Origin of the sequence: Scytonema sp. HK-05, from assembly GCF_963872035.1 — a bacterium.
Lineage (GTDB): Bacteria > Cyanobacteriota > Cyanobacteriia > Cyanobacteriales > Nostocaceae > Kalymmatonema.
In genome coordinates this window covers 1-57671 of the sequence record NZ_CAWMYC010000057.1, presented here as the reverse complement: position 1 = coordinate 57671, position 57671 = coordinate 1, and the positions used below count along the sequence as shown (strand labels likewise).

Sequence of the window (57671 nt, the reverse complement as noted above, 5' to 3'; positions counted from 1 at the left end):
TGGAGCTAGGTTATTTTTATTTGTCCAATGAGCAACTGCTGAATGTAACCATGTAAAAGGAGCGCTCAACTCCATCTTCTTTTGATTGAAGTAATTAAAATACCAATCAAGGAAACTATCATCAACACGGGTCATCAATTCATCAACCCACTTATCTAATTGTTGTGAAGCAAAACTCTCTGATTGAGAGTGTGCATTTTTGAGAGCAGTAACAAGTGCTTGGTCGATATCTTTGGGTATTTGTGGGACGACTATACTGATTTCTTTACTAGTATTTTTAGCTGAATCTCCTGGTTTTGCGGGTGAGGAATCTGCTATTAAAGCTTTGCCTAGCAGGGGAATGATAACAATAACAATTACAACAGCCCATATAAAGGGAGCCACTGACTTAATAAACTCGCTCCAAGCTTTAATGCGCTCTGTTTTTTGTACAAAAGAAACTTTTTCTTCTACTTTCTGGGAATTTTGTCCAGTATCTGCTGATATCACTGGCTCCTGAATAGAAGTAGACTCTAAATCCTGCGGTTGCTCATGTCTCATAGTAGTTTTTAGGCTAAAATATGATTCTTAACTAATTTAAAATTGCCTTCATCACATACAAATCCAATGGGGATTTTTACTATATCTACTTAATTATTCTTTTTTTTGAAACAAACGACCTCTTAACTCGTCTTGCAAGACAAGTTAGAGGTACAACACACTAAGCACTTTTACCGTGTTATCCGCTCTTAAGAAGACCCTTAATCCTTATCCTAAACTCAATTTTTGGTTCCAATCCTACCGACGCCCTGGATCAAAGGATCGGGTAGTTGGGGGAATAAGGTGTGAAGCCTTGCCTTCCCGTAATCCTCCGTTAACCGTCATTAACCTTATTATTTAGTATGCGTAAGTTTCATGCTCTTATAATTATTTAGAGTCAGAAGGTGTTTGAAACGATTACCTTCTACTTACCAAAACTCAACTTATAAAAGGATGTAGTTATGTTTTATACCGTAGAATCTGGAGACACACTACCGAGGATTGCTGAAAAATTTTATGGCGAGCGCACTTGTTGGCAAACAATCTACGATGCTAATCAGGATGTGATTGTACTTATCCCTGGAGTGGAACTTTTCATTCCTCTTGACTTATGTTCTGAATTCCAAAGGGAATGTGAAATCATTGTTGTTTAGGATAACAATGAAAGCTATGTGCTTTGATAATTAGCGAATTCCGGATTGAGTCGCAAGTAGGCGCATTCCTGTAATCAAAATCCTGATTTCAGGAATAAGGGGGTTTTAAGCCACGTTCAACAGCTACTTTCATGGCTCTCGCTTTACGTACCAACCCACATCGGTAAACCTCCATCAAATCATCTAATCGTTTCACTTCTGGATCATTAAGTTGTCTTTCTTGGTTACGCGCCAAAAGGTCACTGAAAACCTCTTGCTGTTCTTGTTCCATTTGTAAATTGCATAGAACTAAAACTTGCTCATCAGGTAGCGATTCAATAGGTAGTTCCATAATTGGACGGTTTATCCATTCTACTAATACATCTGACTGTCGCCGATGAGTGACAGCGATTGATTTTGCCTATTGTGCCAGTCTTTATGTGAGTTCTAAAGTAATGATTTCAACCATTTTTTACCAGCTTTGCCTTATGAATTTAAATCTTCACGCCATTTAAAAATAATTTGCTCGTCAGCCTGCCGAAACTCAATATTAAACTTATCAAATACAACTTCCCGCCCCAGAAGCAATTGCTCTCCACCTGTATTAGTTTGTAACCATGCCACAGTAGCAATAAAACTGTGTTGATCAATTGTCATTTCAACATTGCGTAAAACATACTCAACTCTTCCGCCTATAGTTTCTGCCAATAAAGTTGATTCCGCATCAGCTAAAGCATATCCTAAATCTTGACCAACTTTTAATGATATTAAACTCAGTTCAGCACCAGAGTCTACTAACATTATTGTAGAAATATTTATATCTCTGTGCTTCAGTTTTACATGATAATTTGGCTGCCAATCATGGCGACTCACTGTACGAAAGCGAATTGGCAAAATTTGGATAGAAGCAGTGCTACGGGGAACTAAGTAAATTACATATACCTGTTCTGAAGCCTCTGCTAACTCTAAAACTTCACGCAAGTTTTCACTGTGAGCAATTAAGCCATTAGCATTGTAAGCAACATATTGATTTCGATATAAATCTAATAACATCTGGCGGTTGTGGTTCAGCCACTTCAACATTTCGCGGCTTTCATTTTGAGATGGTGTTTTACTCATATATATTGGAATTTATAAATTAAGAAATATTAAACAGCTTTCCCGTTTACCTTTCATTGTAGCTTTAACGGTTGTAGGAGTAGCTTGCTGTCGGGTGTAAGGGTGAGGAACTGCTGCAACTACCCAGAAGTTTGCTCTTTATCAACAGGGAATAACAAAATTGTTAGATACTGGCAGCGCTTTGGGAATACTGAGTGAGGCACAGATAGTTGATGCCTACTTGTAGGCTCGGTTTAGCAATAGCACTAATGCTTGTTTTAGCAACTAGGAGAAAATTGTGAGTTTAGCAGTTACAGCAACCTTTGTACTTGCTGATTGGATTGTCAAAGGACTGGCAAATGGAACTTTAGAACGGGTTGGAGGTGTAATTCGGTATGTAGCGACAAAACAAGTTGTTACTTGGTTAAGGGACATTCAACCAAATTCTTCTCCTTTCTCTAATAATTTACTGAACTTAGTATTTTCAGGAGCAAATGCGGTTGGTTCAGTAGCTAATGCAGCTGTCACAGGAAAAGGATTTGCTGATGTTAATCAGCGACTGCATGGAGTGGAACAAGCAAGTTTAGGCAATTTCACTGTCTCAGGAGCAAACCTGGTTGCAACAGCTATGAATGCTGCTGTTTCAGGAAAAGGATTTGCTGATGTTAATCAGCGAATAGGTGGAATTGAAAATCAGTTAGGAGAAATAGGGCAAAATCTGCAACTAACTCAAGGAATTTTGCAGGTGACTACTGCAGCCAGTATGCTTAATCTAGGTGTTTCTGTGATGAGTTTTGCTGTGATAGCGCAGCGCCTCAAAGAGCTAGAGCAACGCTTACAACAAGCACAGGAACTTTTAAACAAACTTAATCGTAAAATTGACCTTGGTTACTATGCGAATTTTCGCGCAGCGCTAGATTTAGCAATTAATGCTTTTACAATGAGCAAACCCGACAATCGCAGAAGTAGTGCTTTACAAGCTATCAATCGCTTTTTGGAAGCAGAGCATATTTACACTGATTACACCGATACCGAACTTGAGCAAAAGAGCCAAATTGCTGATGAATATTTGCTGACTTTATCGTTAGCTTACCTTGCTGAAGCGCGTTGCTATCTGGAATTAGAAGAACATGACACAGCACTTCGTCGCTTCCAAGAAGGTGCAACAGTTCTCCGTTCACGAATTCAGAAATATGTTGAGCTTCTGCTTACTTCAAATCCAGCAGTATACCTACAGCCTGAGTTTAAAGAACAAATTGACTTGCGGAGATTAACTCGAATTTACCAATGGATTAATCCAACTTTGGATGAAAATACTGTATTTGAAATGCAACGCGAAAATCTCATTAAGATAGCGCAAGACCCCAGTAAGTGGGTAGATTCGCTACCAGCAGCAATTTTAACTCGTGTTGAAGTTCAAGGAGGTTGGTTCGGTCCAAATCACGACGATTTGAAAAAAGAGGCTTATAAACGTCTTCCTCAAGTGCTGGAAGTCGTGGAATCGATGATTGAAACTAATCGCCGTTTTGAAGCGTATCAGGCAGAAGTACAAGCAATATCCCAACTAGGAATCAGCTTCCATGAATGGCTTAAATTAACTCCATCTACAGAAGAAAAACCGGACAAGGCAAATTTAATGTATATCATTCCAGAAAAGCCTTTAGACTTGCCACTTTTAAGTTAAACTGTCCTTGCTTTTAACTTGCATTATTTGGACGGGCAAGATGCCCATCCCACAAGAACTCAGATAAGCTGTCGCTTTTTCCTTTGTAGGCGCGACAGCTTAAAACACAGCGAAAGCGATCGCTCTTTTCCTTCTCTTGGCGTCCTTGGCGTCTTGGCGGTTCCATAAAAAAATAAGGTGCGTTACGAAAAACACGAACGCACCCAATGAAATTTATTACAGAGATTATCTAGAAGTAAGGTTAAATCTTAGCTTCTTCCTTCACCAACTTATCCCAACCCAAATCTTTCAAATTGTTATTCCGACGCAACGGACGAGTCACCAACTCCAGAATGTCACGCGCATTGGTAAAACCGTGAATCTGAGCAAAAGTGAACTCTACAGACCACTTAGTATTAATACCGCGTGCTTCCAATGGGTTAGCATGAGCCATACCAGTAATCACCAAATCTGGCTTTAACTCATAAATCCGCTGCACTTGATTGTAGTTGTCTGGCTTCTCCACAATCTTAGGCAGAGGTGCGCCCATTTCCTGGCAAGTTTTTTCCAGCAACGCCAACTCAGCAGCTTGATAACGCTTATCCATGTAGGGGATGCCGATTTCGTGAACCGTCATACCGCAACGTACCAAGAACCGTGCCAGAGAGACTTCCAGCAAGTTATCACCCATGAAGAACACAGACTTGCCGCGAATCAATTTGACGTACTCTTCCAAGCCTTCCCAAATTTGAGCCTCGCGTTCATCCAAACCTTTGGGTGTAATGCCAAACACCGAGCAAATTTTCTCAATCCAAGCGCGGGTACCATCAGGACCAATTGGGAAAGGTGCGCCAATCAGCTTGCACTTGCGGCGACGCATCAAAGTCGTAGCAGTGCGGCTAAGGAAGGGGTTGACACCAGCGACATAATACCCTTCTTCAAGGGTAGGTAGTTCAGTAAAGCGCTTTGCGGGTAGCCAACCAGAAACTTTGATACCTTGCTTTTTGAGTTCCAGAGTTAACTGAGTCACAACGGGATCGGGGAGGGAACCAAACAGCACCAATGGTGGATGATCCACATACTCAGATTCTTCTTTAACGACTTCTTCTTTCTTCTTACCAAAGTTAAGCAGTTTGGAAATAGCGTTGCGTTCGTTCTTCTCTGTTTCAGCCACGGGTGCTTTATCAGGACAACGTGTCGCCATCGCCGCTAACACGGTGTCTTCCCCTTGGGTGAAGGCGTAGTCCAAACCGTTGGCGCGTGCGACAACAATGGGAATACCAATTTCGCCTTCTAGCTTGGGTGCTAAGCCTTCCAAATCCATTTTGATAATTTCCGTGGTGCAGGTGCCAATCCACACAATCACGCTGGGATTGCGATCGCGCTTAATCTGCAAACACAGCCGCTTTAACTCGTCATAATCATTAAGTTGTGCGGAAATATCTCCTTCTTCCAACTCTGCCATTGCATAACGGGGTTCAGCAAAAATCATGACCCCCATTGCGTTTTGCAAGAAGTAGCCACAAGTCTTTGTCCCGATCACCAAAAAGAAGCTATCTTCAATTTTTTGGTAAAGCCAAGCGACGCAGCTAATTGGGCAAAAAGTGTGGTAATTCCCGGTTTCGCACTCAAAAGTTAAAGCTTCTGGTTGAGCAAGAGTCATTTTAGTATTTTCTCCCCATGATTTTTAACAAGAAAGAAGATAGAACAAAGAAGAATTTATCGACTTTCCTTCTTCATTCTTCATTCTTCACTCTTCATTCTTCACTCTTTAATGGTTGGGGAAGAGACGAGCAATCTCGGAGTCATCTTCTGAGTCATCAAAAGAACCAGAAGGTGGTTCTTCCCCTAAAAACATTTCTTTATCCGCTTCCTCTTTTTGGGTTGCGCTTTCAGCACCCCAAACATCTGACAACACACCGGCAAAGCCACTCTCAGAAGTTTTGCTGTCTACTTCGTTCAAATGATCCAAAGAAAGTTCACCGAACTCATCAACTGGGTTATGTGCTTGGTGAAGTTGATTGTTCGAGTTTGTATCGCTGGATGAGGAATTGCCAACCCGGTTTTGTGCTGTAACATTATCGATTGTTGGATTGGATGCCCTAAGGCTTTGGTTGTGTGTATCTCCCAGATCCAACTTGTTAGCTATTCCCTCTTGCCCAAAGCTACTTATCTGAGAATTTGTTAGTGTTTCATGACTGAAGTTTTCATATGAAACATCTAACTCTTCCCTGTGTTTTTCTATACGTAAATTGGGAAGGGCGCGGTTACCGAGAGCTATATCTGGATCAAAATTTAACTCCAGCACCTCGACCAAGGTATCAGCGTCAGGATTCAATTTGGAAAAGGGCAGCATTAACTGTGCCAGTTTAGGTTCCAGCGCGTTAACAACTCCCAGGATGAGGTACGAAGATGGTCGTCTGCCACCATCTGGAGTGTAAACAGACTCCACTTCCATATGCAGGGCAATCCAGTCACGATTTAACTGGAAAAATTGCAACCACTTTTGCTTTAAAGAATCTGTAAAACTATCAAAGAAAGGCATATCGTTCCCCATCCTGGTACTAAGATGATTTATACAATCATCAAGTCTAATTCCTCTTCTGAATTTGGAACTTGTGTTTTAGTGGGATTTAGATAAAAATCTGATAACAAAGCGAACACGTCGCGGTCTGGGGCGTCATTTGGGACAACACCTTCTGGACGCGCCAGAATTTGGTCAGCAATATTGAGATAGTAATCGCAAACGTAATTCAAAGAGGGGTCAGATTCTGCCATTTCAAACAAAGTTTTACCTTTGACGCGGGAAACACGGATATCTTCAATCAAAGGCAAAACTTCCAGAACTGGCATGGACACTGTTTCCACGTACTTTTCAATCAAGTCGCGCTTCGAGGTGCGGTTACCAATTAACCCAGCAAGACGCAGTGGGTGAGTCCGGGCTTTCTCCCTGACTGAAGCCGCAATACGATTGGCAGCGAATAAGGCATCAAAGCCATTGTCAGTCACAATCAAGCAGTAGTCAGCATAGTTGAGGGGTGCTGCAAAACCGCCACAAACAACGTCACCAAGAACGTCAAACAAAATCACATCGTATTCATCAAAGGCGTTGAGTTCCTTTAATAATTTCACGGTTTCGCCTACCACGTAGCCGCCGCATCCAGCACCTGCGGGAGGACCACCTGCTTCGACACAATCAACTCCGCCATAGCCCTTGTAGATCACATCTTCGGGCCAGACATCTTCGTAGTGGTAGTCCTTTTCTTGCAGGGTATCGATAATTGTGGGAATCAAGAACCCGGTGAGGGTGAAGGTGCTGTCGTGTTTGGGGTCGCAACCAATTTGCAGCACTTTCTTGCCGCGCTTGGCTAAGGCGACGGAGATATTACAGCTTGTTGTGGACTTCCCAATACCGCCTTTTCCGTAAACTGCTAGTTTCACTGTAGTTTGCCTCTTATAGTTTCTTGTCAAACTCGTCGCTCAAACAATTCCCTGCACCTAGCCGAAGATGGCGATTTGTGAGGTCTGTGAGTGCCATTATTGTGCAAATCACACGGAAAATAAAGGGGGTGTTCAAGTCTATTAGGGTTATATCAGGTGAATTATGCCTTAATTGAATGAATTATACTTTTTTTGATTTATAAACACTTTTAAAACTAAAATAACTTAAAAAATCATACCTTATTAATACTTTTATATAAAATAAGTTACAAAATACAAAAAATAAAAATCCCGCTACACCGATTGTGCGTATCAAAAAGACCTATGTGGATAGGTATACCTCTTGGTAGAGAAATGAGTATAAGAGCTATGAGAGGGTCGTTGAAAGTAAATTTGCAAATAAATTGGCAGTTTATTGTCAACGGCTAAGACAAAATTATTCCGACTTGAGAGCAACTGCCTGAAAAATATAAATAATTATTACCGATACCAATATTTGTTAAACTTTGTCTCAAATATCAAATCTACTGGTCTTGAGGCTGGCAAAATCAGTTATTGCGGTTTTCATTCGCAGCGAAAAAACCTCGCATCACTGAGTGTGCAATTCTATTTGTACTGGCAGGATGTAATTTGTGATGAATCCCTATCAGGGATTGAAAGAATTCAAGAAACATCTTCTTGGGGTGAATTCATCTCTTGCAAAGATTGCCAGCCTGCTTCCCACAGAGAACGGTCTTGTAACAATTTGGCGTTTATCCAAAAGCGGACATTAGGGTCACAAGCAGCGACCATCTCGGCATAAACCCAGTTGCCCTGATTTTTGCGGTTGACGACTTGGAAGTGTCGCCAGCCATCTACTTTTTGCTGCGCTGTCCACTTAGAACCAACTAGGTAAGGAAATTTCTGCTTTTTAGCCATTTGTCAAAAGTCAATAGTTATTAGTTACTAGTCATTAGCTTAGCGTGCGTGTTCTGCCTTCTCGTACTCATTTTCAAATTCCCAGCTTCCCTAAAGCGCGACTGAAAAACTCATCCGGAGTATAGTGAGAACAAAGTGAAGCTAGCTATGGAATCTACTGATTCAAGCCATGCCTCTAACCTTCAGTTTCGCCCTCAGTCAACAGCAAACCTTTGAACTACGCTGTGATTATGGCTTACGTCGCCTGGATAAAGTTGAGTTAGGTGTACTCATTGACCTATGTGAGCAAAATTACTACTCCCAGCAGCGCGATCGCCTGTCCCTGCTTATCCAGATAGGACGGCAGCTTTATCAATGGCTGGATGGCAAGGAAGGATGGCTGAGAAGGGCGCTGGATGAGGCTGAGGAACAGACGATTTATCTGGATTTGATCCAAACGAGTGAGGCGCGGGGGTTGAACCCGGAAACGGAACGCGTGGCCTTGGGACTAGCTCATTTGCCGTGGGAATTGCTACACGATGGTACAGGGTTTTTACTAGAACGGCAGGATATTGCACTATTGCCAGTGCGTGCAGTGCAGCAACGAAATACCAGTGCGATCGCCGTGCAAAATCGTCCCTTGCGATCGCTGTTTATGGCAACTTCTCCAGACGATCCAAGGGTTGCGCCGCTTGAGTTTGAACAGGAAGAAGCCAACATCCTGCAAGCAACCAAGCATCAGCCTTTGGCGTTGATTGTCGAAGAAAGCGGTTCGGTTGAGGAATTAGCTAATCTAGTGAAATCCTATCCGGAAGACTATTTTGATGTCTTTCACTTAACAGGACACGGAATAATTTATATTCAAAAATATTTTGGCGGTTTGCTGCCAAAAGGTAGAACAATTAAGGATAATACGCCCTGCTTTATCACCGAAGATGACGTGGGGAATGTGCAATTGACTACCGTGGAGGACTTAGCTAAAGCCTTTCGGGGACGTTTTCCACGAGTGATTTTTCTTTCTGGCTGTCACACGGGACAAGTTGCCAACCGGGGAACAGTCCCATCAATGGCGGAGGCTTTGGTGAAGCTGGGGGCGGGTGTCGTATTAGGCTGGGCGCGTCCAGTGTATGATCGGACGGGTATTATTGCTGCACAGGCATTTTATCAAGCTTTGGCGACGGGGGAAACGGTAGAGGAAGCAGTCAAAGCGGCGCAACAGAAAATGATTGCTGAAGAATGCTCCGACTGGCATCTGTTGCGGATTTATCGAGATACGCGCCCAATTAAGCAACTGGTGACACCGCTGAGAAGCGAAAAAGGGCGGGAAAAGCTGAAATTTAGACAGCCAGAAAGCGAATTTCTGGATCAGAACAATATTGTGAAAGTTGCCAGTCGCTGGGAATTTGTCGGACGCAGACGCCCGCTACAACGGTGTTTGCGGGCGTTGCGAGAAACCAGCGACAACATCGGTGTATTTATTGCTGGGATGGGTGGACTGGGTAAAAGTTCTTTGGCGGCGCGGTTGTGTACGCGAGTCCAAACACAGCGTCCGAATTTTGAGCGGGTGGTGTTAATTGGACCTTTGGATGAGGTAGGCTTACTCAATAAACTTTCCAGCAAGTTTGAGCGGTTTGCAGATGTACCCGCATTGCTGAATGAACCAAAGGTTTCCCTCAAAGGGCGACTGCAAAACTTTTTTGATAAAATTGAAGCAAAAGAAATTGATCGTCCGTTGTTGTTGGTGCTGGATGACTTTGAGCAAAACATCCCGAAAGCGAATATTCAAGATGGTTCGCTGCAGATGACCGCAGAAGCTTACCGGATTTTAGAGGCGATTTGTGCGGCGCTGGAGGAAAACCAGGCAGAGAGCCGGTTGATTGTGACTTGTCGCTACCTCAAAGAAGATACCCTGCCACCGCATCGGCTGCATTTAGAAAATTTAGCGGCGATGGGCAAAAGCGATATTGATAAGAAATGCCGTCTTTTGCCAACGCCCGAATTGCAGCAGCAAGCACAGAACCAGCGCATTCTGGCAATTGCTGACGGTAATCCGCGTTTGTTGGAGTGGCTTTTGCAGGTTATTCAGCAACGAGATTTACAGGCGGATGATTTATTAACTCGCTTGGAGAATACCCAGCTGGAGTTTCGGGAAAATATTTTGGCGCAGACGCTGTTGAATGCGTTGGAGGTGGATGAAAAAAAGTTTTTGGCGCAGTTGAGTGTTTTTCGCCTGCCAGTGACAATTGATATTGTGAACGCTGTTACGCAGAACCTCACCCCCAGCCCCTCTCCGCAAGCAGAGAGGGGAGCAAGAGATAAGGAGAGGTTATGGTTGGAGAAATTGGTAAGCTTCAGCTTAGTCGAGTCAGCCACGACTCACGCCACCCAAACCGCCGAATATCGCGTGACGACGATTTTAGAACCGTTGCTGGAACCATTATTGAGTGAGGAAGAGTGGCAGAGAACGCGACAGCAAGCGGCAAAAAAACTCTATCAAATCTGGTGGGAGGAGACTAATAAGCGTTGGACGGAAGAGCAAGCACTGGAGATAGTGAGGTTAGGACTGCTGGCTGGAGAGCAGGAAATTGCTGTCAGCGTTGGGGACTTGATTGCAATTCGCTGGGTGAACAGTGACCGATATTTGGAAGTTGTCCAACTTTGTGAACCACTCCTGCAAAAGTTTGTGGACTACCGTATCTTGGGAACCATTGCCCGTGCTGAAAAGGTTTTGGGCAGAGTTGAGGATGCTGTTGTCCATTATCAGCAGGCTTTAGACCTTTGCCCTGAAGATGACGAGATTCGCAAAGCTGCAACTCTGAACAACATGACACAAGTCATCGCCCAACAAGGGGACATCGAACGAGCGATCGCACTTTGGGAACAATCCTTGGAAATATCTGAGCGCATTGGCGATGTGGGTGGCAAAGCTGCAACCTTGAACAACATGGCAGATGTCATCGCCCAACAAGGGGACATCGAACGAGCGATCGCACTTTGGGAACAATCTTTGGAAATACTTGAGCGGATTGGCGATGTCGGTGGCAAAGGCGCTATCCTGGGCAACATGGCAAAAGTTATTGCCCAACAAGGAGACATCCAACGAGCGATCGCACTTTGGGAACAATCTTTGGAAATACTTGAGCGCATTCGCGATGTTGGTGGCAAAGCTGCAACCTTGAGCAACATGGCACAAGTCATAGCCCAACAAGGGGACATCGAACGAGCGAACGCACTTTGGGAACAATCCTTGGAAATAAAAGAGCGCATTGGCGATGTGGGTGGCAAAGCTGCAACCTTGAGCAACATGGCACTCGTCATAGCCCAACAAGGGGACATCCAACGAGCGATCACACGTTGGGAAGAATCCTTGGAAATAAAAGAGCGCATTGGCGATGTGGGTGGCAAAGCTGTAACTTTGCACAACATGGCACTCGTCATCGCCCAACAAGGGGACATCCAACGAGCGAACGCACTTTGGGAACAATCCTTGGAAATATCTGAGCGCATTGGCAATGTCGGTGGCAAAGCTGCAACCTTGAGCAACATGGCACTCGTCATAGCCCAACAAGGGGACATCCAACGAGCGATCGCACTTTGGGAACAATCCTTGGAATTATATGAGCGCATTGGCGATGTCGGTGGCAAAGCTGTAACTTTGAACAACATGGCACTCGTCATCGCCCAACAAGGGGACATCCAACGAGCGATCGCACTTTGGGAACAATCCTTGGAAATACTTGAGCGCATTGGCGATGTTGGTAGCAAAGCTGTAACCTTGAGCAACATGGCACCAGTCATCGCCCAACAAGGGGACATCGAACGAGCGAACGCACTTTGGGAACAATCCTTGGAAATACTTGAGCGCATTGGCGATGTGGGTGGCAAAGCTGCAACCTTGAGCAACATGGCACTCGTCATAGCCCAACAAGGGGACATCGAACGAGCGAACGCACTTTGGGAAGAATCCTTGGAAATACTTGAGCGCATTGGCGATGTCGGTGGCAAAGCTGTAACTTTGCACAACATGGCACTCGTCATCGCCCAACAAGGGGACATCGAACGAGCGAACGCACTTTGGGAAGAATCCTTGGAAATAAAAGAGCGCATTGGCCATGTCGGTGGCAAAGCTGTAACTTTGAACAATATGGCTTATGTTGCAGGTGAAACAGGAGATAAAGCTAGGCAGTTAGACTTAAATCTGCAAGCCGCTTCGGCATTTGCACAGGTTCGTGCTTATGGTGATTTGGTGACACTTCTAAGTCACTTAGGCGTAGCAGATGAAAGCAACGGTTTGGTTTACCTGGCTCAAGCAATCTGGCTGACGCTGAGGATTCAAGCCCCCTTAGCAAATACAATTTATCTCATCTGTGCTTTGTATAAAGCTGTACCTCAAGGCGATCAACTGAAAGCCTTGCTAGGGACAACAGCATTCTTGTTTTGCAACAGCCGGGGCGAAGGGCATCCGCAGTTAGAAGAACTTCAGGATTTAAGTAGAACGATGCTATTAGCGGCGGCGGGTGGACAAGGAATTGAGACACAGGAAGCGTTTGATACTTGGTTTGTCCAGCAAAGGCTGAATGATCCAAAATATTTTCTTCCCCGACTCAATCAACGCTTAGAGGAGATTGTTGGGGATAGGTGGGTGTTTGATCCGACTCAATTGTAGATTTTGGATTGGGGGATGGGGAGAAAAAGTAAAATTAAAAAAGCTTTATTCAAATAGAAAGCTGTGATTGTGACTCTAAGGTGAGGCTGAGCCTCAGTATGGGCATTCCCATGAGGAGTCTGGGAACGAGGAAGTATGGGATTTTCTCGTTCCCAGGCTCAGCCTGGGAACGCAATGCAAGGAGGCTCAGCCTCCTGACGCTCCAACTACACATCAATCAAATCAACAACTAAAACTCCCTTCATACCCATGTAATTACGGTAACTGGAATATCGCCAATGAGCAGGATCATCGACATAGCCGCGCCTGAGTAGGTTATTGTGCATATATTCCAATTTTTGGCTAAACATCTGTTGACTAAATATTGCTTGGGGGTGTGAACCTTCCTGCCAAAGCTGGTATTCTTGGGTAGTTTTGTGTAATTTTTTGTGAAATTTTAGCTGTTTTAACAAATACTCAGTCTGATTGTTTTTTAACCAATCAATCACAGATCTGGCTGTAAATGACTTGAATGCTGCTATTTCTCTAGATAAATTTTCAGCCGATGCAATTAAGTGAAGATGGTTTTCCATGATCACATACCCATGCAAAGCTAAACGCTGGTGGCTTTGTAGAAAGTCTAATGAGTTGAGAAGGATTTGAGCTAAGTCTGGTTTACTAAATACAGTGATCCAGTTGACAACTGTGCAGGTGAGAAAATGAGGCTGGTTTTCTAGAAATTGGTAGCGAGAACGACCCATAGAGTAAGGAAAGGTGTGAATATGGGAGGCTGAGCCTCTCATATAGCATTCCCAGGCTGAGCCTGGGAACGAGTATTTCTTTAGATAAATTTTCAAAGGTGGGAATATGGGAGGCTGAGCCTCTTGATATAGCATTCCCAGGCTGAGCCTGGGAACGAGTAGGCTGAGCCTGGGAACGAGTAGAGGTGTGAATATGGGAGGCTGAGCCTCTTGATATCGCATTCCCAGGCTCAGCCTGGGAACGAGAAGACGAGAAGAGAAGAGGTTGGGAACGAGAAGAACGAGAAGAAATGAATTTCCTTTTCAGCAGGAATCTGCTTAAGGACTTTGGTAAGCTTCGGTTTGTGATGTTATGGCAGTAGGCATTGGTGCAGTACGTTTCTTTTTAGGAGCCATAATGACAGACAGAAGTTTGGGAAAAGCAAAACAAGCAATAGTATTCAGTAATGTTAAGAATACTGCATCTATCGTATTCATAGTGAACTCCTCTTTTGTGAAAGTAGAGTAGTGAAAACTTCTACGCTGCTAGGTGCGATTGGTTTTGCTGTGGTTCTTCAGGCGATCGCCCAGTAAATAGCGGTTTGCGGTAGCGCTCTACCAACCTATCCCGCTGCATGACGATAGTACTTCCCTTCTTTTCCTCTTGTTTTTCCCACATCGACAAGAAGTCGAGGCAGGAGTGGTCAATGTAGCTGAGCATCTGTAGGTGAATATGAATTTCCTTTTTAGGAGGAATCTGCTCAAGGGCTTTGGCAAGTTGCGGTAGCCGAATAAATGTAGCCATCCCTTCCAAATAGACATCAACGCGCTGGTTGTTTTCATCCGCAACGACATGGATATCGAGGTGGGAAACTTTGTAGATCAGCTTGATTGCTGACAACACAAGACCGAGTAGCACGCCAAAAAGTAGGTCAGCAGTGATAATTCCGCCCAAGGTGGCAAAGTAGATGAATACAGGGATGCGCCCGTATTGTTGCAGCTTCCGGATATTCTCAACTTTCACCAGCTTATAGCCTGTGACCACCAAAATCGCCGCGAGGCTGGAGGTGGGAATTAGATTCAGTACAGAAGGCGCAACAACAACAAGAGCCAACAGCCAGACTCCGTGAAAAACCGCAGACAGTCTGGTTTTGCCTCCTGCTTCCACGTTTACAGAACTGCGGACAATCACACCCGTCATCGGTAGCGCCCCTAATGCGCCGCAAACCATGTTGCCCAAGCCTTGCGCTGCGAGTTCGCGGTCAAAATTAGTTTTTGACTCAAATTGAAGTCGATCTACTGCCGCCGCCGAGAGCAGGCTTTCGGCACTGGCGATAAAGGCGATCGCCATCGCCTCCACAAGCACAGATGGCTTGAGTAGACCGATGAAGTTCTCTAGCTTTGGAATGTGAATCGTGGCTACAAGATTATCGGGTACATTGACGTACTGAATAGGCAACTTCATCACAGTGGCTAGAGCAGTTGCAATCACGACAGCAATCAAGGAACCGGGCAGCAATTTTAATCTTTTTGGCTTAAACTTTTCCCAGAGGATGAGGGTAATAATGGTAATTACAGCTATAATGCCAGCGATGAGATGGTTGTTGCCTTGGGCGGGAAAGATAGTCTTATATATCTCGCTGGGAATAGAAATTAAGTTATCGATTCCGTGTGCGCTTGGCTTGCTATCAAACATCACGTGGAATTGAGAAGCAAAGATTAGCACACCAATTCCTGCTAGCATCCCGTAGATGACGGCGGGAGATATTGCTCGGAAAACCTGTCCCAGCTTGAAGACGCCTGCTAGTAACTGGAACAAACCCGCGAGCATAAGAATCGGTCCTAGCATTTCAATGCCATACTGCTGAACCAGTTCCCAGACTATAACAGCAAGCCCAGCCGCTGGTCCACTGACCTGCAAGGGTGAGCCAGCAACAGTGCCAACAATAATTCCGCCAACGATTCCTGTGATGATTCCCAGCTCTGGAGGAACCCCTGAAGCGATCGCAATTCCCATGCACAGTGGCAGAGCGACGAGAAATACAACTACGGACGCCACTAAGTCGTTGACAATGGAGCGTTTTGGTTTGAAATCTCTGATTGTCATCTTCCTTTTCCCGTAATTTTTTATTAGTATTATTACTGGTGCAAACGTTAAACTAATCACAATAAAATTTTCCAAAAATATCGTTCAACCAGCATCTTCACGAACTCAGCAAACAGGACGTAAATTTTTCCGCCAACTACCTGACCCAGTTGTAGGTACTCTCATGACGTTTAAAATGGCATCTAATAGATCACTAACTGATAATAAGTTGCAGTCAAAAATAGTACTCACCCTGCTTTATTTACACTAAGTTACACATTTGAACACAACTTGGTATGAAGCTGAAAAAATCACAATAGGCGACAATCAACAGACCCTGATTGTTACAGTTCTTCTTTATATTTATAAATACTTATTAATTAGATATTAAAAATTGATGAGAAAATTTTCACGTTCGCAGGCGATAACCCATACCTCTGACTGTTTCGATATAGTCGTGACCTAGCTTTTTGCGCAGATAACCCACGCAGACATCAACGACATTGGAGCCGGGATCGTAGTCGTAGCCCCAAACCTGACTCAGCAATTGCTCTCGGCTCATGACTTGCCCTGGATGACGCACAAAGGTTTCAGCTAGGGTAAATTCTCGCGCTGATAACTTGACTGGGCGATCGCCGATCCAAACCTGACGTCTAAGCAAGTCAACGACAATGTTGCCTGCTCTAAGAACCATTTCTTCCTGTCGTTTGGGCAAGCGATTGTCGCGCAACCGCGCCCGTACCCGCGCCAGCAACTCTTCAAACCGAAAGGGCTTTGTGACGTAGTCGTCAGCCCCACCCTCGAGTCCAGCGACTTTATCGCTCACCTCGTCACGAGCGGAAAGGATAATGATAGGCAATTGTTCGCCCTGACCGCGTAATTCTTCCAACACCATCCAACCATCTTTGCCAGGGAGACCAATGTCAAGGATGAGCAAGTCAAACTCCCCGCTTTGAGCCATGATCGACGCTTCATGACCGTCTTTGGCAACTGCGGTCGTGAACCCCGACGCCCGTAGCCCTTTTTCCAGGAAAGCGGCTATGCGCGGCTCGTCTTCGGCAATCAGAATCTGATCAGTCAAACAGAACCTCCAAAGGGTGGATCTAGTGGAATGACAATAGTGAATGTAGAACCCTTACCGGGTTTGCTTTTGAGTTCTACCCGACCACCGTGTGCCGTTGCGATCGCACTCACGATAGACAATCCCAAACCAGCCCCCTCAGAACGACGGCGACTACTGGAGCCACGGGCAAACCGCTCGAAGATCCGCTCTTGGTCGCCAGGAGCAATGCCAACGCCTGTGTCACGCACCCAGAAACGAGCGTTTCCCTTCGTTACAACTGAACCAAGGGCAATGACATCCCCATCACTCGTGTGCTGGGTAGCATTCTGAGCCAAGTTCATGATTGCCTGAGTCAGCCTGTGGCGGTCAGCCACAATCCGCCCCACACCTTTGTGTTCCAAACGCCAGTCTCGCTCAGCTAAAGCTGTGGCTTTGGTATACAGTTCCTCAGTCAGCAAGCTAATATCCACAGTTTGTAGGTTTAAAAAATTGGGTTGCTCTGTCTTGGCTAGTAATAGTAGGTCATCGACAAAGCGACTCATCCGAGCTAGCTCATCAGTTACTAATTCCACTGTTTCACGTCGCTCTTGGGGATCGTCACCCAGCAGTTCTAAATGACCTTGGATAATTGTGATTGGCGTCCGGAGTTCATGACTTGCGTCGTTGATGAAGTTTCGTTGACTGGCGAAAGCAGTCTGGAGACGATCTAACATCTCGTTAAACGTGATCGTGAGTTCGGCAATTTGGTCTACCCCCTGCACAGGGATGCGTTGAGATAGGTCAGACTCGGTAATCGAGCGAGCTGTTTCGATAAGTAAGCGTAGGGGAGCTAATAACCGTCCAGCCACTATCCAAGCCAGCACCGATGCTATGGCTAGAACAGCTATTGTTACCTCGATAATAACGATAACTGCCTGGTTCACCTGCTGATGAGCGCTACTATCGGAGTAAGCGACCACAAAGACACCCTGAGTTTTGCCTTTGAGTACTGGCTCAGCCAGATAGTAGATAGTATGAGTTGAGGTGAATTCCTTACCTTGCTTGGGCTGTTTGAATTTCTGCCAGTGTTTGACAAAAGCTGAATTCGGCTGTAAGTTAACCGGTAGAACTTGGGGACTGGATTTGTAGAATTTCCCATTCAACAGCGTAATCAAAAACGTGTCCTCATGGGGAATGTTGCGAGACAAAAATACATCAAAGATGGCAGCGACATCATCCCCGAAAGGTTGAGCCGTGCTGGGGTTCCTCCCCTCGGTCAATCGTCTAAACTCCTTTACCTCGTTGATGAGAACATTTTCAACCTGCTCGTCTAGTCGGACAAGCAGAACCTCATAGATTGCCAGGATAGATACCAATGTGGAGAAGATCATCAGCACGATGTAGGAGATCAAGATGCGTGTGCGAACGCCAAAGAAGATTCTGCGCCATCCAGGAAATCGGTTTTTCTTTGTGATTTGAGCATTTTGATTCCTGCCCGTAAAGATTTTTGGAGCCATGAGCCGATTAAGACGGTTGTATTGCAAAAATTTGAGGACACCAGATCCTGTTAGGTAGGATTTCCTTATGGGTAACTCTGGCTATAGGTGGTTGACACAGATGATACTTTTACTAAAGTAACATCACTTTTTGCAACACAAAGGTTATTTGACTTAAACTCTTGTATGATAAGCTTTTTATAAGATGACGCGCCCCAAACAGCCCCATCAATTAGTAAAAAATGGGCGGTAATACTCCTCTACAAGAGCGCGAACACCGATCCAGTGATTTGCGCCCCTGTTTGTACAATCACGGTATCAAAACAAAACTTATTCTTCTTCTGTTTGGACTTACTCGGCGCTTGCAGTCAATCAGCACTCATTGGACGGTAATACTCCTGGAGAAAGACGTGAACACCGATCCAGTGAGTTGCCCCCCTCTCTTTACAATGACCATATAAGAACAAACCATACACTTGTTCTATCTGCGCTTTTTGTGCGCTTGGAGTAGTTATTTCCTAGAAAAGCCTATGCAACCAACTAATCCAAACCAATTTACAGAAAAAGCCTGGGAAGCGATCGCGCACACGCCAGATATTGCGAAACAATATCAACAACAGCAGATTGAAAGCGAACACCTGATGAAAGCGCTGTTGGATCAAGAAGGTCTTACCAGCGGTATTTTTACCAAAGCGGGTGCTAATCTGCAAAAACTACGCGATCGCACAGAACAATTTATCCAACGTCACCCTAAAGTCTCTGGTAGCAGCAGTTCAGTATACTTGGGACGGAGTTTAGATACTCTTCTTGATCGGGCTGAAGGGTATCGCAAAGAGTTTCAAGACGAGTATATCTCCATTGAACATTTATTGCTAGCTTATGCCAAAGATGACCGCTTTGGCAAAGGGTTATTCCAAGAATTTGGGTTAGACGAAGGAAAGCTAAAGAATATCATTAAACAAGTTCGAGGAAATCAGAAAGTGACCGACCAAAATCCAGAAGGCAAATACGAAGCACTGGAGAAATATGGGCGTGACCTCACCGAAGCTGCTCGTCAAGGTAAACTTGACCCAGTGATTGGACGTGATGATGAAATTCGGCGGACTATCCAAATTCTCTCTCGCCGTACCAAGAATAACCCTGTACTCATTGGTGAACCGGGCGTTGGGAAAACTGCGATCGCCGAAGGACTCGCACAGCGGATAGTCGCCGGTGATGTACCTCAGTCCCTGAAAGACCGTAAACTCATAGCATTAGATATGGGTGCTTTGATTGCAGGGGCAAAATTCCGGGGTGAATTTGAAGAACGCCTCAAAGCAGTCTTAAAAGAAGTTACCGAGTCCGGCGGGAATATAGTTTTATTTATTGATGAAATTCATACCGTTGTCGGCGCTGGTGCGACTCAAGGCGCAATGGACGCTGGTAACTTGTTAAAACCGATGTTGGCGCGGGGTGAACTGCGCTGTATCGGGGCGACAACTTTAGACGAATACCGTAAATATATTGAAAAAGACGCTGCTTTGGAAAGACGCTTCCAGCAGGTTTATGTGGATCAACCCTCTGTGGAAGATACCATTTCCATTTTGCGCGGTTTGAAAGAACGGTATGAAGTTCACCACGGGGTGAAAATTTCCGATAGTTCTTTAGTTGCAGCAGCGACATTGTCAAGTCGCTATATAAGCGATCGCTTCTTACCAGACAAAGCAATTGACTTGGTAGACGAAGCTGCGGCACGCTTGAAAATGGAGATTACCTCCAAACCAGAAGAACTCGACGAAATCGACCGCAAGATTCTGCAATTAGAAATGGAGAGGCTGTCGCTGCAAAAAGAAAGTAATGCAGCTTCTCGTGAACGGCTAGAAAGACTAGAAAAAGAACTTGCGGATCTCAAAGAAGAACAAAGAACACTCAATAGCCAATGGCAGTCTGAAAAAGACATTATCACCAAAATTCAGTCTGTCAAAGAAGAAATTGACCGTGTGAACTTGGAAATTCAGCAAGCAGAACGCGACTACGACCTCAACCGCGCTGCTGAGTTAAAATACGGCAAGTTAACCAGTTTGCATCGGGATTTGGAAGCAGTCGAAACTGAACTTGCTCAAGCACAACGCAGTGGAAAATCTTTATTGCGCGAAGAAGTTACTGAAGCTGACATTGCGGAAGTGATTTCTAAGTGGACGGGGATTCCGATCAGCAAGTTGGTAGAATCTGAGAAAGAAAAGCTGCTGCACTTAGAAGATGAACTGCACCGTCGCGTCATTGGACAACATGAAGCGGTGACAGCGGTAGCAGATGCTATTCAGCGTTCTCGTGCTGGACTTGCTGATCCCAATCGTCCTATAGCCAGCTTTATTTTCCTTGGTCCTACGGGTGTAGGGAAAACCGAATTGGCGAAAGCGCTGGCGGCGTATATGTTCGACACCGAAGAAGCGCTGGTACGGATAGATATGTCCGAGTACATGGAGAAACACGCCGTTTCTCGCCTCATCGGTGCGCCTCCCGGATACGTGGGTTACGATGAAGGCGGACAACTTACGGAATCAATTCGTCGTCGTCCTTACGCGGTGCTTCTGTTCGACGAAATCGAAAAAGCACATCCGGATGTCTTTAACATCTTCCTGCAAATTCTCGATGATGGGCGCGTCACTGATGCCCAAGGTCATACGGTGGACTTTAAGAACACCGTGATCATCATGACCAGCAACATCGGTTCACAGTACATTTTAGATGTGGCGGGTGATGACTCACGCTATGACGAAATGCGCCATCGGGTGATGGAGGCGATGCGGAATAGCTTCCGTCCAGAGTTCCTCAACCGCATTGACGAAACGATTATCTTCCATGCATTGCAGAAACAGGAATTGCGCCAGATTGTGCAGTTGCAAGTAAATAGACTACGGCAAAGATTGAGCGATCGCAAGATGTCGCTCAAACTCTCAGATGCTGCTCTTGACTTTTTGGCAGAGGTAGGGTATGACCCTGTATTTGGAGCGCGTCCGCTGAAGCGAGCAATTCAACGCGAGTTAGAAACTCAAATTGCCAAAGCTATCTTGCGCGGCGAATTCAACGACGGCGACACCATCTTTGTGGATATCGAGAATGAGCGTCTTTCCTTTAAGCGCTTACCTGCGGAGGTGTTTACAGCTTAATTAGGTGAATAAATAACAAACACGCAAAGGTGCAAAGTTGAATAATTGCACCTTTGCGTTTTTTTGTATAGAAATCATCGCAAAGGTGGCGATCGCCGGTATACTGCCGAGGCGTTTCTTCCAGAAACGCCTCCCCTGCTCTGAAAGAGCAGGGTTGGGTGAAACCATGACACGCACAGGACAACATCCACTCGCGTGTACTCCTTAAGGTCCCACAGATATCTGTGGAGGGAGCATGCATAGGCGGTTATTCTCAACTACTCGTACTTGTTGAAAGATTTACCCGCCTTTAAAGCCAAGGAAGTCCTGTTTTGTCGTTTGAAAAATGTAGCGCCAACCGCACGGAGTGCGGTTGGGCAGTAGGGCGCGCTACGCGCTCGCCTCATATTATTAAGAAGCAGCCAGACGTTTTTAACTGATATCATGTCCGATTAAATAACCTTATATTATCTGTCAAAATGGAACTAAACTTTGGAATTCAAAATATTAGTAAGAAGCGGATGATGCAACAACAATTTTATGACTTTATTTCTAAGCTTCTGCCCGAGCACGAGATTGAACTTGCTAAGGTTGATCGCTATCTCAAGACACGGGAGATCAACAAAGGAGATTATTTATTTGCTGAAGGAGAGATTTGCCAATTCATTGGTTTCATCATCAAGGGCTGCTTCCGCATCTTTATTCTTAAGGATGACAAGGAAATCACCTTTGACTTTTTTGTAGAGGATCAGCCGATCGGCGACTACGAAAGTTACTTCCGCAAACAGCCGACACAATTTTATTTTCAAGCGGTTGAAACCTCAAAGCTCCTGATTCTGAATGACACTTGCCTCAATCTGCTGTTTGAGGAATCGCAAAACGGGCAACGACTTCAAAGGTTGGTGGTAGAAATACTCTTTTTCAGATTCCGTGATTCATTGCTGTCCCTTTACATGGACAAACCGGAGGAACGGTACCTTAAATTGGTTCAGACTAAGCCAGAGTTATTGCGGCGAATTCCACAATACTATCTGGCTTCCTACCTGAGACTTGAGCCAGAGTCTCTCAGTCGCTTGAAGCGGCGTATCTTGTCGCGATCGTAAAACAAACCCAGTGCAGCTTAACTCACGTCAATGACAAGCTATTGTGCCGTTCTATAAGGTTGAAGCATAGTCTTCAAACCTGCATGCGAAGGTCAATATGACAACTCAACCTCTCTCACGTCAACAACTAGTTCAAAAGGCGATCGCCCATGTTGGCTACTACGATCTGCATCCCGATATCAGCCTCAACTTTCAATTTAATCGTTGGGTTCAATGGCTTGGAGAAGCATCTGTTTTAGAAGATATGCAAACTGTTGCACCCAAGATCAAAACCTATGCAGACTTGCGACGTGAATTTTTGGCTCTCAGTGAGCAAGCCCTTGATCAGGATCGCCCCTTACCGGCTGCCTACTACCTACGCACGGCGGAATTCTTTGTTTGGGCAGATGATCCCCAGAAGCGTCCCATGCGCCATCGCTTTATTCAAATGATGCGGCAGTGCTATGGCATCACTGGGAATGAGCAGTACCAAATTCCTTACCAAACAGGTTTTCTCCCAGCTTATCGCTTCACTATGCAACAATCCAAAGCCACCCTTGTTCTCTTTGGAGGGTATGACAGCTACATTGAAGAGTTTTTTCCAATCGCTTTTTTCTTTGTTGAAGCCGGATACGAGGTTGTCATCTTTGAAGGTCCAGGGCAAGGGGGTGCTTTAGAAGATGCAGGTCTAGCAATGGTTCCAAACTGGGAAGATCCAGTCAAAATAGTGTTAGATTATTTTGGACTCAACGACGTTATTCTCATGGGCATTTCCCTTGGTGGTGGACTGGTGATTCGAGCCGCAGCTTTTGAGCCGAGAGTCCGCTATGTCATTGCAGATGACATTTTTTGTGATTCCCTTGAAGTCCTTTTAAGATCGCTTTGTGCAACATTAAAAACCCAAGTTGAACAGTATTTAACTGAGCAGGCTGCCGATCCGCTTAATACGTTGTTGAACAAACTCATGCCTCAAAGTCCCATTCTCGATTGGGGAATCCGACAGGGAATGCACGTAATGGGTACAACGACTCCCTACGAGTTTCTTCAAGCTACCCAAGCCTACAATACAATTGAGATATCGAATCGCATTAGAGCAGATGTGTTATTGCTAGCAGGCAGTGAGGATCATTATGTCCCACTCCATCAGTTGTATCGACAAGCAGAAGCCTTAACGAATGTGCGCTCGCTCACTACAAGAGTTTTCACACGTGCTGAACAGGCACAAAACCATGTTCATGTTGGCAATTTAGGCTTATCTCTTCGCTTTATTGCCAATTGGCTTGAGCGAATGATTCACGAACAAAGCTTACTTCCTTAGTAGCAAGAACACGAGAGAAGACACTGTTGGCGAATTCAACGATGGTGACACCATCTTTGTGGATATCGAGAATGAGCGCCTTTCCTTCAAGCGCTTACCTGCGGAGGTGTTTACCAAAGAAAGGCAGAGGGCAGAGGGCAGCTATGCTGAAGGAAAGAAGGTAAGCTTTGATACAAAAATAAGTCCTCTGTTCTCTGCCATAAGGTTTAAAGCCCCCTAACTTATGGATGGAGAAAAATAAAAAAGTGCGAACTTTATTAAATCGAACGTATTCATTCGTGGGGACGCCTTCAGCATAGCTGCCTTCGTACTTCTGCCTTCTTAAAGCTTAATCAATAATCTCACGCAAAGACGAGCCAGCGCTGCAGGAGGAGCGCTAGCCATGTAGCCAGGTTTCCCGCGCCCCGGTGACTCTAAGTTGCATGACTATTGTTCTCTTCCTAAAGAGAATGCCAAATTGTTTCTCATGAAAGATGAAGAGGAAATATTGCATAAGCTTAAATAAAAAGTGTTAGTAAAAGACATGGTAAGGAATTAGAACAATGAATCTTATTGCTTGGGTAGTTTTAGGTCTTCTGGCTGGTGCTATTGCCAAGGCAATCTATCCTGGTTATCAAGGTGGTGGAATTCTAGCTACTATAATCTTAGGAATTGTTGGTGCTTTCATTGGTGGAACATTAGTCAACATACTGCAAACTGGAAGTTTGGCATTGACTTCTGCATCTCTGACTCTTCCTGGTTTGTTCGTTGCAGTATTGGGTGCAATTATCGCTATTTTCTTGTACTACAAATTTGCCCGCAGAGCATACTAATGTTCTCTGAGTCACTTAGAAATATTTTGAGCAACACCCATAGTGATAATAGCCTCTGCATCAGCAGAGGATTTTTATTGCTAAATTTTCATTCTAAGGAACTGTCTCACCTGAATAACCAATCCCTTTTTCTTGAACCAGTAAAACTGACTTCACGGGTCGCTTGATGAAATTTCCATCCAAATCAACCTTTCCATAAAAACTCTTGCCGTTGTAATAGAGGGAAGAAGAACTTCCACCATCGAGATTCATCGCTTTTTGGACGCCCAAGCTTTTCAGAAAATCTGCAAGTGCTGGCAATGACATCCCAGAATTAGTAGGAGTCTTTGGCTTTTGCGCTACCATTACCAAAACAATGCTGCCATCACGAGTGATACCCATAGCACTCCTGGCGTTGCGTTGGGTGCTACCTAAGGCGTCTCGGGAATTAGCAGAATCCACAAAGCCTTCTTGCTTTAAGGTTAATTCTGGCAGTAGCTGGGGACCGCCACCCAATGCATCGATTAACTGGCAACCTGTTGGTGGTGGCGCATTACGCAAAACAATGTCATAGCGGACAGCTTGCCCACACAAGTAGCGCCGGAATTCGCTACGGTTAAGTATTTTAGCAAGGTAAGGTTTTAGGTTGGGATTGTTTATGAGGCGCTCGTTTTGCCTAGGATCAGCTACAAACTTTTGTTGCAGGACAACAACTGACGTAGTTTTTTGGTTATTTGGGTCAAAAAAGCCACCGTTTATGATGGCGATCGCCTTTGGCACTTCCCCGTTCGGACTTCGGCGTGAGCGCTCAGTCGAATGCTGAGCGCTCACGGCCAAGCCTTGGGCAATCGCTCGATGTTTCTGAGCAAACTCTTCTACAGTGTTTAGATGTGGCGACAATGCAGGTGTAACCAAAAACCGACTCTGAGATGGAATCAACAGAATGTGCACTTCGCTTTGTGCTAAACTTCGCTGTTCATAACGGATAGTTTTTTCTGATAATGATGTTTCTTTTGGTACAACCGCACTTCCTAGTACAGAGTGTTGTGGGGAACGCCAGATAAATAGCACCAGCATCCCCAAACTCATGAGCGCTCCTAAAAACAGCCAGATTTTTCTCATCGTTCAACCGCTGAACAATCCTATGAAGATATAGTGTCTCTAGTTGTAGCAGTCCATAGGCGATCATCGCTCTTGCCCTTATCCTCCTTAAGCTGTAAACATTCTTAAGACACAAGAAGATTATGGGGAGAGAATTTATGGAACATAGCACACTAGGAAACCTCAAACAAGAGTTGATTTCTATTTCAGCGGCTACCGACATTGGCTTTAACTGCACAAGAGCGATTAAGCAGCAAATCGAGACATTAGCGCAAAACATTGAAGCTCTTAATCAAAACACTGAACCTACAAGCCATATGGAGTTGGTGCAAGGACGCTGGCGGCTTCTGTACAGCACGTTTGGACTAGAACGGGAAACAAATCTTTCTAGTCTTTCTTTTGGAAAGCTGCCGAATGTGGCGGTTAGCGTTACTGGTATCTTCCAAGAGATTTATACTGCTGGTCAGCAGTACAAAAACCTTATTGAATTTACGGTTCCCTCTGGTGTCAAAGGTATTACTGTAGTTACAGGGCGCTACACAGTAGCGGACTCCAGGCGTCTGGTCATTGATTTCTTGGAAACTTCCGTTATCAGAGCCACCGAGGATTTGAGTGACTCCGCTTTTCGAGAAGCTTTAGGAGTAGAGCAAAACTCCGCTCTCGAATCCACACTTTCTGGAAATGGCTGGTCGGATATTACCTTTTTGGATGAAAATTTGCGCCTTATGCGTGGCAATCAGCAGAATTTGTATGTGCTGGTACGAGCCGACTCTCGGCTAACAGAATAGTCAACCCACTTGCCACACACGTTTGCGTTTTTTGATTTAAGAACCTTGACATTTTTCACCTTTAGGGGTGGCATCTGGGTAAAAGGTAATTATCGCTTTTTCTTTCCTCACAAAAACTGCGGGGAAACTTTTTCCTGTTTCTTGGTCTTGTACATTAAAAATACAAGCTCCGTCTGTATCACCTTGAAGTTTAAAGATTTTGGTTGCGTCTAAAAGTATTTCTTGGGCTGTGCTTTGGTAGCCATAGCCTTTGATAACATCCCTAACAGTTTGATCGCCCTGTTTAATGACAACACCCATCGTATAAATCAGACCTGGAACAACTTCTTCTCGTTGGGAATTATTTGGCAGTCGTCCTGCGATTTCCTTATTTTGTAATTCTAAATATCTGCCATAAAAATGCAACCCGCCGATATCATTGGCGTTATATATTTCTCCACAAAAAATGTGTTCAAATCCTTTATTTTTGAACCAAATATCAGTTAAGTCTTGCAAAAAATCTTCTTTATTTTTACGACCGGGACGCAGTTCACCGTCAGTCACTTTCTGAAGTTTTTCTAACACATCTGGGTAATAGGATAAAAGTTGTCTAAATTTATTGGAACTGACTTTGGTACCTATAGAACCACAGGTATTTAGTACAGCTTTATCAAAAGGGTTGAGTTTAGGTGCTGGCGGTGAGATGTCTAGCTTTTCCCCTGGTGGAAAACCAACAGGAACTGGGTTATTTTCATTATCAAAAAAAGGTATAAGTTTGGTATCTTGCTGTTGAGCGTAAACTGGATTATGCAACCAAACTGGGGAGGCAAATAGAAGGAGAGCAAATCCGGCTTTTACCCACTTGACTATATGTGTCACCATATTTGATTACATAAATTGATACTTTTGGAAGCTCCGCTTTTACTATATCAACTGGCAGAGCGACTTTAACAGTGAACAGTGAACAGTAAACAGTTATCAGTTAAATACGAGTGGTCGCGCCTCCCCCACCAAGAGCGTGGAAGGCGTTGGTGGCGGGTCGCGCATCCCCCACCATACGCCGTCAGGACTCAGGACTGATAACTGATAACTGATAACTGTTTTAACGGCATTCCCAGGCAGAACCTGGGAACGAGTGTAGGTGGGTATATGCCCTACCTACTGGTCAATCCAAAATCGGATTAATCCTTCTTCAACCAACTGAACATAGCACGTAAATCTTTGCCGACTTCCTCAATAGGATGTTCGGCTTCTTGACGACGCATGGCGGTAAATCCAGGTTTACCAGCTTGGTTTTCTAAAACAAATTCCCGTGCAAATTGACCAGCTTGAATTTCTTGCAGAATTTTACGCATTTCTGCTTTGGTTTGGTCATTAACAATCCGAGGTCCACGGGTATAGTCGCCATATTCAGCGGTATTGGAAATGCTGTCGCGCATTTTGGCTAAGCCACCTTCCACAACCAAGTCAACAATCAATTTGACTTCATGGAGACATTCAAAATAAGCTAACTCTGGCTGATAACCTGCTTCTACCAAAGTTTCAAAACCGGCTTTGATTAAGGCACTTAAACCACCGCACAATACTGCTTGTTCACCAAACAAATCGGTTTCGGTTTCTTCGCGGAAAGTTGTTTCGAGAATACCGGCGCGGGTTCCACCGATACCTCTAGCGTATGCCATCGCGCGATCGCGTGCTTGACCGCTAGCATCCTGGTACACTGCAAACAGAGCCGGTACACCTTGCCCCTGTTCATAAGTCCGGCGTACCAAATGTCCTGGTCCCTTGGGTGCAACCATCACCACATCCACGTTAGCAGGTGGCACGACTTGACCAAAGTGGATATTGAAGCCGTGAGCAAATGCTAAAACATTTCCTTCTTCCAGATTGGGTTCAATCTCGTTTTTGTAAACGGTTTTTTGCACCTCATCTGGCAACAAAATCATAATGAAGTCAGCAGCCTTGGCAGCATCTGCAACATTTTTCACAGTCAGCCCAGAAGCTTCAGCCTTCTGGGCTGACTTACTGCCCGGATATAGCCCAACAATCACATTCAAACCACTATCTTTAAGATTAAGGGCGTGGGCGTGACCTTGGGAACCATAACCGATGATGGCGATGGTTTTCTGTGCCAAAAGGTCTAAATTAGCATCTTCGTCGTAGTACATCCGGGCCATAATATCTTCTCCAGTCAGCAAGCATCGTGATTCATTGCAAGGGTATGATTTTACCGCAAAACTTGACCCCACCCGCCAATTGTTAAAACAGTACCAGCCGCAGTACCAGCCGCAGTGCGTATGGTGGGGGATTTAAACCCGCCACCAACGCTCTCTGGTCCAATTGGTGGGGGACTTAAACATGCAAAGGATGAAACTGATAACTGATAACTGATAACTGGTAACTGTTAAAACTCTATTGCCATAAGTTACCCAGCATCCATCCCAGTGCCAATCCAAACGCTGCGGTTCCAGTCATAACTAGCATAGCAGCATTGAAACTACTTAAATATTTCTTTAACCTTCGCCCGGCTTTGTTGAAAGTCACTATTAAATTGCAATACAAAACTAAACGGATAATCGGTTGCCAACCGATTATCATCCACAGCAAGATTATCAAAATGGCTGTTAAAGCTGGAACTACAATTCCACGCGTGCTTGCTACATCTATCAATAAAAAAGCGAAAAATAAAAAGTTTATACCATACAGAATTATCGTGAATTTTGAAATATCGGGCAAAGGTAAAATACATAAACTAAAAGCTAAAACAGAACGTGAAATAACTAAAATAAGTACCAATATCCAAGTCTTTTTGGAAAGACGACTATAAATAATAGAAGCTAAGGGAAAAACAGCAAAATAAATGACAATAGGCACAGAAGCAGAAGATACTTTGATTAACCAACCGTTAAAGACATTGATGCATAAAAAAGCAATTAACCAACCCCAATCTTTTAATATCCTGCTCAGGAAAAATTTGTGAAAGTTTTCACTAAAATTCATGTTTTCTCTCGCGGCTTTAAAAGGTAAAATAGCTGTTTTTCTTGATTGGAGTCAAATTTCTTATCAGCAATCTCTTCATAAAAGTTGATAAATCAAGTACATATAGTCATCCTATTGGATTTGTGAAATAGACATTTTTCACGAACCACAAAGAACACAGAGAACGCAGAGTAAAGACTAACACAAAATTTTACAAATCATTCAGGAATACTATAGTCTTTTTGTTTATTATTTATGCAGGAAAAGCTTGTCAAGCAGATTATATTAGATTTGCGAAAAAACCAAGCATAAAAAAATCTGTTATTTCAAACAGATTTAATCAGTGATTTTTATATTTTTGTGATTATCCCATTCTGCCTTTAATCAGTTGAGTCAAGAACACCGAAACCCAACCATTTAAACATTTGTTGTTGGGTGGTCACTATAGCATGACTGATAGAATTCGTGAAGATAGACGTTTTGTCGGCTATTGTCCATATTCCAAGACGGATTAACGAAAATTTCACAAATTAAATGAGATTGCTTTATAGTTCAACCCAACATACGCTGACTGCGGAAGGCAAGGTAATGTTTTTAGGTTTGGCGATCTATTCTTTGTACTTCGTCATCAGATAATTTCACATCGACAGCACGCACTGTATCTTCGATGCTGTTCGTTTTGCTTGCACCAGGAATAGGCAAGATACAAGGGGACTTGGAACGCAACCACGCTAGGACAATACCGTACACAGATACGCCTTTTTCCTTTGCTAGTTTGGCGATCGCCTCAATATCTTCCAAGCCCTGATGGCGACGACTACCTCCAAAGGGACTCCAAGGTAGAAACGTCAAACTCTCATTTTCACAATACTCTAGCACACCATCAAACTCCGGTTGGCGATACCAAGGGTTGTACTGATTTTGCACTGAGACAATATCAACCACATCCCGCGCCCGCTTGATTTGTTCCACGGAAAAGTTGGAAACTCCCACGAACCGAATCAAACCCGCCTCCACCGCTTCTTTGGCTGGTGCGAGGGATTCTTCTATGGTGTAATCTGGGTCAGGAGCGTGATATTGCCAGACATCAATCGGTTTATTGCCACCCAAAGCCTCAAAGCTGATGCGGATAGTTTCACGTAAATGCTGCGGGTTCCCGTTGCGCGTCCAATTCCCATTAGGACGCATCAAGCCGCCTTTCGTTGCTACAACAACATGACTCACATCGCCATTATAAGTTTGTAAAGCTTTGTGAATCAGTCGCTCGTTGTGGTGCTTGTCTGATTCATCTTTGCAGTAGGAGTCAGCGGTGTCAATAAACGTGATACCCAAATCCAAGGCACGATAGATGACATCAATTGACTGCGGTTCTGGGGGACGAGTGCTTATGGACATCGGCATAGCCCCTAAACCAATCGCACTTACGGAGACACCTGTTTTTCCTAGCTGTTTTGTTTCCATTTTTCTAAAGTTTCAGCGTCATTACTTGGATGATAACTTCGCGCTAAGACGCTAAGAAAAACTTTGCATTTTTACGTCTGACGCAACAGGTAAAAGAAAATGACTGTTACACAAATTGCAACAATGCCAGAAATAGGTTTTTGGTTCAGCCATACTTGCAATACGTTCATCTATCTATGGGTAGGTTATGAGTGGCTTGAGTCATGTAATACGTAAATCAACTGTCATCTATGGTTTGACTCGTTGGCGGCGGAATCCACAATCTGTAGCATCAACACCAGAATCGAGTAACTCTGATAGATTTAGTTAGGGGTGTAAGGGTGTAGGAGAATTTATCATGAATCCGAATGTTGAATTGTTCTACATTCCACTCTCTGAAGGGGATTTGTAAATTAAAAATTGAAAATCAAAATGAATGAATATTGCATTTTTTATCAAAAATTAAACAGCCCCTGCTCGCCTTATTCCCTTGTGTTCTCCTGTGTTTGCTCATCATTTGTACTAATTAAGACTAAATGATGAGCCTCTAAAATGCCAAGATATGTAGCAGAAGCATATTTAAACTCTTATGCCAGAACTACGCCACTCGATTGCTCAGCACTACCACGAACGCACTAAGTACGACCCAGAGACTATCGCCTCTAAGAATAAGGGGTTAGACTGGTCTAAGCAGCCGGTGCCGTTCAAAGAGTACAAAATAGGCTCTGCTTATGACCTCAAACCCTATATCCAAGAAAAACCGGAAGCCTTTGTTGATAATACAGATGCTCAGTGGTGGCAGAGGTTGTCACGGCTACTGTTTTGTAGCTATGGACTAACGGCAAAAATGCCTTCAATGGGAAGTGCGGTATATTTAAGATCTGCACCGAGTGCGGGTGGCTTGTACCCTGCGGAGATGTATATCGTTTCCCGTGGCACACCATTGTTGCCACCAGGACTGTATAATTACCAGTGTCGAACTCACTCTCTCATGCACTATTGGGAAAGTGATGTTTGGCAGAAGCTGCAAGAAGCTTGTTTTTGGCATCCTACTTTGCAAAATAGCCAGTTGGCAATTGTTATTACTTCGGTTTTCTATCGTTCAGCGTGGCGATATGAAGATAGGGCTTACCGACGAATTTTTTTGGATACAGGACACCTGTTGGGTAATATTGAGTTAGCTGGCGCTGTGACTAACTATCGCCCTCATCTGATAGGTGGCTTTGTGGATGAGGCGGTGAACGAACTCCTATACATCGATTCCCGACAGGAAGGTGCGATCGCAGTTCTTCCCCTAGCAGACTTGCTGGATATGAAGCAATTACCCACAGGGCGAACCGCCTTACCGTCTGCTACGGAAACTAACTATCCTCAAATTCCCGATGGTGAACTCCTCACGTATTTTCATTTGCGCACACAGATTCAAGCAGGGACAACGGGTAAGCTGAATTTGCCCCCAGTCAAACAAGAAAAATCCTTGGAAGATAAATATAACTTTCCTTTCTGTGAAAAAATTCCTACCGCCACCAAGCCGATTGATTGGGGAAATAAACTCGAAGGGCTAGAAGTTACCATTCTCAAGCGGCGTTCTACCCGCGCTTACAGTGGTGAGGATTTAACCTTCGAGGAACTGACAGGTTTACTCGATTTTACTTACCAACCTCAAAATTATATTGACCAAGGTTTTGATCATGCAACCGATTATTTTGACCTGAGTTTAATACAAACATTTATTGCTGTGTCTGGGGTAACAGGTCTTGAGGCAGGGTGTTACTATTACGCACCTAAAGTGCAAGAATTGCGACAAATTCGTTTTAAAAATTTCAGAAAAGAGTTACACTTTCTCTGTTTGGGACAAGAGTTAGGAAGGGATGCAGCAGCAGTCGTTTTTCATACAGCCGATTTAAAATCATCTGTGGCTCAGTATGGCGATCGCGTTTACCGTTATCTGCACATGGATGCCGGTCATTTGGGACAAAGGCTCAATTTAGCAGCGATTCGCCTTGGTTTAGGCGTCAGTGGTATCGGCGGATTCTTCGATGATCAAGTCAATGAAGTTTTAGGTATTCCTGGAGACGAGGCGGTGTTGTATATTACCACACTGGGAAGACAGAGGTAAAATTTACGAAGCGCCAAAGCGCTAAAAAGAGTCTTTGTGTCATTGGAGTTCCAAAAAACTCACAAGCGATCGCACTGATTGATCAACTCTCAAAAGTGCGATCGCGCCCCGGTGGGCACTTCGTGCCATCGCGATTCGGGGCAGTGCGCTTTGCCCAATCGCCTTGTTCCCAGTTAGAGACTGGGAATACTATTAACACGCTCTGCCTGCCTTATACTTACGGCAGAGCCGCTTGAACCGTATTTCCAGGTTCCACCTGGAAACGAGATTAAAGACAGGGTTTTGGCTTAAGTTGACACCAATGTTCTATGCCGTACCCATACCATGTGCGTGTATTCTATGCAAATAAGAATCGCTATAATTTTTACTGATTAAATGTCGCCAGTAACCAACGACTAATAGCGCCATCATCTTCAGTTTGAGAACGCCTGAGGGCTTCTTCAACTAGGACAATTTCCAACCTTGGTAAGACTTGAGATTCCCGAATAGAAGTACTTTCTGTTTCAGACAAAGAAGAAGCAATAACCTTGCTAGTATTGACATCAACAACCCAATACTCTTGCACTCCCAAGCGTTGATACAGTTTTTGTTTGCGCTCCGTATCGTCCTCCAAAGAGGAAGCTGCAATCTCAACAACCAATGTAGGTGGAGCTAACTCATTAAGATTGACGGGAGAATTATTTCGCGGAGGAAATGTCAAATTTGTCCCTATGTAGAAAGCAATATCAGGCTGAGTTCCGCGAACTTTAGCTTTTCTAAAACTAGTATTTGTTAGCTCCAAAATTGGAATACTTTTGATAGCTGCATATAATACAATCACGGTTGAAACAATAGAATTATCACGACCGTGTGCAAAACCTAGTGCAGCCATTTCAATCCTCATGTAACCTTGGTCGTAATAAAATCTACCACTTTCCAAGGTTGGATCATCCGCAAAGGTCAGAAACTCTTCCCACGTCGCCTCAACCCAGGTATCAGTGGGAATAGTATCTATGGTAGGGAGGGGATTAACCATACCTGTGAACTTCCTGCTGTGTCTTCTCTGCTATTTAGCCTAGCTTACTCCCAGCAGCGCTTCACCTCGTCGGTAAAGTTCACGAGCAAAATCAGTCCACATTCCCTGTCCCCAATACCGGAAACAACTGGTTTGCAATAATAAGTTGTACAGCAAGGCTTCCTGATAATCAGAACTCTGTGTCACTGAAGGGTCTTGCTGCACGAGTGTATCATATTTTTCATGAAACAAAGCGCTCAGTTTCTTCATCGGATCTAAAACATTTTCATAGCCTTTAACCCAACTTAAAGAATTTGTCCAAGAAGCACCATCCATATGAAATTGATGGTCTGTTTCTTTTAATTCTGCTATTGCTTTTTCTACTGCTTCTGGTGTTGCCTTTTCTGTGTCTACTCGCTGCCAAATTTTGTGTTGTTGTACAGCTTGACAAGTCGGATAATCGTCAGGATTAGCACCAGCAGCCTCAATTAATTCTAAATATTCGGTACCATTCAGTGCAACCACTCCCGAATGATTACCTCCTGAGTCGCGAATTTCATGATATACCCTAATCAAATCGCGGGGATATTCATTCATCATCACCCCGCCATTTTCCCCATCGGCGATTTGGGTGACTAAAGAAGGAATGTTCACATTTCCAATTTGCTGTTTCCCTCTTCCTTTTGCCTCAAAATAAGGCTGCATTTGAGCGACTAATTTTGTATCAGAACCTTGGGTTTTAATTAATGCTGTGATGCTGATGGTTTCACCCTTGGAATTCCGAGCAACCAACCGATTGGGAATATATTTCTCGTCATGGTGTAGCCCAGAACCATCCAGACGTTCTACTGAATGTTCTTGCACCATCAGCCAACGATACCCGCATTCTTTCAAAGCTTTGATATATTCAAACAGCGTATCTGGATGATTGGGCAAGTGCATTTCTGGCGGAGAAAAGCCTTTGACTCGCTTGAGAGCATCATAGCCAAAAATTGCTGCAAAATAATGTTGCCACGCTTGAATATGCAGTTTAATGTCGGGAATTGGTGTGGAAGGAATAACCGCATGACTCCACATGGTTCCTAACCATTCAACATGCGGTTGATACTGGGGATCACAGGTAATGCGTTTAAGGTTGTTGAGGATATCTTCTCGTCCCATTTGTCGTAATCCCCACAACAAATTACCCGAATAATCGAGCATAATTCGAGGATTGCAACCTTCACTCACAAGTTGGGGGATAAAATCTCCCATACGGCTGTAGCACCAGGCAAATGGTTCTGCGTTGTGGTTATCTCCTTGGTTGGGATGTTCAAACATATACTGGAGATTGCTGATCAGTTCCCCATGAGTACCAGCAGGAATTGTGGGTTGATGCATATGCAGGGCGCAAGCAAACCCAGCTGTGATATTTTCTAAGGATTGATTTGTGTTATTTAAAAACACAGGATTATCCTGTTGAACCACCGAACGAATTTCTGCTTCCCAACCGCAAATATTTGGCAATCCTGTGCGGAATTCTTCTAAAACAGGTAAGTTCGCAAATGGTGTTGTTGCAGTCATAATAATTATCTCAATTTTTAGATTTTATTGAAAGAAGAAACCAGCAAGCAGAAGCGGTAACAGCAGAAGGACAGACGCAATCAAGACGAGAGTTCCCGGATCAATCTTAATTTGTGGATCGCGCATTTTACACTCTCTTGGATCATAAATATTACAAACGAGTCACGAAAAAAAATAGTATTTTTACTTAGTTACAGTTTGACTTAGATCAGAAAGCTAACACAATGTTTAGCAACTCAAACTTTTATTTGACTCATCAGGTTAATAGTATACCTAGTGTAAGGTTTAATCAATAGCTTTTTAATTTATGACAAGAAAAATAATTTGAGTAAGTCGGTACAAATTTTGTACACATTTACCTAATCTGCTTTAGAAGTAGGGTTATATTTGATGATTGTAGAACCTTTAGTAAAGAACAATTATAATTAATTTCATTCGAGCCAAATCATTAACTTTTACAGTTATCAGGAGAAGAATCGTGACTCAAGATTACTCAGCTAAATGGTGGGCAGTATTTATATGTATTGCTTTTATCGAAGCAGTGCTGCTCATTTTGTTAATTTCTAGACAACCGACTCCACTACTATTTGTAGCAATCATTGCGATCGCATTTTTGTTATTTCTCATTCCTCAGCTTGATGAGGTTATTGCATTGACTTTTGACAGAGGAAAGCTAGAAAGTAAGATAAATTCCATCGGGAAGAAAGTTTCTACAACTAAGGCAAGAAGTGACAAGCTAGTTTTGTTATCTATGTCAAAATCGATGTATGATACTCTCAAGAAACTTGCAGCAGGAAGCTTTAGTCCTTATCAAATAAGTGATGTTCTAGAAAGAGAACTTTATCACCTTAAGGATATAGGGTATATAGAGGTAGGTAGAATTCGTGACATTCCGTATGAAGGGAATAATCTTTCAGAATATTTGAAAGTAACAGATTCTGGTAAGCAATTTATCGAACTTCGTAAGAGTGTAGAGGAAGAAAGTAAAGGTTAATGTTAACTTGATTTCCTTAAGCCAGGGAAATCTACACTTAATTTTCTTTTAGTGTGACGTGACAACTTATATGTGGTTTGAGTCATGTAACCCACACCTCAAAGAGCGAAAAATTGCTCAACTACAGCACGAAATCCTGGCAATACAGGACTCATTCATTAGACTTCTTGCACAAATAGCACTAAATATATAGCGGTTTTGGTGTTGTATGAAATATAGCTCTTGTGGGGTGGGCATCTTGCCCGCCCTAATCTAGAGGACAGGTGAGGACACCTGTCCCACAAGAAAATTAGAATTGCAATGTATTTATCTTCCGCATACAGTGTGACAGCTCGCTTTAAAATACGGCGATCGCCTACGCCGGGTACTCGATGCGATCGCCTCAGGCAGATCTTCCGGAGCATCGCGCCTCACAATCCAAAATGCGTTACCCTAGGATATGTAGTGCTGCAAATTACAAGTGTATAAAAGTAAAATTACCTACGTTTTATTTACACTGACCTTACTCATTATCCTTAGCTGGACAACCATCGCAAAGCTACCAAACAGGTTGACTTGCCAGCAATCAAATGTTGTTCGAGCAACAGGTGAGAGACACTATACACATCCCGAGAAAATTGTGATTGAGCCTTGGCGGGGTGAACATCACGTTTACGCGATTTTCATGATTCCCGGTGGGTATCTCAATGATAAGTTATTTACAGTCACAATAAAAGGCGTTGGCAGTTTCTGCGGAGAACTTGATTTTGGTGGTACTACCGTTGCCTATGGCGTTACTGCCAAACCAGGACATTACTTGATGAAAGCATTATTCTTGACTCGAGCTACTGTTTGGCTCATTGCTCAAGGAAAGGAAGATGAGTTAAAGCAGCCAGCTAACTGGAGACTGGGTTATGGAAAGATAGAAAAATAAGGATGAAAGGTAAAAATCAACTGTACTTCATTCCTTTACACTTTCTGACTTTTGTGAAATCCGTTCTGCTGCTTCACAGCTTCTGGATTTTTTATGTCTTACTTTTCAATGAAAACTGCTAACTAAAAGTGATTTTACATAATGACTTATGATTCGTAGTTTTCGCCGATACCATCGCCAGATTGCCATTGCTTTATGCCTACCATTATTTCTCACTGTGCTTACTGGTATGGGGTATACTATTACGAACGAATGGTTCCATCAGCATGACTTCGGTGAATTTCTCCTCAAAATCCACACCTTGGAAATCTTGCATTTAGAAGAAATTTATCCGCTTTTAAATGGTTTCGGATTAGTCGGTTTATTAATTACTGGTTTAAGTATGACAGGTTTATTTGACAAACAAGTTGATAGAAATACACCGGGTTGAAGCTAAAAGCTAAAAGGGATTATTTCATATTCAATGGCTAGGCATTTGGAAATTGCTCATGTTATAAAATGTAACAGATGAGTGGTTGATAAAACAATCAAATAACTCATCCGCTACAACATGGGTTGTCAATCTTTGCCTAAGGCAAGTCATAACAATTCATAAGCTACGGCATCATCCATTCAAAATTAATACCCCATACCTATTTCAGGGAATTCAAGATTTTCCTCATTAATTTTGAACCCGTGAATGAGCGAGTTATAAACCCATGACTGCACGATAATGAGCTTCAATTTGAGCAACAGTCTCAGACTTGCGCTTTGTATGCCATTGACTGTGATTGAATAGTTGTTGCCCCAAATCATCGACGTTAATAGTAGTTACTTTACCATCAGCGACTATTTGCTTGCCATTCACCCACACACTGTGTACAACATTGGTGGGACGACCAAGAATTAATAAACCAATCGGGTCTGTACGGGGTAAGAGTGATAAGCTGGTGAGGTCATACATCACCAAATCGGCTTTTTTACCAACGGTGAGAGAACCGAGTTTGTCAGCGATGTTTAACCCCTTTGCGCCACCCAAAGATGCCATCTCCACCGATTGACGAGGTGTAATCCAGTGCTGATAATCTAAATCTGTGACGTTGTGCAGTAGGGAACCGATTTTGATGGCTTCTAGTAAGTCTTGCGAATCATTGCTTGATGCGCCATCACAACCAAAACTCACGTTGACTCCGGCTTGGCGATATTTCAAAATGGGAGCGATGCCACTACCCAAACGCAAGTTACTTAAGGGATTGTGGACAACTGTGGATTTGGTTTCGGCTAGGATGCCAATGTCGGTGTCAGTCAAATGGACGCAATGAGCAAGGGATGTGCGATCGCTCAAATAACCAATACGCTTCAAATGTTCAACCGCACTACAGCCGTATTTTTCTTGCGCTAATTTTTCTTGCGCTTTGGTTTCCAGTAAGTGCGAGTGACGGCAAAGATTGTACTGATTGCTTAATTCACTACACCCCTCAAACAAGGCATCAGAACACAACTGTATTCCTGTGGGGGCAACTAAAATACTTACACCCTCATCCGGGCGGTGAAACTGTCTGACTGCTTCTTCTATTAAATCCAGTGTAGCCTGTGTTGAGCGAAAATAAGGCTCGTGATTTTGCTCGGTTTCTCCAGATGGTATCCCAGCGGTGAGAGATTCATCTTGAATCAGGGGGGAGACAAAGGCGCGAATGCCAACTTCTCTATAAGCACGAACGGCGGTAGCAATTGTTTCTAACTCTTTGCCTGGAATAAGGATGAGATGATCTACGACACTTGTACCACCAGTGAGTAGGGTTTCTACTGCCGTTCCCAAAGCACTCAGGTAAACTTTTTCTATATTAAGGGGGACAAAGTCGTAGAGTTCAGCTAGCCATAATTCTAATGGAAAAGGTGGGATCGCTCCCCGTTGCCACATTTCCGACGAGTGGGTGTGGGCGTTGAAAAATCCTGGTAGGAGGAGTTTATTTTCACCGTTAATTGCTGTACCGACAACCTCTAAACCGGGTGCAATAGCGGCGATCGCCCCGTCTACAACTTGCACATCCACGGTTGCATAATCATCAACAGTCGCAATCAAAACATTTTGGATAGTAAAGTTCACGATTTTAACCTTGATTAAGTAATTAAACGTTCGGGAGATTTTCAAGCTACAAAATAAAGAATGGTGTTGGGTATTGGAATCTTATGGATATGCCTCTTCGGAATTTAGGAATTGCACCAAACGCATGGGCGGTAAACCATACGTTTGCAGATATCACTCGTCCTCCTCAAACCCCACAACCCGTTATCTTATCAACAGAAACCAAAACCCTGCGCCTTGACTTGGCAAAAGCTGCCATCCTCGTTATTGATATGCAAAATGACTTCTGCCATCCCGATGGCTGGTTGGCGCATATCGGTGTGGATGTCACCCCAGCAAGAAAACCCATTGAACCTTTACAAAACTTATTACCTGTACTTCGCGAGAAGGGCGTCCCCGTAATCTGGATTAATTGGGGAAATCGTCCCGACTTACTCAATATTAGTGCTAGTGTGCTTCACGTCTACAACCCCACAGGTGAAGGCGTCGGCTTGGGTGATCCACTGCCCAGTAACGGTGCTAAAGTACTTATGGCGGGTAGTTGGGCTGCGGCGGTGGTAGATGAACTCGAACAATTACCCGAAGATATTCGTGTCGATAAGTACCGCATGAGTGGTTTCTGGGATACGCCCCTAGATAGTATCCTGCGGAACTTGGGAAGAACGACACTATTTTTTACAGGTGTCAATGCTGACCAATGTGTGATGTGGACCTTGCAAGATGCTAACTTCTTAGGATATGACTGCTTGTTAGTCAAAGATTGTACCGCCACAACTTCTCCTGATTATTGCTGGCTGGCGACACTCTACAACGTCAAGCAGTGCTTTGGCTTTGTCACCGACTCCCAAGCGATTTCAGTAGCACTTGAACAAAGTGCTGAGTAGTCCTGTTTGTTAGTTACTATTTAACCATGCAACGAACAATTGACACCTCAAAACTCAGGACTCGCAACCTAGAACTTTTATAAGTAAGACATATAAGGAGATAAATAATGCGTACCACTAGTTGTGTAATTCCCGTTGTCAAGTCTCCTAAAGATTACCAAGCATATCGTATCAGTCCCGATGACACAAATCGCTTGGCAATTATCTTCGATACTGCAAGTGCAAATACTTCCTTGACTTGTTGCGTAGAAATTTTTGATGTTGATGGCAAAACACCCCCAAACCGTCATCAATGGGCGGTAGAAATGTTTTTTGTCCTTAAAGGAGAAGGAACCGCAATTTGTGACGGCAAAAGTGTGCCAATTAAAGCCGGAGATAGTTTGTTAGTCCCTCCTACTGGCACTCATTTGATTAAAAATACTGGTTCTAGTCGGTTATATACGCTGACTTTTATGGTTCCTAATGAAGATTTTTCGGAATTAATTCGTAGTGGTATACCAGTGGAGTTGGATGAGGAAGATATGGCGGTGTTGGGGAGAGTGGATAGGTTAATGCCGTATTGAAAAGATTAAAAAACCACAGATGGACACAGATAGACACAGATGTTTTTCTTATCTATCTGTGTTTTTATTTTTTGTATCAGTGGATTTGGTTCAGGAAGATATGATGGTGTTGCGGAGGGTGGATAGGTTAATGCTGTATTGAAAAGATTAAAAAACCACAGATGGACACAGATGGACACAGATGTTTTTCTTATCTATCTGTGTTTTTATTTTTTGTATCAGTGGAGTTGGAGCAGGAAGATATGATGGTGTTGCGGAGGGTGGATAGGTTAATGCTGTATTGAAAAGATTAAAAAACCACAGATGGACACAGATGGACACAGATGTTTTTCTTATCTATCTGTGTTTTTATTTTTTGTATCAGTGGAGTTGGAGCAGGAAGATATGATGGTGTTGCGGAGGGTGGATAGGTTAATGCTGTATTGAAAAGATTAAAAAACCACAGATGGACACAGATGGACACAGATGTTTTTCTTGTCTGTGTGTATCTGGGTTTATCTGTGTTTTTATTTATTGTATAATCCGCTTAACTTCAACTTTAGGATTACCAAAATTCATAAGTAAACAAAGTTTGAGTCGAGCAGCTTTTAAGTAGCTAAGACACTGGGCAAAGTGGATTGACTCTAAAGTCTTGACTGCTTTAAGTTCTACCAGTACACAATCCTCTACTAGCAAATCAGCAAAATATTCTCCAACTATAATGCCATCATATAGTACTTCTATCCTGTACTGTTGTTTTACCCGCAGACCAGCTTTTCGCAACTCATGAGCAAATGCATTTTCATACACCTTTTCCAAAAATCCAGCACCCAAAACATTACTCACTTTATACGCACATCCAAGAATTTTCTGCGTAAGTCTATCAATATCATCTGTGTCCATCTGTGTCCATCTGTGGTTTAATTAATTCCTCCATCATATCCATGCTAAAAATCCATATACACACATCCAAGAATTTTCTGCGTAAATCTATCAATATCATCTGTGTCCATCTGTGTCCATCTGTGGTTTAATTAATTCCTCGCTCATAACCATGCTCAAAGTTCATCCCAAAAAAACGGCATCCATGCTGACACGTGATGGTGTGCGATTGGATGCAGACATCTACCGCCCCGATGCTGAAGGCAAATTTCCCGTGTTATTAATGCGACAACCCTATGGTAGGGCGATCGCCTCTACTGTTGTCTACGCCCATCCTACTTGGTACGCTGCCCACGGCTACATCGTAGTTATTCAAGATGTCCGGGGACGCGGTACATCACAAGGAGAATTCAAACTCTTTGCCCACGAAATTGAAGATGGAGAATATACAGTAAAGTGGGCAGCAAATCTACCAGGAAGTAATGGCAATGTGGGGATGTATGGCTTTTCGTACCAGGGAATGACTCAACTATATGCTGCTGCTGCCAAACCAAGCGCCCTAAAAACAATTTGCCCTGCTATGATTGGCTATGATTTGTATACAGATTGGGCTTATGAAGGAGGCGCTTTCTGCTTACAAAGTAATCTTGCTTGGGCAATTCAATTAGCTACAGAAACCGCCCGCATAAAAAAAGATAAAAACGCTTATCAAGCGCTTCTTGCGGCTTCGCGCCATCTGCCTTTACATGATCCAATTCCCACTGATCCAGAAATCTTGAAGAATTTTGCCCCAGACTCGTTTTATCACGAATGGTTGGCACATTCTCAACCCGATGAATATTGGAAAAAACTTTCCCCCAAAACACACCTCAAAAATGTTGATTTGCCCATGTTCCACATTGGGGGATGGTTTGATACGTACCTGCGCGGCACTCTAAATTTATATAAGGATATGGCGGCAAGAAGCGCATACCGACAACAACTATTAGTCGGACCTTGGGCGCATTTGCCTTGGAACCGCAAAGTCGGTGCCGTTGACTTTGGTGTCAACGCGGCGAGTCCTGTAGATAGGATGCAATTATGCTGGTTTGACCAGTTCCTTAAAGGTGTGGATACAGGATTACTGAATGAGTTGCCTATCTGGCTATTCGAGATGGGAAGTAATTTATGGCAACGTTTTCCCACTTTATTTAAATTAAACGGGCGATCTGCTGAAAGCAGCAGCGCTGAGTCCAAAGCACACGCTCCGCGTTCGCGTAGCGTCTCCGAAGGAGATACGCTATCGTATTTTTTGTCAACCACTGGACTTGCTAGTATCAGCGAAGGCGAAGGCATTCTCACCACAACTTGTCCGGAAACTTCTACCCATGACGTATTAGTTCATGACCCTTGGCGACCCGTTCCATCATTAGGTGGTCATGCTGGAATTCCTGCCGGGTGTTTTGACAGAACGCATATCGATTCCCGTTCAGATGTCTTAACTTATACGACTGAACCTCTTGAGACAGACCTGTTTCTGGCGGGTGATGTTGTAGTTGAAGTCTATTGTGTATCCGACAAACCCAGTTATGATTTATGTGCAGTGCTGTCAGATGTTTACCCTGATGGACGAGTCTACAATTTAACCCAAGGTTATCTTCGTTGCTCAGACGGAACTCATCTGGTCAAAAGAACAATTCAATTGCAAGCAACTTGTGCGAAAATTTCCATAGGTCATGCCTTGCGTTTGAGTTTGAGTGCAGCGTGTTTCCCGGCTTATGCGATGAATCCTGGGAATAATTCAGCATTCGGTATAGATGCTGAAATTATCACATTGATGGTAAGTTGCGGGGGTGAGAGTTCATCGCAAATTTTATTGCCTGTCGTACCATCATCTTGATTCATCTGCGCGGAGGGGTGGGTGTTTTTTTGGACTGAAGTCAAAAAATCGCTGAACATCAAATGACACAAGACTTTGGGCAGATAATAACCAATTTCTCATCCGCGCAACCTCTCAAAAGCTTGCCAATTCAAGGTTTTTGCTTGTATGATTTAGGAGAAAGTTTGAGACTTGCGTCTGAAAACGGTATTCTTTTACCCATTCGCGCAACTGAACCTAGAAAAGTAAATATAGTAAGGATTTCCGGTGCCTGCGTTACAATTTCCACGAATCCCTATTAGGGATTGAAACTTAATTGCTTGAGAAGAAGACATGGACAGAGTTGGTTACAATTTCCACGAATCCCTATTAGGGATTGAAACTTATCTGCCCAAACATCTTCCTCCACCTTGGCGATGGTTACAATTTCCACGAATCCCTATTAGGGATTGAAACGCAGCAAAGGTATCGGCACTGAAAAATAAAGTATGTTACAATTTCCACGAATCCCTATTAGGGATTGAAACGAGCTAACCTTTCGGCATCACTACGGCTAATACGTTACAATTTCCACGAATCCCTATTAGGGATTGAAACAAGAACATCACATACTTGGGCAATAACTTCTTCGGGTTACAATTTCCACGAATCCCTATTAGGGATTGAAACTAGAAATAAAGTCTGGAGGCACAGAAAAGAACTGGGTTACAATTTCCACGAATCCCTATTAGGGATTGAAACAGATACTGGTGAATTTTAACGCGCCTTGCTGAACGTCTGTTACAATTTCCACGAATCCCTATTAGGGATTGAAACGTCTTCACTTGTTCTAGCTCAATGGTCTTATCCGGTTACAATTTCCACGAATCCCTATTAGGGATTGAAACATACGCTAAGTTGTTTAGTTTCTCACTTACTCTTCTGTTACAATTTCCACGAATCCCTATTAGGGATTGAAACCAATTAGTTCCTTTGGCAAAGTTAAGGCTTTTCCCGTTACAATTTCCACGAATCCCTATTAGGGATTGAAACTAGAAAGGAGTGTCAATAGTGGTAACTCGGAAAAATTACAATTTCCACGAATCCCTATTAGGGATTGAAACAATACCGTTAACCATCGCGAAGCTCTACTGCAAGCGTTACAATTTCCACGAATCCCTATTAGGGATTGAAACCCAAGGAAATACCTACATTGCACTACCGCTAAGAGTTACAATTTCCACGAATCCCTATTAGGGATTGAAACTGGGAGCCAGCGTTACTCCTTTTGCGATCGCTCGTTACAATTTCCACGAATCCCTATTAGGGATTGAAACTTTTATAAGAATTACTCTCGACGCCTTGAGAATGGTTACAATTTCCACGAATCCCTATTAGGGATTGAAACATCTTTAATGTGGTGGCTGCTATTTTTTACGCTGTTACAATTTCCACGAATCCCTATTAGGGATTGAAACCCGCTTTGTTTGCCCCTAGGGCAGTTTTTGCAATGGAATTACAATTTCCACGAATCCCTATTAGGGATTGAAACATTTTTCTACACAAGATGAAGCAGTTAGTGCAAGATTACAATTTCCACGAATCCCTATTAGGGATTGAAACAGGAAGTACTCTTTTATGTAATAGCATATCAAATCGTTACAATTTCCACGAATCCCTATTAGGGATTGAAACACTATCTATACACTCCCTTAAGCTAAGTTGATTGATTACAATTTCCACGAATCCCTATTAGGGATTGAAACTGATGATAACCTTTTTCCCGATGCTGCGAATCCTGTTACAATTTCCACGAATCCCTATTAGGGATTGAAACTCCTCTATCTGCTTGTTCAGCGATCGCTTATCCAATACTTACAATTTCCACGAATCCCTATTAGGGATTGAAACGGACGATTAATGTACCGTGGCGCGCTTGATGCTGTGTTACAATTTCCACGAATCCCTATTAGGGATTGAAACTCGTTGATGATAGTGACATCGGGATTACTAAAAAGTTACAATTTCTACGAATCCCTATTAGGGATTGAAACATATGCAAAAACATTGAAGCACGGCTAGATGAGGTTACAATTTCTACGAATCCCTATTAGGGATTGAAACGATTGAGTAAAGTTATAACCTTTGCCACTTTGGTGTTACAATTTCTACGAATCCCTATTAGGGATTGAAACATCTGAGTGGGCAGTGAGGCACGCAGTAAATCCCCGTTACAATTTCTACGAATCCCTATTAGGGATTGAAACACGATTCACCCGCAATACCGCAGGCAATCGAGAGGTTACAATTTCTACGAATCCCTATTAGGGATTGAAACGGATCAGAGATGCATCTATCTTAGCGATTGAAAACGTTACAATTTCTACGAATCCCTATTAGGGATTGAAACGGCAACGATTGCTTCGGCAAGCTTGGCAACTCTGGGTTACAATTTCTACGAATCCCTATTAGGGATTGAAACCCAATGCAGCCGGGCGCAAGTTCTCCTAAAAGAAAAGGGTTACAATTTCTACGAATCCCTATTAGGGATTGAAACCTTGAAATTGAAGATATGCCATCTATTGAAAAAGGTTACAATTTCTACGAATCCCTATTAGGGATTGAAACCGCATAGCACACGCCGAGACCTACTTTCGTATAAGTTACAATTTCTACGAATCCGCTATTAGGGATTGAAACAGATCTCGGTCTTCGAGATGCGGCTATTTTGCAGTTACAATTTCCACGAATCCCTATTAGGGATTGAAACACTTGATAATTAACACGCGATCGCATTAACCCAGGTTACAATTTCTACGAATCCCTAACCTCGCGTAGGGTACTCAGTAATGCTTGAGCGGTGAAGGGTTTTGACAAGAAGTATTGGATGCCAAAACTTCTCTTTTGAGCAGTCGTCCAATTGCTCATCAGCCCGCTCATTGCAATGATTTGCACGTGGGGATTCATGCGTTGCAACGTGAGAATTGTGGTAGAACCATCTATGCCTGGCATCATCAGGTCTATCAACACCACACTAATCTCATCCTTGTACTGAGCGTAGAGTGCAAGTGCCTCAATTCCATCGCTGGCAGTTAAAACCTTATAATTATGGCTTTCCAAGGTACTTTTAGTGATTTGGCAGATAGTAACTTCGTCATCTACGACCAAAATCAATTCGCCATGACCATTTGGTAGTTCTACATCGGTTGCTGCTGGAGTTTCAGTGAGTTGGCTACTCGGCAAATACACTTGAAAGCGACTTCCCTTTCCCATCTCGCTATAAACATTCACAAAACCGCAGTGACTTTTAATAATGCCTATGACAGTGGAAAGTCCTAAACCAGTTCCCTTACCCACCTCTTTGGTGGTAAAAAACGGATCAAAAATGCGATCCATAATTTCTGGCGGAATGCCACATCCTGTATCAGTAATAGTAATCACAATGTATGAGCCTACCTCAGCATCGACATGCATACGAGCATAACTTTCGTCAACCCAAAGGTTTTCGGCGCTAATCTCCAGGATACCGCCATCGGGCATAGCATCACGAGCATTGACTGTTAGGTTCATTAGCACTTGATGAAGTTGAGTTGCATCTGCAAAAACTGTCCAAAGATTGGGTGCTATATTAGTTTGGGTTTCGATAGATTTTGGGAAAGTTCTTTGAGCGATTTGTGCCACATCTAACAGCAAATGCTTAGTCTGGACTATGGTGCGGCTTCCTTCCACTCCTCGACGACTAAACGACAGAATTTGCGTGACCAAATCACCACCACGCTTAGCACTGCCTTCCAGCATCCTTAGCAGTTCCTGAGTGTTCTCATCAAGCTTAGGGAATTTCAGGGGCAGCAGTTGAGCAATTGCCAAAATGGGAGTGAGGATATTGTTGAAGTCGTGGGCGATGCCGCTAGCGAGAGTACCTAAGCTTTCCAACCGTTGAGTTCGCAGAAACTGTGCTTCCAGTTGTTTTTTCGCAGTAATATCAGTATTAACAATGAGAATCGATTTGGAGTTGCCAGCTACATCGCGCACAAGCGTCCAGCGACTTTCCACAATAATCTTCTTGCCGTCTTTTGTGACTTGCTGCAACTCACCCTGCCACTTACCCTCGGCTGCCAGTATTGTCTGTATTGCTTCAAATGGGGGCAAAGTTTCCTCAGATTTGTACACAAGCGACTCAGCGCTCCTACCAAGGACTTCTGCTGCTTCCCATCCGTACAGGCGCTCAGCACCTTTATTCCAGAATAAGAGGTGCTGTTCCAAATCTTGAACAAAAATTGCGTCAGTAGCGACATCCAACAACGCAGCTTGTTCGCGGATTTGTTGTTCTGCCAGCTTGCGATCGCTAATGTCCTCCGCAATTCCAACAACGCGATAGGGTTCACCAGATTTGTCCCTGATAGGGAAACCCCGGTCTCGTATCCATCGCAATGAGCCATCGGGACGGATAATGCGATACTCTTCGTCATAAGTGCCCGCCAATGACTGCTCAAAGAAGACGGTCTCAATGTGTTGCCGATCCTGGGGATGAATCGCCTCTAGCCATTCCATAAAGTTAGCGTACAAGCTCTCGCGGGAGCGTCCCCAAATGTTTTCGTATGCTGGGCTGACGTAGAGTCGCTGACGTTCTCCAGGGTCTGACATCCAGAAAACCATCTCGATAATGTTCTCTGCCAATTGGCGAAACCGCTCTTCGCTTTCCTGTAAAGCCCGTTCCGCACTATGCCTTTTGTGCCGTTCCTGTGCCTCCCGCAACTCCCGCTCCACTGCAGGCACCAAGCGGGCGAGATTACCTTTTATCAGGTAGTCATGCGCTCCTGCTTTCATTGCAGCGACGGCAATCTCCTCGCCAATAGTGCCGGAGACGATGATAAATGGTAAATCTAGCTTCCGGCTTTGGAGGAGTTTAAGAGCTTCTGGGGCACTGAAAGCAGGCATATTGTAATCTGCAATCACAATGTCCCATGACTGTTGATCAAGAACTGCCTGCATTGCTGCCGGGGTATCCACGCGAACATAGTCCACGGTATAGCCACCCCGACGTAGCTCCCTTAAGACCAAGAGAGTATCATCTTCAGAATCTTCGACAATTAGAACACGTAAGTAAGGGCTCATGTTGAGTAGCTCCCTAAACAGGCGGTGGTTCATTCATCAGAAGCCAGTACATCCCCAGTTGCCGAATCGCCTCGGAAAACTGAATAAAATCTACGGGTTTGCGGATGTAACTGTTGCACCCTTGGCTGTAACTATCAAGCAGATCTTGTTCTTCGTTGGAGGTGGTTAGAACCACCACGGGTAGCAAACTCGTGCGTTCGTCTTCCCGTAAACGACGTAACACTTCAATACCATCAATACGGGGCAGTTTCAGATCCAGTAAAATCACCGTAGGCTTGACGCTGATATCCCGTCCGGCATGAACACCAGTGCCAAACAGGTAATCCAAAGCTTCAACCCCATCATGAGCCACCACGATCTCATTGCTGATATGGTTGCGCTTCAGGGCTCTGATTGCCAAAGCTTCGTCATCCGGATTATCTTCTACAAGAAGAATTATTTTGTTACCCTCGCTCAAGCCCCTGCCTCCTCTGCTACTAATGTGAAGTAAAAAGTAGCCCCCCGTTCCACTTCTCCTTCTGCCCAGACCCGACCGCCATGCCGATGCACAATCCGCTGTACTGTGGCTAGTCCGATTCCATTGCCTGGAAAGTCTCTCATATTGTGCAATCGCTGAAAGGGTCCAAATAACTTATGAGTGTAAGTCATATCAAAGCCCGCGCCATCATCTCGAACAAAGTAGACTGGCACCCCGCTTTCGCTCTTGCTCACTCTAAACTCAATCCGTGCTTGAGTATGCTTAGAGGTAAATTTCCAAGCATTATTCAGTAAATTTACCAACAACACTCGCAGGAGACGGATATCTCCTTGGGCTAACAGCCCTGTTTGAATCACAAACTCTACCTGCCGCTCTGGCTGACTCTGCTGTAACTCAGTACAGATACTACTAGCTAACAGACTCAGATCCACAGGTTCCAGATACATTTCACTGCGCGTAACTCGAGATAGGTTGAGGAGGTCATCGATCAATTGCCCCATCCGTTGAGTAGCTGCCCGAATTCGCCGCAGGTAGTCCTGCCCGTTTGCGTTCAGCTGGTCGTGGCAGTCTTCCAACAAAGCTTGACTGAAGCCATCAATACTGCGTAAAGGAGCACGCAGGTCATGGGAGACAGAGTAGCTAAAAGCTTCCAACTCCTTGTTGACTGCCTCCAGTTCAATGATTGCTCGTTGCAGCCCCTGGTTTAGAGATTGAACTGCTTGCTCAGCCTGCTGGCGTTCTTGCACTTCCGCCTGCAGGTCAGCCAGAAGTTCTGCGTGCTGGAGGGCCACTCCCAAATGGCTAGCAATTTGGGTGGCAAACTCGATTTCTATCGCTTGCCACTCTCGGGGAGCGCGGCATTGGTGAATACAAAGCAATCCCCAGAGATTCTGACCCTGCAGCAGCGGTACTACTAAGTTTGCCCGTATCTGAAATTGCGACAGAATCCGAATGTGACAGTCGCTCAGCCCATAATTGTAAATATCTGAAACCGCTTGAATCCGACCTTGCTGATAATGAAGTGCAAACTGATCCCCGAAGCAATGGTCGTGAACTTTTTGCGCCATAGCGGAGCTAAAAGCTTGATCCACGTCCTCAGAAACAAATTCCCCATCATCCCAACCTGAGTTTGGATAAAAGCGAAACATACCCACTCTATCTGCTTTCAAGAGTTGGCGAACCTCACGAGCTGTAGCTTGAAAAATTGTTTCCGTATCTAGAGGTTGCCGCAGACGGGTAATCACACGAAACAATGCCTTCTGCTGCTCCACCCGGAAATGCGCCTGATTGATTTCCTGCTCGAATTGTTGGGCTTCTTCTGCCAGGATCTGCTTGAGCATCTCAAATGCCGCCTGATCTCGACACAAGTTTTGCAACCTTACCAATATCTCTGGGTTCATTCGTCTGCGTTAGTTAGGTCAGGGAATTTACGAGAAATAAGCCAAACACTTGCGTCAGCCAGATCAGACAGATGCTGAGAGTGTTTCACAAATTTAAGGGCTTAGCACGCGGATGCAATAGTTTCTTAGAAAGATAATATAACTTGAATGGGTTAGACTTTTTCAAATTTTATCGGGAGTTGGGTAAGGAGATGCCATCACGAAACATCTTCATTATCCTACTCTCATTAGCTTCTCTAAAATACTTTATCTTTCTTAAAGATATTTTACTCACCGTTCGCGTAATCGCCTTTTCATCTAATTGATAAATAAAACTGGGTAAAAATTGTCCGGTTAGTACTGTTGAGTGATCTCACAAGTTCCTCAATTTTTTCGCCTAATTTTAGAATTTGTATAAACTGAAAATCGTAGCCTTCAGCGATCGCACTTCAACCCGCCTGAACGGTTACGAAGATGCAGGGTGGTACAATGCTTTTCAACAGGCATATCGTATTATAAAAAAAGGCGGAACAGCAATATTTTCATTGCTAAATTTTGACAGTAGAGTTGCTAGTACACTATGGCGTAAATAGAGCAACCATTTAAAATCCCCAAAAAGCCGATTCCATAATACTTTTGAATGCGTGACTTTTGAATGCGTGACTTCCGCCTTCCGGTACTAGCCCATTCTATGCACCATATTTAGCGTATTTACGCTTCTTGAGAAAAATTGGGAATGTTAATGTCTCAATTCAATATCTTCCCCAACTAAAGTATCCGGGTAAAATGAATTTAGAGTCACTGCTTGATCAACCACTTTATTTATATTGGTATAGGCTTGAAGAAGCATACCAAATTATCCAATAAGCAAATTTTAAAAGAGTTGACCTTGGTTCTGATTTTCAGATGATTCAAGGGAGAATGCATACTTTATTGGAAACATTAAAACAAGCACAAAATCAGGGAAGGCTGTATTTTGTTTGTACAAAATAAATACAACAAAAATAATCTTGGGTTGGCTTGTGAAAAGTCAAACAGAACTATGAATAAACCAATTCTCCTCTCAACTCCCCATATGGGCGATCGCGAACTAGAATTCGTAAAAGAAGCCTTTGATACGAACTGGATCGCCCCTGTTGGTCCTCATGTCGATGCTTTCGACCAAGAATTTTGTCAAGTCATAGGTGCAAGTCATGGTGCTGCTATACAGCCAGGAGATGAAGTTTTTTGTTCTAGCCTAACGTTTGTGGTTACTGCTAACCCGATTACCTATTTAAGAGCAAAACCAGTCTTTATTAACTGCGATCGCATTTCTTGGAATATGAATCCCGACTTATAGTGGGGAACACTACAGCGCCGTGCTACAATAGAAGACTTGCCCAAAGCTTTGTACACCTATACAGTCAAAGCGCAGATATCGACGCGATTTTAGAAGCTTGCGATCACTATGGAATTGCTTTGATTGAAGATGCAGCCGAATCTTTAGGAGCCACCTATAAAGGACGTTCGCCCGGAACCTATGTATTGGACTCAACACCAGAACCGCTATAGTATGCTGTTGAAATTTAGTTAATCACTTCCAGATTCTCAATTGTGAGATATAGTTCTTCATCGGCCATTTGACTGTCGTAATCGATGTTAATTTGGGTTGGGTAGCCGAGTGTAGAGCCGAGTGTAGAATTGTACTGCACAGTCAGGCTGGATGCTTTCTTGGCGATCGCATCCCTGATCACACCAAAAAGCCTGGGTATTGTATCATATTTTTGGAAGAGTTCTGGATTCACTGGTTGACCAGTGGCAACAGAAGTGACAGAAGCCGTTCTGCCGTTACGCACTTCAATGATGACTGGTCCTCTAGCTTCGGTTGTGCAGAAGCAACTCCTCGTTAATGTATAGCGATAGTTGGAGATATTTTGCCGATTCCACAACCGTTGATTAATCCTTAATTGTCCCAAATTTGAGTAAGCACTCTGTGATAATTGTGGTATCTGTATGGGAGATTGAGACATTGTTGGTGCGTTCAAACCTAGAGACATTACTAATCCCGCACCAATAACAATAGGCAAGCGCAACTTTATCCATTGAATTTTCAAGGTTTTGAGCATTTGGCAAACTCCTCGGGGTTCTCCCCCTCGCTTTGTGCTTTCTGAAACACCTACAAAATTAGGGTTTAATAATTTGTTTGTCAACTAAATCGGGCAGGAGTCCGCGCGCGAAATCTTTGATTTGGTGTCGGGAGGAATGCCCGGTTTGTTTTGTCGTATCAGGTAACGGCTACTAGGCTAGTCATCTTTTACATCGCAATCTGATTCTTGCAAGCCCACACTAACACTTCGTGTGTAGTGTGGGTAGTTGACGTTACCTTTGCAACTGCCAAAGGTTGAAATTTACACAACTTACTATCAGAAATTATAACTAGGTAGATTGTACAAACTTTGTAATCACAAAAAACAAATCCCGAAAAGTGCATACATCGGGAAAACCTAGGGTGCCAGGCTGCATACTGAGTCGGTCTTGCCATTGGTCAGGAAAATCAGATTTACCTTCGCGGCGAATACCATGACCAACGTACAGATTTTTTGAGTCAGGATAGTATTTCCCATAATAACTATTATACAGCGAGAGTGAGCGTTCTTCCTCTCGGTCAAGGAACATAATCATGAAGGCATAATGTGTATCGGGTTCTAATCTTAATCGCTCACCTTTAAGCTGCCATTTCATGTATTGGTCTTTTTTCAAGTCGTTTGGTAGTTGACCTGTTGCATAATAAATAGATTGATACGATTCACCTTCGAGGTAATCGTCGAGTTCCGGAGACGTCTGTCGGTCAAATTTACCGACAAAACCAGGAGTCCCGTGGTTGTTCAAACGCGGTTCACCCGTGACTTTGAAAAACTCAATACCTACCCTAGCACTGGGAGTATTTCGCTCAACTTCATTTGGTCCCACGCGCAGGTAAACAGCATCGACTGTAAAACCTTTGTCATCAGTGAGGAAAGTTTGCCCGAGATCGCGATCGCGTTGCTGATAAGTTTCACCGTAAACAGTTCGGTTACCAAAAACGGTTCTGCTATCGGCAGGATACTTGTTATTCTCAATTATTTTATTCTTTTCCAAACGAATGCTTGTAGCTCCACCTGGATCTCCCTCTAAGTAGTGAATCATCACAGAGGAATTGGTGGCAGGATTTGGTACAAATGAACTCTCATCCGATGAAGAGATGACAACTTGTCCCTGCACGACTCCAGATTCCCCAAAACTGGGCAATCTAAACCCTAAAATGAGAATGGTCAGCAGAAATATTGTGAAAAATTTCATTGTATAAATACTACTATGATCCGAGAAGCTGAAAGCCTTACAGGTGTAAAAAAGTTGCGTTGCTTCAGGGATTTTACCTTATTTTGCTCCTTTAGACTTTATCCTTTAAATGACCAAACTCATTGAATACGAACAAGCCAGTGACGAAGTACGTGTGGTATACGATGACATCCGCGCCACTCGTAAGACTGATTACATCAACAATTTTTGGAAAGCCATAGCCAATCATCCCCCTACCCTACAGCGAACATGGGAGACGGTGAAACAAGTGATGACTAGCCCCGGCGAACTCGATCCGCTGATGCGCGAGCTGATTTACATTGCTGTGAGTGTGACGAATGGCTGCGAATACTGCATCGCCTCGCATACAGCGGGGGCTTATGCCAAAGGTATGAGCGATGCTATGTTCGGCGAACTGATGGGAATTATTGCTACAGCAAATACAACCAATCGCCTCGCTAACGGCTATCAAATTCCAGTAGACGAGCAATTCAAGAGCTAAGAGCTTAGATTCCCGACTTCTTAAAAGAAGTCGGGAATCTTGTTGTTGTATAATCAAAAATGATTTTGAATAAAAGTAAATTTCATCAAGAAAATATATCTTAATAAATAAAAAAACTCCCGATTTTAGTAGCATATCGGGAGGACTATGTGAGTGAGTGCCGCTCACTATTGTGAATGTGGTGTTTTATAAATGTGGTATTTTATATCTGACGCTAAACACTGAATTGTGAATATTTACCAACTTGGTTATCAAAGAGTAAGTCACTTAAAAAAGAACGCGCGTATTCTAAAGGAAGATGTCTGGGCTTACCCTGAAATACAATTTGGTACTCGTTGCTGTCTGGACCATCGCCATATCCAGAAATCAGCTTGCGGTGAAAAGCTTCCTCAGCAAGATGTTCAACTTCTTTTTTGAGATCAGCTTTTACGCTAGTCATACTTGCCGTCTCCTTAATTTTTTCTGACGTTTACTATTTATAAAATTTACAAGTGTCTAATTGCACCTTTCAAAGGTTATATATTTTAGCTATAGCAGTTCTATTTAATTCATGAATTCACCTGCAATTGAAATTACTGACAAACAGGACTTAGTATAGAGACGTGACTATACCTTTAGATAGCTGAAAATGTTTGGCAATCTGGGTAGAATCAGCAAGCATAAGCGTTGCAATTGATGCTTAAGTAAACCGCAAAACATAGGTGTAGCTTAGGGTTGAGCGATCGCTTGCCAAAGGATAGTTAAGTAAATAGACAGTAAATACGTCTGGGGAAACACAAGTACACGTCACGGCAATTGCTACCCTTCAAGAAGTCGCCCTTTGGGCGTCTACAACAGGGGACAAGCCAGATGCTTCAACTGGTGGTAATCACAAGTAACGCACTGGCTCCCCAAGGGCATATAGCCTTAAGATTCCAGGGTGTTTAGCCGAAGGTCTATAATCATATGGTTCAAGACAGAATCACCGATGCGGTTCGCATTAACGCCAGAAAAACTGATGCATTCGATGTTTTCAAATTCAAGCATTACATCGGACCAAATCCCTATTTGGATACAGGGGCGCTAGTATTTGATTTTGCTCTGACGACAACTGGCAGAGCTCTGCCTATTGAAGATTACGTCAAAGAAATTAGCGATCGCTACCCACACCTGCGCGACGAGACGTACGATTCCTATGCGCATTTGTTTGCCCGCACCGTGGCAGAAGTAGGAAAACTGGATATGGGTTTGCACCTCGAGCGTTGGAGTGTCAAGCCTTATGAAAATTATGCCACGTGTGCTGTGCAATCGCTTCACGAACGTACAACTCGAGGTGTGCTTTATTTCGTTTGGGATTGGTTTGAAGCCATAACTCAAGACGAAGATATTGACTTTGAGCAGATTTCGACACTTCAAAATAGATTCCGCCTCTCTGTTTACGGTGGTCCTACGGTTTACGCCTTATTGCGAACAGCTCACAAAAAAGGTATTCCCGCCTTCTATCTGTGGGAAGAAGGACTGATGCAATACGGCTACGGAAAAAAACAAATTCGTGGCGTTGCGACGACATTTGACTGTGATAGCCATCTGGATTCTGACTTCACCACGCGTAAGGATGACTGCAAGGCATTTTTAAGAACCTTAGGCTTTCCAGTACCTAAGGGTGATATTGTGATCACACAAAGGGAAGCCCTCGGAGTAGCAAGAGAAATTGGCTACCCAGTGGCGGTGAAACCTGTGGTAGGTCACAAAGGAATTGGGGTGACGGCGGAAGTCCGAGACGAGGAGGAATTGGAATCTGCTTATAGTCGGGCAGTTGATGCCATTCCAGAAAATGAGCCAACGCGAGTCATCGTAGAGAAAAGCATCCTAGGGGCAGATTTTCGCTTGCTGTGTGTCAACGGCAAATTTGTTGCCGCCACTGAACGCCGTCCTGCATGGGTTGTGGGTGACGGGTACTCAACGATTGAAGAGTTAATCCGAGAGGAAAACCGAAAACCAGGACGTTGGGATACGCCCACCTCAGCGATGAGTAAGATTCAGTCCGACGACGCGATGGAACAGTATCTCGAACAACAGCGTTTGTCATTGGACAGCGTCATTGAGAAAGGCCGCACTGTTTATCTTCGCAAAGTAGCCAATCTCTCCTCTGGAGGTGTCAGCATTGATGCAACCCGCACCGTTCATCCTGACAATATTATCTTGGCGCAAGACATTGCCCTGCACTTCCGCCTGACTTGCCTCGGTATTGATGTCATTGCCCCCAGTCTTTCCGAATCTTGGAAGTCCGGTGACTTTGCCATCTTGGAAATCAACGCCGCACCGGGCATTTTGATGCATCTTAACCCTGCCGTAGGTGAAAGCGTTGATGTGCCTTCACGTATCCTAGAAACCTTCTTTGAGTCGGGTACATCTGCCAGAATACCAACAATCACCTTCAACCACATCTCAGTTCAGGATCTGCAAGAGACCATTGACCATATTCTTTTGCAACACCCCGACTGGACAGTAGGCGCTGTTTGTCGTGACGCAATTTTTGTCAATCGTTCTGAAAAAATCCTCAGTAAGGATTACAACACCAACGTCTTAACTTTGTTGCGTAATCCCAAAGTTGATTTGCTGATTGTAGAGTACGAAGAAGACGTCTTGGAAAAAGAAGGAATGTTTTACCACGGCAGTAACATAGTCGTTCTAGATAATCCTACCGAAACCGAGATGGTTCTGGCGCGGGACATCTTTGACGACTCTACTGTTGTAATTAGAAACGGAGACAATATCTCTATCAGACGTCAGGGTTTGATTGAAGAATATTCCTTGGGAGTCAATGAACCATTGACACGGGTTTATTTGAAAGAAATCGGCACGATTTTGTAACTAAACCTCATCGCATAACTTCACCGCCAACCCTTCTTTCCTGGCAAAGAGGGGTTGGCGGTGAGGCATTGGTGTCAACTTAAGCCCAAAGTCATATCATGTCCGAATGAACACTTATAAAAAACGAAGAACCTCACCCGCCTACGGCACCCTCTCCGCGAGGAAGGAGAGGGTTGGGGTGAGGTCAAGCAGGAATTATAAGTAATTAAGCGGACTTGATATCATTAGTTGACAAGCATTTGAGCATTTTTTGATGTACCATCTAGATTTTCGATCCCCCCTTAATCCCCCCTTAAAAAGGGGGGAGATAAAAGTGACATACTCCTACCCTGAATCAAAGATTACAGGGTAGGCTTCCAACAGCCCGA

Annotated in this window: 48 protein-coding genes, 1 pseudogene and 1 CRISPR repeat array (1 of these 50 running past the window's edge); of the genes and pseudogenes, 21 read left to right on the top strand and 28 right to left on the bottom strand. The window is 43.8% G+C overall.

Going from position 1 to position 57671, the window contains the following annotated elements:
* A protein-coding gene (locus AACT52_RS08980; RefSeq protein ID WP_233153888.1) for a hypothetical protein crosses the window boundary here: on the bottom strand, positions 1-489 show its 5' portion. The gene continues 642 nt to the left of window position 1, outside the view; 489 of the gene's 1131 nt are visible here — the first part of the coding sequence; it begins with the start codon at positions 487-489; its stop codon lies off the left edge, out of view.
* A gap of 491 nt (positions 490-980) precedes the next feature.
* Between AACT52_RS08980 and AACT52_RS08975 the strand changes: the two genes are divergently transcribed.
* A complete protein-coding gene (locus tag AACT52_RS08975; RefSeq protein WP_073630281.1) occupies positions 981-1172 on the top strand; it encodes a LysM peptidoglycan-binding domain-containing protein in 192 nt (63 codons plus the stop codon).
* Positions 1173-1260: 88 nt separating this feature from the next.
* Here AACT52_RS08975 and AACT52_RS08970 read toward each other — a convergent pair whose 3' ends face one another.
* Both AACT52_RS08970 and AACT52_RS08965 read right to left on the bottom strand, forming a co-directional pair.
* Positions 1261-1503: a hypothetical protein gene (locus AACT52_RS08970; protein ID WP_233153887.1), complete on the bottom strand. Its 243-nt coding sequence runs from the start codon at positions 1501-1503 to the stop codon at positions 1261-1263.
* A gap of 134 nt (positions 1504-1637) precedes the next feature.
* Positions 1638-2270, bottom strand: coding sequence for a retropepsin-like domain-containing protein (locus AACT52_RS08965; protein ID WP_073630279.1), 633 nt, complete (start codon positions 2268-2270; stop codon positions 1638-1640).
* Between the two features lie 277 nt (positions 2271-2547).
* On the opposite strand from AACT52_RS08965, the gene AACT52_RS08960 reads away from it, so the two are divergent.
* On the top strand, positions 2548-3933 hold the full coding sequence (locus AACT52_RS08960; RefSeq protein ID WP_073630277.1) for a hypothetical protein: 1386 nt from the start codon (positions 2548-2550) through the stop codon (positions 3931-3933).
* A 13-nt stretch (positions 3934-3946) separates the two neighbouring features.
* Here AACT52_RS08960 and AACT52_RS08955 read toward each other — a convergent pair whose 3' ends face one another.
* From AACT52_RS08955 to AACT52_RS08935, 5 genes are all read right to left on the bottom strand, one after another.
* Positions 3947-4099 (bottom strand): hypothetical protein, encoded by a 153-nt coding sequence (locus tag AACT52_RS08955; protein ID WP_158054593.1) that lies wholly within the window; start codon positions 4097-4099, stop codon positions 3947-3949.
* 75 nt (positions 4100-4174) lie between these two features.
* On the bottom strand, positions 4175-5575 hold the full coding sequence (locus tag AACT52_RS08950) for a ferredoxin:protochlorophyllide reductase (ATP-dependent) subunit N (protein ID WP_073630275.1): 1401 nt from the start codon (positions 5573-5575) through the stop codon (positions 4175-4177).
* Between the two features lie 108 nt (positions 5576-5683).
* Positions 5684-6457 (bottom strand): DUF5331 domain-containing protein, encoded by a 774-nt coding sequence (locus AACT52_RS08945; RefSeq protein WP_073630273.1) that lies wholly within the window; start codon positions 6455-6457, stop codon positions 5684-5686.
* Positions 6458-6486: 29 nt separating this feature from the next.
* Positions 6487-7353 carry a ferredoxin:protochlorophyllide reductase (ATP-dependent) iron-sulfur ATP-binding protein gene (gene bchL / locus AACT52_RS08940; RefSeq protein ID WP_233153886.1) on the bottom strand — a complete coding sequence of 289 codons (867 nt, stop codon included), beginning with the start codon at positions 7351-7353 and terminating at the stop codon, positions 6487-6489.
* A gap of 663 nt (positions 7354-8016) precedes the next feature.
* Entirely contained in the window at positions 8017-8271 is a 255-nt protein-coding gene (locus AACT52_RS08935; protein WP_073630269.1) for a TIGR02450 family Trp-rich protein, read from the bottom strand.
* Between the two features lie 169 nt (positions 8272-8440).
* On the opposite strand from AACT52_RS08935, the gene AACT52_RS08930 reads away from it, so the two are divergent.
* Positions 8441-12916, top strand: a complete 4476-nt coding sequence (locus AACT52_RS08930; RefSeq protein WP_073630267.1) for a tetratricopeptide repeat protein — start codon at positions 8441-8443, stop codon at positions 12914-12916.
* A gap of 206 nt (positions 12917-13122) precedes the next feature.
* Here the strand turns inward: AACT52_RS08930 and AACT52_RS08925 are convergent, their stop codons facing one another.
* From AACT52_RS08925 to AACT52_RS08905, 5 genes are all read right to left on the bottom strand, one after another.
* Positions 13123-13698 carry an REP-associated tyrosine transposase gene (locus AACT52_RS08925; RefSeq protein WP_233153885.1) on the bottom strand — a complete coding sequence of 192 codons (576 nt, stop codon included), beginning with the start codon at positions 13696-13698 and terminating at the stop codon, positions 13123-13125.
* Between the two features lie 276 nt (positions 13699-13974).
* Positions 13975-14133 carry a hypothetical protein gene (locus tag AACT52_RS08920; RefSeq protein WP_198940887.1) on the bottom strand — a complete coding sequence of 53 codons (159 nt, stop codon included), beginning with the start codon at positions 14131-14133 and terminating at the stop codon, positions 13975-13977.
* Positions 14134-14173: 40 nt separating this feature from the next.
* Complete coding sequence (locus AACT52_RS08915; protein ID WP_073630265.1) at positions 14174-15742, bottom strand: SulP family inorganic anion transporter; 1569 nt, start codon at positions 15740-15742, stop codon at positions 14174-14176.
* Positions 15743-16130: 388 nt separating this feature from the next.
* Positions 16131-16802, bottom strand: a complete 672-nt coding sequence (locus AACT52_RS08910; protein WP_073630263.1) for a response regulator transcription factor — start codon at positions 16800-16802, stop codon at positions 16131-16133.
* Positions 16799-18280 (bottom strand): sensor histidine kinase, encoded by a 1482-nt coding sequence (locus AACT52_RS08905; protein ID WP_233153884.1) that lies wholly within the window; start codon positions 18278-18280, stop codon positions 16799-16801. The genes AACT52_RS08910 and AACT52_RS08905 overlap by 4 nt, the downstream gene beginning before the upstream one ends.
* A gap of 509 nt (positions 18281-18789) precedes the next feature.
* Here AACT52_RS08905 and clpB point away from each other — a divergent pair.
* From clpB to AACT52_RS08885, 5 genes are all read left to right on the top strand, one after another.
* Positions 18790-21408 carry an ATP-dependent chaperone ClpB gene (gene clpB, locus AACT52_RS08900; RefSeq protein ID WP_073630261.1) on the top strand — a complete coding sequence of 873 codons (2619 nt, stop codon included), beginning with the start codon at positions 18790-18792 and terminating at the stop codon, positions 21406-21408.
* A 37-nt stretch (positions 21409-21445) separates the two neighbouring features.
* A complete protein-coding gene (locus AACT52_RS41315) occupies positions 21446-21616 on the top strand; it encodes a hypothetical protein (RefSeq protein WP_445263921.1) in 171 nt (56 codons plus the stop codon).
* Between the two features lie 250 nt (positions 21617-21866).
* Positions 21867-22490, top strand: coding sequence for a Crp/Fnr family transcriptional regulator (locus AACT52_RS08895; protein ID WP_233153883.1), 624 nt, complete (start codon positions 21867-21869; stop codon positions 22488-22490).
* A gap of 97 nt (positions 22491-22587) precedes the next feature.
* Positions 22588-23787, top strand: a complete 1200-nt coding sequence (locus tag AACT52_RS08890) for an alpha/beta hydrolase (protein WP_073630259.1) — start codon at positions 22588-22590, stop codon at positions 23785-23787.
* Positions 23788-24329: 542 nt separating this feature from the next.
* Positions 24330-24599: a GlsB/YeaQ/YmgE family stress response membrane protein gene (locus AACT52_RS08885; protein WP_073630257.1), complete on the top strand. Its 270-nt coding sequence runs from the start codon at positions 24330-24332 to the stop codon at positions 24597-24599.
* 93 nt (positions 24600-24692) lie between these two features.
* Here AACT52_RS08885 and AACT52_RS08880 read toward each other — a convergent pair whose 3' ends face one another.
* Positions 24693-25700, bottom strand: coding sequence for a phosphodiester glycosidase family protein (locus AACT52_RS08880; protein WP_073630255.1), 1008 nt, complete (start codon positions 25698-25700; stop codon positions 24693-24695).
* A gap of 137 nt (positions 25701-25837) precedes the next feature.
* Here AACT52_RS08880 and AACT52_RS08875 point away from each other — a divergent pair, with 137 nt between their 5' ends.
* Complete coding sequence (locus AACT52_RS08875) at positions 25838-26467, top strand: PAP/fibrillin family protein (protein ID WP_073630253.1); 630 nt, start codon at positions 25838-25840, stop codon at positions 26465-26467.
* Between the two features lie 36 nt (positions 26468-26503).
* On the opposite strand, the gene AACT52_RS08870 is transcribed toward AACT52_RS08875, so the two are convergent.
* The 4 genes from AACT52_RS08870 to AACT52_RS08855 form a co-directional block, all read right to left on the bottom strand.
* Positions 26504-27328, bottom strand: coding sequence for an EndoU domain-containing protein (locus tag AACT52_RS08870; RefSeq protein WP_083630216.1), 825 nt, complete (start codon positions 27326-27328; stop codon positions 26504-26506).
* Positions 27329-27627: 299 nt separating this feature from the next.
* A complete protein-coding gene (ilvC, locus tag AACT52_RS08865) occupies positions 27628-28623 on the bottom strand; it encodes a ketol-acid reductoisomerase (protein WP_073630251.1) in 996 nt (331 codons plus the stop codon).
* A 235-nt stretch (positions 28624-28858) separates the two neighbouring features.
* A complete protein-coding gene (locus AACT52_RS08860) occupies positions 28859-29446 on the bottom strand; it encodes a hypothetical protein (RefSeq protein ID WP_073630249.1) in 588 nt (195 codons plus the stop codon).
* 573 nt (positions 29447-30019) lie between these two features.
* Positions 30020-30886 carry an aldo/keto reductase gene (locus tag AACT52_RS08855; protein WP_073630247.1) on the bottom strand — a complete coding sequence of 289 codons (867 nt, stop codon included), beginning with the start codon at positions 30884-30886 and terminating at the stop codon, positions 30020-30022.
* Positions 30887-31454: 568 nt separating this feature from the next.
* Between AACT52_RS08855 and AACT52_RS08850 the strand changes: the two genes are divergently transcribed.
* Complete coding sequence (locus AACT52_RS08850; protein WP_073630245.1) at positions 31455-32984, top strand: SagB/ThcOx family dehydrogenase; 1530 nt, start codon at positions 31455-31457, stop codon at positions 32982-32984.
* Positions 32985-33348: 364 nt separating this feature from the next.
* Here AACT52_RS08850 and AACT52_RS08845 read toward each other — a convergent pair whose 3' ends face one another.
* A complete protein-coding gene (locus AACT52_RS08845; RefSeq protein ID WP_073630243.1) occupies positions 33349-33999 on the bottom strand; it encodes a Uma2 family endonuclease in 651 nt (216 codons plus the stop codon).
* Between the two features lie 39 nt (positions 34000-34038).
* Positions 34039-35541, bottom strand: coding sequence for a glycosyl hydrolase family 57 (locus tag AACT52_RS08840; RefSeq protein ID WP_073630241.1), 1503 nt, complete (start codon positions 35539-35541; stop codon positions 34039-34041).
* Between the two features lie 478 nt (positions 35542-36019).
* On the opposite strand from AACT52_RS08840, the gene AACT52_RS08835 reads away from it, so the two are divergent.
* The 4 genes from AACT52_RS08835 to AACT52_RS08820 all read left to right on the top strand — a co-directional run bounded on the left by AACT52_RS08835 (position 36020) and on the right by AACT52_RS08820 (position 37878).
* Positions 36020-36535, top strand: coding sequence for a hypothetical protein (locus AACT52_RS08835; RefSeq protein WP_073630239.1), 516 nt, complete (start codon positions 36020-36022; stop codon positions 36533-36535).
* 300 nt (positions 36536-36835) lie between these two features.
* The gene (locus AACT52_RS08830) at positions 36836-37003 is read left to right on the top strand and encodes a hypothetical protein (RefSeq protein WP_158054591.1); all 168 of its coding nucleotides are present in this window, start codon (positions 36836-36838) and stop codon (positions 37001-37003) included.
* Complete coding sequence (locus AACT52_RS08825; RefSeq protein ID WP_073630237.1) at positions 36996-37448, top strand: hypothetical protein; 453 nt, start codon at positions 36996-36998, stop codon at positions 37446-37448. Before AACT52_RS08830 ends, AACT52_RS08825 begins: the two co-directional genes overlap by 8 nt.
* A gap of 148 nt (positions 37449-37596) precedes the next feature.
* Entirely contained in the window at positions 37597-37878 is a 282-nt protein-coding gene (locus AACT52_RS08820) for a peptidase (protein ID WP_073630236.1), read from the top strand.
* A 258-nt stretch (positions 37879-38136) separates the two neighbouring features.
* On the opposite strand, the gene AACT52_RS08815 is transcribed toward AACT52_RS08820, so the two are convergent.
* Positions 38137-39534 carry an amidohydrolase gene (locus AACT52_RS08815; protein ID WP_073630234.1) on the bottom strand — a complete coding sequence of 466 codons (1398 nt, stop codon included), beginning with the start codon at positions 39532-39534 and terminating at the stop codon, positions 38137-38139.
* A gap of 83 nt (positions 39535-39617) precedes the next feature.
* On the opposite strand from AACT52_RS08815, the gene AACT52_RS08810 reads away from it, so the two are divergent.
* Both AACT52_RS08810 and AACT52_RS08805 read left to right on the top strand, forming a co-directional pair.
* Positions 39618-40397, top strand: coding sequence for a cysteine hydrolase family protein (locus tag AACT52_RS08810; RefSeq protein WP_073630232.1), 780 nt, complete (start codon positions 39618-39620; stop codon positions 40395-40397).
* A 107-nt stretch (positions 40398-40504) separates the two neighbouring features.
* The gene (locus AACT52_RS08805) at positions 40505-40960 is read left to right on the top strand and encodes a cupin domain-containing protein (RefSeq protein ID WP_073630230.1); all 456 of its coding nucleotides are present in this window, start codon (positions 40505-40507) and stop codon (positions 40958-40960) included.
* A 510-nt stretch (positions 40961-41470) separates the two neighbouring features.
* Here the strand turns inward: AACT52_RS08805 and AACT52_RS08800 are convergent.
* Positions 41471-41842: a GxxExxY protein gene (locus tag AACT52_RS08800; RefSeq protein WP_073630228.1), complete on the bottom strand. Its 372-nt coding sequence runs from the start codon at positions 41840-41842 to the stop codon at positions 41471-41473.
* A 184-nt stretch (positions 41843-42026) separates the two neighbouring features.
* Here AACT52_RS08800 and AACT52_RS08795 point away from each other — a divergent pair, with 184 nt between their 5' ends.
* Positions 42027-43700, top strand: coding sequence for a CocE/NonD family hydrolase (locus AACT52_RS08795; RefSeq protein ID WP_073630414.1), 1674 nt, complete (start codon positions 42027-42029; stop codon positions 43698-43700).
* A gap of 254 nt (positions 43701-43954) precedes the next feature.
* Positions 43955-46286: direct repeats of the CRISPR family, unit length 37 nt; unit sequence GTTACAATTTCCACGAATCCCTATTAGGGATTGAAAC.
* A 186-nt stretch (positions 46287-46472) separates the two neighbouring features.
* Here the strand turns inward: AACT52_RS08795 and AACT52_RS08790 are convergent.
* The 3 genes from AACT52_RS08790 to AACT52_RS08780 are packed head-to-tail and all read right to left on the bottom strand — an operon-like array spanning position 46473 to position 50651.
* On the bottom strand, positions 46473-48773 hold the full coding sequence (locus tag AACT52_RS08790) for a hybrid sensor histidine kinase/response regulator (RefSeq protein ID WP_073630226.1): 2301 nt from the start codon (positions 48771-48773) through the stop codon (positions 46473-46475).
* Between the two features lie 13 nt (positions 48774-48786).
* The gene (locus tag AACT52_RS08785) at positions 48787-49230 is read right to left on the bottom strand and encodes a response regulator (protein WP_073630224.1); all 444 of its coding nucleotides are present in this window, start codon (positions 49228-49230) and stop codon (positions 48787-48789) included.
* Positions 49227-50651 (bottom strand): sensor histidine kinase, encoded by a 1425-nt coding sequence (locus AACT52_RS08780; protein ID WP_073630222.1) that lies wholly within the window; start codon positions 50649-50651, stop codon positions 49227-49229. Before AACT52_RS08780 ends, AACT52_RS08785 begins: the two co-directional genes overlap by 4 nt.
* A gap of 389 nt (positions 50652-51040) precedes the next feature.
* Here AACT52_RS08780 and AACT52_RS08775 point away from each other — a divergent pair, with 389 nt between their 5' ends.
* Both AACT52_RS08775 and AACT52_RS08770 read left to right on the top strand, forming a co-directional pair.
* Positions 51041-51223, top strand: a complete 183-nt coding sequence (locus AACT52_RS08775; RefSeq protein ID WP_158054589.1) for a hypothetical protein — start codon at positions 51041-51043, stop codon at positions 51221-51223.
* 449 nt (positions 51224-51672) lie between these two features.
* Positions 51673-52151: pseudogene (locus AACT52_RS08770) on the top strand (DegT/DnrJ/EryC1/StrS family aminotransferase); the annotation flags it as partial.
* A 44-nt stretch (positions 52152-52195) separates the two neighbouring features.
* Here AACT52_RS08770 and AACT52_RS08765 read toward each other — a convergent pair.
* Entirely contained in the window at positions 52196-52735 is a 540-nt protein-coding gene (locus AACT52_RS08765; RefSeq protein WP_233153882.1) for a DUF6174 domain-containing protein, read from the bottom strand.
* A gap of 310 nt (positions 52736-53045) precedes the next feature.
* Positions 53046-53948 carry a hypothetical protein gene (locus AACT52_RS08760; RefSeq protein WP_073630216.1) on the bottom strand — a complete coding sequence of 301 codons (903 nt, stop codon included), beginning with the start codon at positions 53946-53948 and terminating at the stop codon, positions 53046-53048.
* A 109-nt stretch (positions 53949-54057) separates the two neighbouring features.
* On the opposite strand from AACT52_RS08760, the gene AACT52_RS08755 reads away from it, so the two are divergent.
* Positions 54058-54450 carry a carboxymuconolactone decarboxylase family protein gene (locus tag AACT52_RS08755; RefSeq protein ID WP_073630214.1) on the top strand — a complete coding sequence of 131 codons (393 nt, stop codon included), beginning with the start codon at positions 54058-54060 and terminating at the stop codon, positions 54448-54450.
* 214 nt (positions 54451-54664) lie between these two features.
* Here the strand turns inward: AACT52_RS08755 and AACT52_RS08750 are convergent, their stop codons facing one another.
* The gene (locus AACT52_RS08750; protein ID WP_073630212.1) at positions 54665-54889 is read right to left on the bottom strand and encodes a hypothetical protein; all 225 of its coding nucleotides are present in this window, start codon (positions 54887-54889) and stop codon (positions 54665-54667) included.
* A 506-nt stretch (positions 54890-55395) separates the two neighbouring features.
* Between AACT52_RS08750 and AACT52_RS08745 the strand changes: the two genes are divergently transcribed.
* Positions 55396-57303, top strand: a complete 1908-nt coding sequence (locus AACT52_RS08745; protein ID WP_073630210.1) for an ATP-binding protein — start codon at positions 55396-55398, stop codon at positions 57301-57303.
* The last annotated feature ends 368 nt before the right edge of the window (positions 57304-57671 follow it).

What these genes read in the sequence shown, in the direction of transcription:
- AACT52_RS08975 (WP_073630281.1), top strand. Translation starts at nt 981, where the DNA reads ATGTTTTATACCGTAGAATCTGGAGACACACTACCGAGGATTGCTGAA.
- AACT52_RS08970 (WP_233153887.1), bottom strand. Translation starts at nt 1,503, where the DNA reads ATGGAACTACCTATTGAATCGCTACCTGATGAGCAAGTTTTAGTTCTA.
- AACT52_RS08965 (WP_073630279.1), bottom strand. Translation starts at nt 2,270, where the DNA reads ATGAGTAAAACACCATCTCAAAATGAAAGCCGCGAAATGTTGAAGTGG.
- AACT52_RS08955 (WP_158054593.1), bottom strand. Translation starts at nt 4,099, where the DNA reads ATGGAACCGCCAAGACGCCAAGGACGCCAAGAGAAGGAAAAGAGCGAT.
- AACT52_RS08950 (WP_073630275.1), bottom strand. Translation starts at nt 5,575, where the DNA reads ATGACTCTTGCTCAACCAGAAGCTTTAACTTTTGAGTGCGAAACCGGG.
- AACT52_RS08945 (WP_073630273.1), bottom strand. Translation starts at nt 6,457, where the DNA reads ATGCCTTTCTTTGATAGTTTTACAGATTCTTTAAAGCAAAAGTGGTTG.
- AACT52_RS08935 (WP_073630269.1), bottom strand. Translation starts at nt 8,271, where the DNA reads ATGGCTAAAAAGCAGAAATTTCCTTACCTAGTTGGTTCTAAGTGGACA.
- AACT52_RS08930 (WP_073630267.1), top strand. Translation starts at nt 8,441, where the DNA reads ATGCCTCTAACCTTCAGTTTCGCCCTCAGTCAACAGCAAACCTTTGAA.
- AACT52_RS08925 (WP_233153885.1), bottom strand. Translation starts at nt 13,698, where the DNA reads ATGAGAGGCTCAGCCTCCCATATTCACACCTTTCCTTACTCTATGGGT.
- AACT52_RS08920 (WP_198940887.1), bottom strand. Translation starts at nt 14,133, where the DNA reads ATGAATACGATAGATGCAGTATTCTTAACATTACTGAATACTATTGCT.
- AACT52_RS08915 (WP_073630265.1), bottom strand. Translation starts at nt 15,742, where the DNA reads ATGACAATCAGAGATTTCAAACCAAAACGCTCCATTGTCAACGACTTA.
- AACT52_RS08905 (WP_233153884.1), bottom strand. Translation starts at nt 18,280, where the DNA reads ATGGCTCCAAAAATCTTTACGGGCAGGAATCAAAATGCTCAAATCACA.
- clpB (WP_073630261.1), top strand. Translation starts at nt 18,790, where the DNA reads ATGCAACCAACTAATCCAAACCAATTTACAGAAAAAGCCTGGGAAGCG.
- AACT52_RS08895 (WP_233153883.1), top strand. Translation starts at nt 21,867, where the DNA reads ATGGAACTAAACTTTGGAATTCAAAATATTAGTAAGAAGCGGATGATG.
- AACT52_RS08890 (WP_073630259.1), top strand. Translation starts at nt 22,588, where the DNA reads ATGACAACTCAACCTCTCTCACGTCAACAACTAGTTCAAAAGGCGATC.
- AACT52_RS08885 (WP_073630257.1), top strand. Translation starts at nt 24,330, where the DNA reads ATGAATCTTATTGCTTGGGTAGTTTTAGGTCTTCTGGCTGGTGCTATT.
- AACT52_RS08880 (WP_073630255.1), bottom strand. Translation starts at nt 25,700, where the DNA reads ATGAGAAAAATCTGGCTGTTTTTAGGAGCGCTCATGAGTTTGGGGATG.
- AACT52_RS08875 (WP_073630253.1), top strand. Translation starts at nt 25,838, where the DNA reads ATGGAACATAGCACACTAGGAAACCTCAAACAAGAGTTGATTTCTATT.
- AACT52_RS08870 (WP_083630216.1), bottom strand. Translation starts at nt 27,328, where the DNA reads ATGGTGACACATATAGTCAAGTGGGTAAAAGCCGGATTTGCTCTCCTT.
- ilvC (WP_073630251.1), bottom strand. Translation starts at nt 28,623, where the DNA reads ATGGCCCGGATGTACTACGACGAAGATGCTAATTTAGACCTTTTGGCA.
- AACT52_RS08860 (WP_073630249.1), bottom strand. Translation starts at nt 29,446, where the DNA reads ATGAATTTTAGTGAAAACTTTCACAAATTTTTCCTGAGCAGGATATTA.
- AACT52_RS08855 (WP_073630247.1), bottom strand. Translation starts at nt 30,886, where the DNA reads ATGGAAACAAAACAGCTAGGAAAAACAGGTGTCTCCGTAAGTGCGATT.
- AACT52_RS08850 (WP_073630245.1), top strand. Translation starts at nt 31,455, where the DNA reads ATGCCAGAACTACGCCACTCGATTGCTCAGCACTACCACGAACGCACT.
- AACT52_RS08845 (WP_073630243.1), bottom strand. Translation starts at nt 33,999, where the DNA reads ATGGTTAATCCCCTCCCTACCATAGATACTATTCCCACTGATACCTGG.
- AACT52_RS08840 (WP_073630241.1), bottom strand. Translation starts at nt 35,541, where the DNA reads ATGACTGCAACAACACCATTTGCGAACTTACCTGTTTTAGAAGAATTC.
- AACT52_RS08830 (WP_158054591.1), top strand. Translation starts at nt 36,836, where the DNA reads ATGTATTTATCTTCCGCATACAGTGTGACAGCTCGCTTTAAAATACGG.
- AACT52_RS08820 (WP_073630236.1), top strand. Translation starts at nt 37,597, where the DNA reads ATGATTCGTAGTTTTCGCCGATACCATCGCCAGATTGCCATTGCTTTA.
- AACT52_RS08810 (WP_073630232.1), top strand. Translation starts at nt 39,618, where the DNA reads ATGGATATGCCTCTTCGGAATTTAGGAATTGCACCAAACGCATGGGCG.
- AACT52_RS08805 (WP_073630230.1), top strand. Translation starts at nt 40,505, where the DNA reads ATGCGTACCACTAGTTGTGTAATTCCCGTTGTCAAGTCTCCTAAAGAT.
- AACT52_RS08800 (WP_073630228.1), bottom strand. Translation starts at nt 41,842, where the DNA reads ATGGACACAGATGATATTGATAGACTTACGCAGAAAATTCTTGGATGT.
- AACT52_RS08795 (WP_073630414.1), top strand. Translation starts at nt 42,027, where the DNA reads ATGCTGACACGTGATGGTGTGCGATTGGATGCAGACATCTACCGCCCC.
- AACT52_RS08790 (WP_073630226.1), bottom strand. Translation starts at nt 48,773, where the DNA reads ATGAGCCCTTACTTACGTGTTCTAATTGTCGAAGATTCTGAAGATGAT.
- AACT52_RS08780 (WP_073630222.1), bottom strand. Translation starts at nt 50,651, where the DNA reads ATGAACCCAGAGATATTGGTAAGGTTGCAAAACTTGTGTCGAGATCAG.
- AACT52_RS08765 (WP_233153882.1), bottom strand. Translation starts at nt 52,735, where the DNA reads ATGCTCAAAACCTTGAAAATTCAATGGATAAAGTTGCGCTTGCCTATT.
- AACT52_RS08760 (WP_073630216.1), bottom strand. Translation starts at nt 53,948, where the DNA reads ATGAAATTTTTCACAATATTTCTGCTGACCATTCTCATTTTAGGGTTT.
- AACT52_RS08755 (WP_073630214.1), top strand. Translation starts at nt 54,058, where the DNA reads ATGACCAAACTCATTGAATACGAACAAGCCAGTGACGAAGTACGTGTG.
- AACT52_RS08750 (WP_073630212.1), bottom strand. Translation starts at nt 54,889, where the DNA reads ATGACTAGCGTAAAAGCTGATCTCAAAAAAGAAGTTGAACATCTTGCT.
- AACT52_RS08745 (WP_073630210.1), top strand. Translation starts at nt 55,396, where the DNA reads ATGGTTCAAGACAGAATCACCGATGCGGTTCGCATTAACGCCAGAAAA.